Genomic DNA, 55,941 nt, shown 5'->3' on the forward strand with positions numbered 1-55,941 from the left:
CCGGACCTGGTCCATGCCGACCGCCTGGATCCCCCGCTCGTAGAAGAGGCGCTCCGCCGTGTCGAGGAGTTCCTCACGTGCCAGGCGGTTCTGCTCCTCGGTGACCGGGGCGGGCATCGGGACTCCTTGCGTTGAGAACGGGCGTTCTCTACCTTAGTCCCCGTGCGTGATGGAGAACGACCGTTCTCTACTCGAGGAGGCCGCTGTGCCGAACGTCCCGAACAGTCCCGACGGCCCGAACAGCCCGAACGGCCCGAACACTTCTGACGTTCCCGCGACGCCGGACGCGCCGGAGGAGCGCCCGCCCCGCCCCCCGTTCACCCGCGAGACCGCGCTGAGGAAGGTCCAGGCCGCGGAGGACGCGTGGAACACCCGTGACCCCCGGCGGGTGGCCCAGGCATACACGCACGACTCGACGTGGCGGAACCGCGACGTCTTCGTCAGGGGCCGCGAGGAGATCGTCGCCTTCCTGACGAAGAAGTGGGAGCGCGAGCGGGACTACGCGCTGCGCAAGAGTCTCTGGTCGTTCGACGGCAACCGGATCGCCGTGCGCTTCCAGTACGAGTGGCACGACGCGCAGGGCCGGTGGTGGCGCAGCCACGGCAACGAGATGTGGGAGTTCGACGAGCGCGGTCTCATGCGGCGGCGCGAGGCGAGCATCAACGACGTCGCCATCCGGGAGGCCGACCGGCGCATCCACGGGCCGCGGCCGGCCTCCGAACGGGGGGTCGACATCCCGCTCGAGTAGCGCCGCCGACGCGGTCACCCCCGCCGGGCACAGGTCCTGCACCGGATCCTTCCCGGACCTGAACCGGGTCTCGGCGGGAACGCCTTGCTTCTGCTGAACGATGCGGAGCCGGGAGAACCGTCCGATGCCACCGCAGACGAAGGCGCCGTGACCGCGCCGGATTGTGACCGCCATGAGTGACTACAGGGCCTTGCCGCCGGAGCAGCACGGATACGGCCACGACGCGCGCCGCACTGTCCAGGCCTACCCGCCTCCCTCCTCCCGCCCGGCGGCCGCTCCCGACCCGGCTCCCGGGGGCAGGGCGTACGGCGGCGGCACCGGGAAGCACCGGGCCGCCCTGGTGGTCCACACCGTCGCCGACGTCGCGGCGGCCTTCCTGGGGTTGTGGATCGTGCTGTACCTCGCCGATGCCAACCAGGGCAACGTCTTCGTCGACTTCGTCAAGGGCGTCGCCGGCGGGCTGGCCTGGTGGTCGCAGGACATCTTCACCATGGACGCCGAGCCCTTCCGCGTCTTCCTCAACCACGTCCTGCCCGCCGGTGTGTACCTCGTCCTCGGCCACGGCGTCGCAGCCTGGCTCCGGCGGTTCTGAACGGGCGGCCGTCCGGCCGCCACCCCGCGGGCCTCGCCGTAGGACCCGTGGAGCGGCGCGTAGGCCCCGCTCCGGGAGGGGATGCTTCCGGCGGGGGAGGTGCGCGCCATGGGGAGGCCGTCGGCGGACCGGGCCGCGGGGCGAGGCCGCGAGTGGGCCCTGGGCGTGGTGGTGGCCGTCGTCATGCCCTTGTCCGTGGTGGCGGTGGAGGCGGGGTTCCTGCTGCTCAGGGCGCACGTGCCGGGCGGCCTCCTGTGGGCGGTGCTGGGTTTCGCGGCCGCGTTCGGCCTCCTCGGCTTCTTCTTCCTCAACGGCCACATGCCGTTCGTGTCGTCCGCGCTCGTCCTGTGGTCCCTGGGCCTGGTCGCCGCGGGCTTCGGCGACCTCCTGCTGGAGAACCGGGGGCGTGAGGTCACCTGCACCGTGCTGGCGAAGGACACCCGGGTCGAGACCACCACCAGCACCGACGCCAACGGCTTCACCAGCACCACGACCACCACGTACTACGACCTCGCCCTCGGCTGCCCCGGGGACGGTCCCCGGAAGATGTCCACGACCGAGGACACCGGGCGGGAAGGCCGGACCCTGCGGGTCAGTTACGACCCCGACGGCCGGCTCCCACCGCAGCCCGCGAGCAGCACGGACCACCGGGAACTGTGGACCGCCGGGTGGCTGATCGCCGCGGCGGTGGTCGTCGGTGTCGGCCTGCGTCTGCTGCCCGGGGCGCGGCGGCCGGGCCGACCGCCCCGGCTGCGCAGGCTGTGACGGGCGTCGGGGCGTCGGGGCGTCGGCTTCGGGACATCTGGGTGGCGGGACTTCGGGTGCCGGGGCGCCAGGTCAGCCGCTGAGCTCCCACAGCACCCGGTAGTACCGGATCCGCTCCCTGTCCGACTCGATCCCGTACGCGTCGAGCAGCGGCTCCTCCCACCCGGGGCCGTAGTTCCACACCGTGCTCCACGTCGCCACGGCGAGGTCGGCCCAGCGGTCCGCGACGCCGAGTGAGCCGAGGTCGACGTGGCCGGTGGGACTCCCGTCGTCGCCCACCAGGGTGTTGGGCGCGCAGGCGTCGCCGTGGCAGACGACGGTACGGTCGGCCGGGGGCGGGTCCTCCAGAACCCGCAGCGCGCGCTCGACCGTGCCGAGGGGGCGCAGTTCCTCCGGCCAGGCGGCGGGGTCGACCTCGCCGGCCGCCACCCGTGCGCGGGTCCGGGCCAGCCGCCGTTCCAGCGACCAGTCGAACGGGCAGTCCGCCACCGGCAGCGCCTCGTGCAGGGCCCGCAGCCCGGTCCCGAGCGCCCGCACGGCGGCGCGGGGATCCGCCTTCCACCGCTCGTCCACGGCGGACGTCCCGGCCAGTCCCCGGGTGAGCAGCCAGGTGCCGCTCCCGTCCTCGCCCTCCGCCAGAACGGGCGGTACGACGGTGTACCGGGCGGCCCAGCGCAGCCGGACCGCCTCCGCCGCCAGGTCGAGCCCGCTGCCGGCGGGGGCCCACTTGACGAAGCTCACCGCCTCGTCCCCGTCCTCCGGGGCGTCAGGGCCGATCCGGAAGGTCAGCCCGCCCAGCAGGTTGCGCCACACGGCCCGTACCGGCCGACCCGCGGCCAACTCCGTGACGACGGGCGGCGGTTCGACGGGGCCCTCGGGCGGCGCTGCGACCATGCCCCTCATGATGACGCATCGGCGTCCGGGTGGTCAGGGCGCGGTCGCGCCACGGTGCGGCGTGGGGCGACGCACCAGGAACTCGACCCGGGGGCCGAGTTCCACGGTGTCGCCGTTGTGGATCTCGTGACGGTGACCGGGGGTCAGCGCCAGGCCCCCGTTCACCCGGGTCCCGTTGGAGGAACCCCGCGGCACCTCGGTGAGCCAGACCCGCCCGTCCTCCGCGAACTCGACCTCGGCGTGACGGCCGGAGACCGTGCGCTCGTCCGCGAGGAGGTCGGCCGCATCGGGGGTGGCCCACCGTGTGCTCCGCCCGAGACGGACCGTGCCGCCGCGCGCGACCCGGAGGTGTCGCCCCAGTCCGGTGAAGTCCAGCAACAGCTCGGCGGTCTCCGCGCGCGCCGGTGAGGCCGCCACGCGGTCGTCGGCCCCGCCGCGCGACGGCGCTTCGCGGGGTTCGTCGAGGTCGATCCACGTGCTGTCGCCCGTGGCGGAGCCGGGCCGGCCGGGTTCGGGCAGCGCTTCCGCCTGTTCCGTGAGTTCGGGGGGCTGGTCGAGGTCGATGAATGTGCTGTCGCCCGTGGCGGGGCGAGGGTGGCCGGGTTCGGGCGGGGCCTCTGCCTGTTGCGCGGGTTCGCGGGGCTGGTCGAGGTCGATCCACGTGCCGTCGCCTGCGGCGGGGCCGGGCGGGGTGACCGCCTGTTCCGTGCGGGCGCCGGCCTCGTCGGGGGCGCCGGGCTCGTCGCGGGTGTGCCCTCCCCCCGGCGCGCCGTGACCGGCCTCGTCGTCCCGGTTCGCCGGGGGCTGAGGCCGGGCCGGCGCCTCGGACCGGGACTGGGGCTGAGGCTGGTCCAGGTCGATCCAGAAGTCCTCGCCGGCCGTCCCGTCGCTCACCGCCCCTCCGCCGCTCCGACGAAGTCGGCGACGAGTTCCGCCCGGCCGTCCTCGGTCCGCATCACCTCGGACACCACGACCTTGGTGCCCGGCTCCAGGGCGGGCCGGGCGAAGAGGGCGCGGGCCAGCGGATTGATCAGGTGGGTCTCCAGACCCATGCCGATACCGCGGCCGCCCGACCACTGGTCGGCGGTACAGGCCTCCCGCAGCGCCTCACGCGCCTGTGGAGCGAGTTCGAGCGTGATGCGGTGCCCGGCGGCGAGCTGCCGCTGGATGTTGCCCACCTGGAGGTCGAAGATCTGGCGCGCCACCTCCTCCGAGATGAAGTCGAAGACCACGACGTTGCCGCCGATCCGGTTCATCAGCTCCGGGCGCCCGATGACCTTCTCGAAATGCGCTTTGACGTTCTTCTTGATCTCCACCTCGAGAAGCGGGTAGGGGGTGCCGGGCGCGACGATCCACTCCCGGTTCTGCGTCTCGGGGTCGATGCGCTGCACCCCGAGGTTGGAGGTGAAGATCAGGACGCACTCGCTGAAGTAGGTGGTGACGCCCTGGCCGTCCGTGAGCCGGCCGTCCTCCAGGACCTGGAGGAACTTGTCCAGGACACCCTTGTCGGCCTTCTCGATCTCGTCGAAGAGGATCACCCGGAACGGGTCCTGCCGCACCGCGGCGGTCAGCTCGCCTCCCGCCTCGAAGCCGACGTAACCCGGCGGCGCCCCGACCAGCCGGTCGGCCGCGTGCGAGGAGGAGAACTCGCTCATGTCGAAGCGCAGATACGCCTGTTCGTTGTCGAAGAGGACCGACGCGACCGCCTTGGCCAGTTCCGTCTTGCCGGTGCCGGTGGGGCCGGCGAAGAAGAGGACACCCCGCGGCCGGTGGCCGGGACTGGTCGCCTGCGCGCCCGACAGACCCAGCGCGGCACGCTTGAGGATGTCGAGCGTCTTGGAGACCGCCGCCTCCTGGCCCAGGACCCGCCGGGGCACCGAGTGCTCGTTCTCCGGGTCCTCGCCCCGCAGGATGCGCCGGCGGATCTCCTCCCGGCTCCACGGGTTCTTCTCGACCCCCAGCCGGTAGACGCGGACCGCGTCCGGCATGGCCCGGAAGGGGATGCCGCGGTCCAGGGCCAGTTCGACGCTCTCCCGCATCCCCACCAGGCGCATCCCGGAGGCGGCGCGGACGAAGGACTCGACGGCCTCCTCGCTCTCCTTCGTCGTGGCGGACGGGGCGAGGGAGGTGGTGCGCCGCTTCTGCTCGTACTCCCGGCGCAGCAGGTGGGCCATGCGCATCCGCTCGTCCGCGTCGGGTTCCGGCACCGCCACCGCGCGGATCCGTTCGCTCCCGCTCACGAACCAGTTGGGAAGGTCGCGTTCGCCCTCCGCGAGCCAGATCACCGGGTTGTACAGTTCACGGCCGGCCGAGCCCGGGGCTCCCCGTACCGGTTTCACCGAGTCGGCGAGCTGAAGGCAGGCGAGGAAGAAGTCCCGCTCGTCGGGGCTGAGCCGGGTCACGTCCTGCACCAGGCGTGAGGCGTGCTGCACCACCAGGGCCACCCGCAGCGGCGGGAGTTCGACGCCGTCGGGCCGTGCCCTGCGGCGTTCCTCGGCCCAGCCGCCGACGATCTTCCTCAGCTCGGCGCAGGTCTTCTCCTGCTGGGCCGCGGTGGAGCCGGGGAAGGTCAGGTGCTGCGGAGCCAGCGTCTTGGCGGCCTCGGTCACGTCGGGCAGCGCGTGGCGCAGCGAGATGCCGTTGATCTGGTCGCACACCAGCAGCACCTGGTAGCCCATGCGGAACAGATGGTTCCCCAGCGCCGTCAGCAGGGAGAAGCAGCGCTCCTGGCCGCCGGAGTCGCGGACCAGGTGCAGATCGTGGATGTTGCCGTGCAGCACGTACTGGGCATGGACGCTCAGGGTGCCGGAGATCTCCTGGACGAACAGCGGCACCTGGTACAGGTCTTCCTTCTGCAGTTCCACAACGCTTCCTCAGCTCGTCGTACACGTGAACAGGTCCCGCCCGGCCCGCCCGGCCCACCCGGTCAGGTCGGCCCGCCCGGCCGGGTCGACCCGGCCGGTCCGCTCAGCCCGCCCGGTCCGCGGCGGGCGCGGTCCGCGCCTTCCGCGCCTCCGGCTGCCGTTCGGCGCGCACGGGCGGCGCCACCGGTTCCCCGGCGAGCACCCCGCCGGCCCGCATGTCGAACTTCAGCGGCAGGCCCGAGGCGCGGGCCAGCTCCGAGAACTCCTCCATCCGCTCCGACGCCTCCGCGCAGCGCCGGGCGTCCAGGTCCAGCGCGGCGGCGCCGCGCTCGCCACGGCTCGCCGTCCGCATGGTGGTGACCTGGACGGAGTCGCCGCGCACCTCCATCCGCAGCCAGTGGCCGGGACCCCAGCCGCCGGGCGTCCAGTCGAGGACCAGCGCCTCCTGCTCCACGGCCCCGACCCGGACCTCGCCGTGCGTGTCGACGGCGAGGCGGGCCAGGACGTCCGTGCACCGGCGTTTCAGCGCGAACGCCTCCAGGGCGGCCCCGTGCTCCCGCACGACACGGTCCACGAGCGTCTGCTCCTGGCGGCTGAGCGGCGTGCCGTCCGCCACGCACCGGTGCAGCGCGGCGACAGCCGCCGGATCCGGCTCCGGGAGGTCGTCGTCCGGCGGCAGCTCCGTGGTCAGGAAGTCGAGCCGCACGGCAGCCCGTTCGACGGCCGCGCGCGCTTCGGTGGCCGTGCGGTTGGCCCGCTCCACGAACAGGCGCGCCTCCCGCAGGTGGGTGCGGGCGCGGCGGGGATTGCCGGCCGCCTGCCGGACGGCGTGCCGGACCGCGTCCGTGGCCAGTTCCACGTCGCCCGCGTCGGCCTGCGGGTCGAGGGCGGCGAGGATGTCGGCCCCGCGCTCCCGGACGAGCGGCACGGACGTCGGGTCGGAAGGCTGCGGGGCGTCGGGAACCGTCCGCGCGGCCTCGGGCGCGGTCGCGGCCCCGGTGATCGCCTCCCGCCTGGCCCGTACGGCGTCCTGCCAGTCCGGGGAGGGATCCGCCGCGGCGAGGAAGTCGGCGAAGGACCGGGACTCCCAGACCGCCTGTGCGTCCTCGCACGCCTTCAACCGGGCCTCGAACGCCGCGAGTTCCCGCCGGAAGTCGCACAGCCGGGTGGCGGCCGGCGCCAGCGGTCCGGGCAGGTCCGGGCCGGGCGGCGGATCGCCGGGGGAGCGCCGCGCGGCCCGGGCGACGCGGGCCCGCAGGGCGGTGCGGCGGGCATTGGCCCGCGCCGCGGCGAACGCGGCGTCGCGCCACTGCTCGGCGGCCTGGGCGGACAGCTTCTGCTGTCGCTCCAGGCAGCGCTGGTGCTCGGCCGCGCGGACCGCGGCCGTGGCCAGGACCTGGGTGGTGGCCATCGCCGCCCGGGCGGCCAGCAGCGCGCCACTGAGGGAGCCGAGCATCTGGAGCGCCGCGTCGGCGGCCTGGCCGGCCAGCTCACCGAGCTGCGCGGCGGCCTCCTCCGCCATGCCCTCCACGTGCACCCCTCCGGCGTGCGCCAGCTCGTCGAGCTCGGGCGGGGGCGGCGGCGGGACGAACTCCAGTCCCGGTGCCACGAGTTCCGGGGCGAACAGGGCGAGGCCCTCACTCATATGTCCCCTCCTGTTCCTCGGCCGGCCGGCGTGCGCCCGGTGATCCCGGACGGTCCGCGGCGGGGCGGCGGCACCCGGGGGATCCGTGACGCGGGGGCGGTCCGGCGGCTCACGCGCCCGCGCAGGCTCCAGCGGACACAGCGGACCGCGCTCCACACCACCACCGCGACCGTCGAGGCCAGCGGCCAGAGCCAGGGGAGGCGCGCCAGCGTCGTCCAGACGAGGAAGGCCAGTGCGACCACCACCAGCGTGCTCAGGACCAGGGCCATGCGGCCGGACAGCGCGATCCTGGCCGGCCGCTCCGCGTTGCGGATCAGGGGGCCGGCGAGCGAATGGTCCGGATGGTAGGCGGGCGGCCGGATCCAGACGGCGGTGAACATCTCGGCGGCGAAGACCGGCGGTGTCAGCGCGAGACTCCATATCCAGGCCACCACCACCTCCTCCTGGGACGCCCGGCCGAGGACGTCCGCCAGACCGATCAGGAAGCTGTAGGGGAACGTGACCAGCAGGGCCCCCAGCAGCGCCCAGCCCAGGGTGGGCAGCAGGTCCAGGCGCTGCAGCACGGCGATGGCCCCGTCCTGGTCCTCCCGGAACCGCCGTTCCGCCTCGTCCAGTTCCGTCCGCCGGTGCCGCTCGGCCGCGTCCTGTGCGGCGAGCGGGGTGAGCAGCCTGGCGGCGATCAGCCGCAGACGGCGGTTGGTGTCGTCGTCGGTCGGACGCAGCACCCCGCTGAACCACGGGACCTCCCCGCCGCGGGGCAGATCGCTCTCGAACCGCGCGGCCTCCTGCGCGAGTCGGGCCTCCATCCGCTCGGGCTCACGGGCGAGCTGGAGCAGCAGCATGTCGACCGCGGCGGTCCGCCGCAGGGTCTGCCGCACTCCGCGCAGCCTCCGCACGTCCGGCAGGGCGAGCAGTTCGCGCACCAGGTGCTGCCACTCGGCGCCCAGGGCCTGCCAGTGGGCGGCGACCTCCGCCAGGCCCTCGCCGGCCGGGCGGTGCGCCAGCTGCGTGAGGACGCCGGGGAACCGTCTCAGGTGCTCGACGAGCTGGAGGGCACCGCCGTCTCCCCCCGCGACCCGTGCGCCCAGGTCGCGGATGCCGCGGACGGTGAGGGGCCAGCCCCAGCAGGACGCCTCCAGCTCCGGACCCAGCCAGTTGACGAGCCGCGTGAAGACCTCCGGGGTGGGTTCCTCACGCAGTTCCTCGCACAGCCGGGCCGGCTCGCCGCCCGCACCCCCGGCAGCGTTTCCCTCCGGGACGAACTGCCGTAGCCAGTCGCACAGTTCGGCCCGCCGCTGCGGATCGGCCAGCATCTGCCGGGCGTTCGTGTGGTAGAGGTCCAGCGCCATGGCCAGCGGTTCCCGCACGGTGAACTGCTTGTTGACGAAGTCGAACGGGCGGACCTCCGGTTCCGGGGCGGCCCTTCGCGCCGCACCGGTGTCACGTGGCGCGGTGGGCGGGGAGCCGCCGTCCAGCCACTCCTCCACCTCGTCGGCCCCCCAGCGGTGCTCAGGGTTGCGCGTCAGCAGCCCCGCGCACAGCAGACGGATCCGGCGGTCCTCGATCCGGTCCACCTCGGGGTCCCGGGTGGCGATCGCCTGGAGGACCGCCTCGTCCTCGCGTTCGTCCAGGATCGGGCGCCCCAGGTGCAGTTCCGCGACCACCATGCCGACCGACCACCAGTCCCCGGCCTCCGAGACCGTCTGGCGCCGGGCCCCCGCCTCCGGCGCCAGGTAGAGCGGCTTGCCCCGCCAGTCGACGTGCCGCCGGAGGCCGGGGCGGTACACCGCGGCGCCGAGGTCGACCAGCACGACCTCGGTGGTGTCCCCGTGCGACTGGACCACGATGTTGTCCGGGGTGATGTCCCGGTGCACGATCTCGTGTTCGTGCAGGTGGGCCACGGCCGCGTGCAACTGCCGCACCAGTCCCGTGAGCCGGTCGGCCGGCATGCCGTCGGGATGGGCCCGCCGGTGGTCGCCCAGGTGGGTCTCGCCGTGCGACCGGCACAGGTGGTAGGGATTGCCGTCCGTCACCCCCTGCTCCAGCAGGCGCTCCAGATGAGGCCCCTCCTCCCGCATCACCCGGGCCACCTCGGGCTGCGGCGCGTGCCGGTGGTGGTACCACTTGAGGACGAGCGGCAGGTCGGGCGTGGGACCGGTGAGGTCGCGCACGCGCAGCACCATGGCCTGCGACACCCGCGTGGCCGGCTGGATGACCCGCAGCAGGGCGAACCGGTCGGCGAGTTCCGGGGGTACCATCGCGGCGACACCCCGGGATTCGAACTCGTGTGCCCGGGAAAAGCCGTTCTCGTCCGACGGGACGAAATCGGTGGGATCAGTGTGGGACATGGTCCGGCCTTCCGACGGGTGCGACCGTGCCGCGGTCCGGAATGGGCGTGGAGATCAGGAGACTAGCCGAAATGGCCCGGCCGTCAGGCGTGATTGAAAGGATCACCGGGATCGCCCCGGAGGCCGGGTCGCGCGCGGTATTCCGGCGAGATCAGGCCACGACTCGAAGGTGATCATCCGGAAAGGCCTCACTCGGTCGAGAGGCGCCGATGCGGGTTTACCATGCATCCCATGAGCATGCTGCCCTCGCGTGAGGAGTTGACGGGCGAGTTGCGGGAACTGAGGCAGCGTGGGTTTCCCCGGCTGAGACTCTGTCCCCGTGACGCGCTGCGCGCCGCCGGGACCGCGGCCGGCTTCTGCACCGGCCCGGACGACGAACTCGACGGCATAGAGGACCTGCTGCGCGCGGCGGTGCGGCGGCTCGGCGGGGGAGGCGAACCCCGCGACGCCCACGACTACGACCCACTGGCCCGCGCCGCCGCCCACGCCTTCGGCCTGTTCGCCTTCCACCGGGGCGCCGCGGCCGCCGACCGGCGCAAGGCCGCCGCGGCGGTCTACGGGGTGACGACGGAACGGTTCCGCAAGAGCCAGGAGCGGGAGGTGATCGAAGGGGTGGCGGCGGCCGTGCTCGCCCTCGCCCGCTCCGGCGCCCCGGCGGGACCGGAGGCCGGGCCCGCGACCCCGGCGCCCACGATCCCCTCGCCCCGCGCACCCGTCTCCTTCCCCGTCCCGCTCCAGGGCGCGGCCCCCGCCCCACGCCCGCCCGTGGGCCGGGTGACGGTCCGGCTCGGGGCGATCGAGAAGGTCGGTGACGTCGACATCCTCGTCTCGTCGGAGAACGTGTACCTGGAGATGTCCAAGACCTTCCGGCCGACGGTCTCCGGAGCGCTGCGCCGGGCCGCCACCCAGCGCGACGGCGCCGGCGAGGCCGTCGACGACGTCCTCACCCGTGAACTCACCGTCTGGCTCCGCACGCACCACCGGACCGGCAGGGCCGTGCCGCCGGGAACGGTGGTGCCCACCTCGCCCGGAGCGCTGGTCCGCCAGGGCGTCCGCCGCGTCTACCACGCCGCGGTGGCCACCCCGGTGAACGACGGCGAGGGCTACCACGTCTCCCCCTCCGACATCGCCGCGGCCGTCCGGGCGTGCTTCCAGCTGGCGCGCGAGGAGCGGACCACCCTGGCGCTCCCGCTCACGGGCATCTGCTTCCCCCTGCTCGGCGCCGGGCACGGCGGGCTTCCCGCGGGCGACGCCGCGCGGCACCTGGTGCGGGCCGTACGGGCCGAACTGCGGCAGGACCCCAGCTGGTCGGTGCTGCTGGTGAACAACAGCGAGGTCCGCGCCGACCTGCTCAGGCGCGCCAACTCGGAGCCTTGATCGTCACGCCGGCCTCCGCCAGCCCCTTCTCGAACGCGCGCAGCTCGCCCCGCAGCGGCACTCCGTGGACGCGCACGCGCACCGGCGACCCGGCCTCCACCGCCACCTCCAGCCGGGAGCCCGTGCTCTCCCGCGACAGGTGCGGGGCGTAGCGGGTACCGCCGCGCGGGGTCAGCGGGGTCAGCCGCTGATTGGCCGACCCGCGCCAGACCAGCCGGGTGGGCCGCTCGACGCGGAACCTGCCGGTGATCACGGCGTCGGCGTGGCGGAGTGCCCGGTGGTGCGACTCCGTCAGCTCGTCCGGTTCGTAGCCCGTGTACACCAGGAGGTCCGCGCCCTCCCCGCCCGCCGCGAACCGGTCCCGGAGCCGGGCCGCGTCCGTCAGCAGGGCGTCCAGCGCGTCGGCCTGGTCCAAGGGCTCACCGCCACTGACGGTGAGCCCTTCGGCCCCCTTCTCCAGTGCCTCCCCCCACTGCCGCGCCAGGTCGGAGACGTCCGTGGCACGCCCCCCTCCGGGCTCCCAGGTGTGCCGTGACATGCACCCCGGGCAGGCCAGCCCGCATCCCTGGAACCAGATACCCAGGCGTTTCCCCGGACCGAGGGTCCGCAAAGGGAAATGGGTTCCGGAGATCCGGGCTTTCATGACGTCTCCTTCCGGGCGACGCCAAGAAGTATCGACGGCCCAGCCTGCCGCCCGCAATCGCCGACGGGCGCCTTGCCGGCCGCCTGCGGGGCGAACTCCGGGCGTTTCCCGGAGCATTTCTCTGGAACGATCAATTCCGGCCCATTTCCCGCCTGTTCCGTCGTCGTGCTCCGCTACTCTCTCCTTCTGCGCGGAGCTCAGGGGGAGTTCCGGGAGTTCCGTGCGGACGGGAATGGGAGGTCTTTCCATGGCGAACTTCTCCGGCCGTACCGGAGGCCGTCCTCGACGGGTGAGACCGGGGTTCGTCTCCCGGGCCGCCGCCCGTTTCCACGGAAGGCGGGACGCGGCGGACCTGGTGTCGTTGCTGCGCGAGGCCCGCGGGGGAAGGGTCCCCTCGGACGTCGCCCTGCCGCCCCATGCCCTGGGCATCAGGTCCGAGGTGGAGCGGGGCAACGCCCGGCTCAGGCGGCGGATGCTGGTCGACGGGCACGTGCTGGTCACCGCCATCCAGTCCGAGTCGGTCCGCATCGTCACCCAGTACACGGTGCGCGGCAGGCCGGCGCCGGCCGCCCTGGCCCGCTACGGGCAGATGGTGGCGGACTGGCGCAACCGGGCCGCCGTCCAGCGGGCCAAGGCCCAGGAACTCGCCGACCAGGCCAACCAGTTGCTCGCCTGCTACTGGGACGCCGCCTGGCAGCGGGCCCGCCGTGACATGGATCCGGACGACAGCCCCCTGGACGAGCACCGGCCCGCCGGCTGGCTGCCCGGTGCGGTGACGCTCGACGCCAGCTGGCACCGGTGCGACGACTGGCTCGACACCGACAGCTGGTACGGGACGCGGTCCGCCGCGGACCGGCCCGCCGTGCAGCAGGCCCTGGCCCTGCTCGACAGCCAGAGCACCACCGGTCCCACCACCTCGCGGACGTAGCCCCCACAGCCCGGCCCGGCCCGGCGCGGCTCGGCCGAGCCCGGCGCGGCTCGGTCAAGCCCGGCGCGGCCCGGCCAGATTCGGCCCCGCACCGCCCGGCGCCGCCCGTGCACGCCGTGCGACGCCCCCGAAGACACCTCTGCCCGAAGGTCCCACATCCCCATGGTTCGGAACCCGGCCCTCCGGCCGACCGGTTCCCGGAAGGAAGGTCACCGTGCATCGCACAGCCCATGACGGAAGACGCGAGTTTTGTCTCCGTCGCGCGGCAGCCCTGATACCCGTGGCGGGGATGCTGGCCGCTCTGGCCTCCTGCACCGAGCCGCCCGACCCGCTGACCGCGCCGTGCGGTGTCGTGATCGACGGGTCCGGCTCCGGCGACGCCGGGAAGGGCGGCTTCGACGCGGAGGCCAAGCTGAAGGACACGCTGGTGCCGTTCCTCACCGAGCAGAAGTGCGGTTCGGTGGAGTTCGCGCCCATCACACGCTCCTCGGAGGCCTCCTCCTGCCGGGTCGACGAGGTCGACCTCGACCCCGGGGGTGACGAGACCACCGACCACGACAGCGCCCGGAGGAAGGCGCTCGGCGAGGCCAAGCAGGCGGCCATCGAGGAGCTGGAGTGCGCGCGCACCCAGGGCGGCTCCGACGTGTGGGGAGCGCTGGACCGGATCGGTGAGGTCCTGAGCGGACCGGACGTCAAGATCCTCGTGGTCAGCGACTTCGAGCAGGCGGACAAGGACTTCACCATCGAGCCGTCGGAGCTCTCGACCGAGGCGGCCCGCGGGGAGGTCATCGACGACATGGTCGAGGCGCGCGGCATGCCCGGGATAAAGGGCATGGAGGTGTACCCGGTCGGCCTCGGCATGATCAAGGACATCAGGCCCGAGGAGAACGACGACTTCCAGGCCTTCTGGACGGAAGCCATCGAGGGGAGGGCGGAGGCCCGTGTCCAGTACGACTACAAGTGAGCCGCCCCGGCCGAGGCGGCTGCGGCTGCCGACCCTGCTGACGCCCGGACGCCGCACGCAGGCGCCCCGTCCGGGACGGGAGGCACGGCGGCCCGAGCGGCGCGACCGCCCCGTGGTGCTGGCGGCCCGGGCCGAACAGGAATTCCTCCGGGACGCCCGCCGCCGCGGCGCCGAGGCCGCCCGTTCCGGCGCGCTCGACCCGCTGACCCTGCACAGCGAGGACCGGATGCCGTACTTCGCGCACCTGGCCTCGGTCCGCGACCGGGTGGTGCGGGGCATCGGCGAGGAGGCCCACCGCGCCGAGGAGCGGGCCAAGTTCGACGACGCCCACGCGGTCGCCGAGGTGGCCCGTCTCCAGGCCGAGACACAGCAGATCGACCGGCAGATCGCCGAGAACGAGCAGCAGATCGCCACGACGCTGCGCCAGCTCGACCTGCTCGCGCTGCGCTCGACGCGCTGGAACCGCTTCCGCGACGCGCTCCGCGAACGGGTCGAGAAGCGCGCCCTGGAGGCCGGGGACCCGGCGCGGAGCCGGACCCGGTCCCGCGGCGCCTCCCCTGACGGCGGCCCCGACGGCGGCCGGGCCGCAGGACGCTCCGGCACCGGTCCGGACGCCGGCCCCGACGGCGGGCCGGACGACGGCGGTTCCGGCTTCGTCGACCTCGACCGGCCCTCCGTGACCCCCGCGGCCCCCGAGGCCGACTCGCCGCCCGGACCCGAGGGCGGCGGCGATGGCCTCGCCAGGGCCTGGGAGGGCCTGGGCGCGCGTCCCGCCATGCCCAGGGGATACATGGCCTTCGCCCTCGCGCTGCTGGTGGCCGTCGAGGTGCCCATCTACTGGATGGCCTACCAGCCGTTCCACGGCGTCGGCCAGGTCAGCGACTCCCTCACGGGTCTGCTGGCCGTCTCCACGGCCGTCCTGATGGTCGGCGTGCCCCACCTGGCGGCCCGTTACCTGCGGCGCCGGGCGGACACCGGATCGTTCCGCGCGGGCTGGATCCCCTCGCTGGGCCTGGTCGGGCTGTGGATCTTCCTGAGCGGTGTGCTCGGTACCGTCCGCGCGAAGTTCGTGATGCCGGAGAACGAACCCGAGCCGGCCGCCGCGGGCGCCGGCGACGGGTGGAACGACACCGGCACCACGGAGGCGGCCGGCAGCCTGATCGACCGGCTCGGCCTCGAACCGTGGACCGTGCACTGGCTCTTCATCGGCCTGCTCCTGGTCTCCGGGGGGATCGGCCTCCTGCTCGGCCTGAGCAGGGAGCACCCCTTCCTCGACGCCTACCGCAGCGGTCTGGAGAAGCGCGACAGGCTGCTGGCCAAGCGGCAGGAGAGCGTGATCGAGTCCGAGCGCTGCCGGGCGACGGCGGACACCGCCGAGGCGCGCAAGGAGGACCGCGGGGCCGCCACCGAGGACCTGGTGCGCGCGGCCCGTGAACTCCACGAGGCGGCCGCGCACGCCTACCTCGACGGCGTCCTCCTGGAGTCGAAGGAGCCCGCCGTCACCGAGGCGGCCATGCGGCTGTCCGCCCAGTGGCCCCTGCTGCCGATGACCAGGAGCTGACCGGCCGGCCCGTGGAACGCCCATGGCCCGGTCCCCCGCGCAGGCGGGGGACCGGGCCATCGGCCTTCACTCCCCGTCGGAACCGTCGGAACCGTCGGAACCGTCGGAACCGTCGGAACCGTCGGAACCCGAGATGACCGCGCGCAGCGGCGACAGCATCCGGTTGACCTCCCGGACGTCGGCCGTGCGGCCCAAGTGGTAGCGGGCCTCGGCGCCCTGGGCCCCCGCGAACGGCTCGCCCCGGTCGCCGAAGAACTGCACGGCCTCCCGGGGACGGCAGCGCTTGGAGACCCAGCGCAGCCCCTGCGCCGAGGAGCAGTGCTCCCGGATCACCTGGACCCAGTAGCGGGTCTTGTCGTACTCCCGGTGCTCGCAGTCGACCAGCCACTCGTCCTGCCACACCGTGGCCAGCCCCTCCGCCGTGGTGAGGTCCACCAGCCGCACGTCCGCGGTGGTGCGCACCGCGGTGAGCAGGTACCGGGACGCCTGCGCCCACGGGATCCGCCGGACGGCCCCGGGTCCGTCGAACTCCACGGACCGCAGGAAGACCTCGGCCAGCGCGGTCAGCGGCTCCAGCGCCGCGTACAGGTAGGGGTACGGGTCCCGCTCCGTCGCGTCGAAGCGGTTGCCCTTGAAGTAGAGATGGGCGGGGTTGGGGTTGAACTCGACCGGGCCGTACTCCTCGGAGTGGCATCGCCAGACGAGGGTTCCGGCCGGGAGCACGGTGAGCACCGGCTCCATCTTCACGCCCTCGGGCGGGACCTGGAGGGCCATCAGCCGGCCTCCACCAGCTCGAGCGCCGCCACTTCGATCTCCTCGTCGGGCAGGACGCCCAGCAGGTCCGCCGGCACGCCCTGCAGCCAGGTGTTCCTGCCCAGCCACCAGTCGGCGGCGCCCCAGGGGTCCAGGTCCGCGCGGAGCAGCCGGTTGACGCGCAGGACGACGGGGACGGGCTCCAGCGTGCCCGGCCGGAACTGGAACCGCGGACAGCGTGGCGGGGAGTCCGGTCGTGACCGTGGAGACCGGAGCCGGATCAGCGCGGGGTCCGGGCCGTGTCCGGCGAGGAACTCGGCGTGTTCCCGCTCGGTCAGCGCGGGGGCCGCCAGCAGCTGGTCCCGGGACCGCGCCAGCAGCTCCTCCGGGCCCGGGTCCGCCGGCCCCTCCGCCGCTCCCGCCGCCGGTCCGCCGCGCGGCCCGGCCGACAGCCCGGCCGACAGTCCCGCCGACAGGCCCGTCAGGAGCGACGTCAGGGCCTCGGCGGACGGCACGGAGGGGGCGCCGGTTCCGGTCACCGCGTACCGGTGACCGGTCAGGGCGTCGGACAACGGGCTGTCCTCGGGCAGGACGGCCAGCGCCCGGCGCAGCCGCCGGACGGCCGAGCCGGCCGGCCGTCCCTCCGCCACCGCGTCCCTCACCTCGCGCAGGGCGGCGACCACCTCCTCCCGCTCGTCCGCCGAGACGCCGTCGTCCGCGAGACAGCTCACCAGCGCCTCCTGATGGGCCGCCAGGAAGCCGATCAGTTCCTCCGAGTTCACTTCCGCACACCTCCCGAGGGGTTGCCGTGGTGGACGAACGCCGCCCAGACGTCGCTCTCGTCGAAGCTCCGGTCCCAGAAGCGCCGGGGGAACCCCTCCAGCGCCGGCACCGGGGGCCGGTCGCCCGGCGCGGCGACCATCCAGCGCTGGGCGGCGCGCAGGGCGTCGGGCGGTGCGACGCCCGCCGCGATCCGGTCGTGCAGGACCAGCGTCAGGACCACCGAGTCGATGTCGTCCACGCCCCACCGGGTGCCGACGGCATCGGCGGCCAGCCGGTGCACCAGCACGGAGGTGACGGTCAGGGCCTCGTCGTGGTCGCGGGTGGTCAGGTCGGTCTCGCAGGCCGAGCACACCACCACCGGGCCGCGCGAGCGGTACGCCTCGCCGTCGTGCGGGGTCTCCAGCAGGGCGGTGAGCGTGAGGTGTTCCTCACCCGGCTCCCCGTCCCGCCCCGGACCGGCCAGCACCAGGGCGGACGTCGTCGGGTCGGGGCCGGCGACACCGTGGCAGGAGAGCTGGACCAGCGAGGCGGGGGCCGCGGCGCGCCCTCCGAGCAGCGAGAGGACGACCTCCGGCGTGGCGGGCGAGCCCTCGTTCTCGTACGTCTCGGCCTGCGGGTAGCAGTGCTCGTGCAGGAGCTGGCTCTCCTTCTCCGCCCAGGCCAGCTGGCCGTACTCGTCCCCGTGGAAGACCAGCGCCGGGCGCTGCCCCGGCTCGAGGCGGCTGCGGGCGGAGGCCCGGAGGAACTCCTGACCGGACGCCGCGTGCGAGACGACCGCGACGTCGAAGACCCGGACCTCCGGCGGCGCGCCAGGCAGGGCCGGCGGACGCAGCACCGCGGCGGGCCAGGGCACCACGCCCAGATCGCCGCAGGGCACCAGCACCAGCCGCACCGGATCGAGCCCGCCGCCCTCCCAGGCGGCGCTCAGCTCCGGCTCGGACAACGCGCGCTCCCACAGGCCGAGTTCGTCGAAGACCGGGCCCAGGACGGTTCCGGCCCAGACACAGACCTGGTCGAGGGCGTCCAGCCACTGGGCGTGCACCCGCTTCCTCTCCTGCGGCGAGACGGTGCGGCCGCCACGGGTCACCTCCTTCCACCGCGCACCGGCCTCCGTCAGCCCGGCCACCGAGGCGCGGCCCTCGGCCGACAGGGCGCGCAGTCCGACGGCCCGGGTGGGACCGCCGGGCGTGGTGAGCAGCACGGCGCCGTCGTTCGTCCCGGTGCCGGGCAGCAGGTGGACCATGACGTCCACGCCCGCGGGGGCCAGGCCGGCCCGCAGCGCGGCCACGCGTTCGGCCGGGGAGGCGGGCTCGGCCCCGACCTGCCGCGCCCGCAGCAGGTCGAGGGCCTCCCGCCGCACGTCACCGGGGAGTTCGGCGAGCGGGCCGTCGCCCGGGAACAGGGCCCCGAGGTCCGGGAGCGGAAATCCCCCGCCGGCCGGCGGGGTGACCGCCTCCCGCCAGCGCGTCGCCAGTTCCGTGGCCCCCAGGGCCTCGAGCCGGTCGGCGACGCCCCGTGACTCGGCCGCGGCGGCGAGCACCAGCGAGCGGCCCGCCTCCAGGCAGTCGACCGCCTCGTCGACGCGGCCGGCGCCCAGGGCCCACGCGGCGGCCACCCGACCGTGGTCCGCGCCGCCCCGAGCGACCTGAAGACCGTGCCGCACCCCCTGCTGGAGCAGCACCTCGTCGGCCGTGGCGCGGAGCGAGTCGCGGGCGGCGGTGACGGCCGCCGACAGGTCGTCCGCGGCCTCGGGGGTGCCGGGGCGGGCGGCCGCACGGTCGGCGAGCAGCGACGCGTACAGCCAGTGCGCACTCGACCCGTCGGGCGCCCCGCCGCCCGGCGGAAGCGCGGCGCACGCCGCCCGGGCCTCGGTCACGGCCTCGTCCAGGGCCGCCGGGTCGCCGGTGCGCAGGTACAGGCTGTCCAGGCCGATCGCCAGCGCGGTGCGGGTCTTCACCTGGAAGTCGACCGTGGCGTCGGGACGTTCGAGCGCGGCCCTGGTCTGCCGGATGCCCGCCCGCAGTTCCTCGGGGTCCGAGCCGAGCATCGTGGACAGGGCCCGCAGCGGGGCCGAGGAGACGTCCCGCATGCTCTCCAGCGTGCCGCCCGCCATGCCCAGGCTCGCCCACGCGGTCTCCATGTGGGAGACGGCCTTCTGCATGTCCTCGCGGTCACGGGTGATCCCGGCCCGCACCAGATGGGCGTAGCCCAGGTGGTAGGTGAGGATCGCGGGAGCCTCCCAGGCGGTCGCCGGTTCGAGGCCGTTCCGCAGCCCCTCCATCTGGGCGATGAGGTCGTCCACCAGGGCCAGGTCGCGGCTCTCGTTCGCGGCGACGACGCGCATCTGGAGGCGCATCGCGTCGGCGAGGGTGCGCATCGGGTCGGGGGCCGAGCCCTCCGGAAGCGGGGGGAGGGCGTTCAGCACCTGGCTCGCGGCCTCCATGTCCTGCAGGGAGCCGCCGGTCATGCCCGCGACCGTCAGGAGGACCGAGGTGGCGATGGGGAGCCAGTCGGCGCGGCCCGCCTCCTCCAGCTCCCCGGCCGACTCCTTGAGCTGGGCCATCGCGGTCCGCAACTGCCGCCGGTCCCCGGTGCGCAGGGCCTGCGCGGCGTGCAGCATGACGGCGTTCATCCGGGACGACAAGGGGGCGTCGTCCTGGGACAGCCGGTGCAGGAGGTCGCCGACCTCGTCGCTGTCCACCACACCGGGGGAGGTCGCCTCGAGGAGGGCCAGCATCTCCCGCAGGTACTCCGGGTCGTCGACCGGGCCGGGCCCGTCCGACGGCGGGGAGGCGGACGACGGCGGGGAGGCGGACGACGGCGGGGAGGCGGACGACGGCGGCACGAGGGCGGGGTTCCGCAGGAACGGCAGCGTCGCGGAGATCATGCGGCGCAGCGGTGCGGGGTAGGCGTCCACCTGGCCGAGCATCAGCTCGGCGGCCTCCGTCATCGCCGCCGGGTCGGCTGCGGGGCCCGCCGCGAGGACCGGGAGGATCCGGGCCAGGTCCCGCAGGTGCGGGGGCAGCTGCCGGTCCGCGCCGGTCTCGGCGGCCAGCTGGAGGAGCAGTTGCATGTCCTCGACGAAGCCGGCCCCGCCGTACCTGGCCGGTGTGCCCACCCGGAGGTACTCGCCGAAGGTGGCGACGTCGAACCGTGTCTGCGACGCCTGAGGCAGGGACTTGACCCGGTGGACCAGGACGAGGATCAGGTTCTTGCGCGCCGTGTCGCGCTCCTCGGGCGACAGCGCGTCGCACTGCCGCGCCGAGTCCAGCAGGTCCAGCGCCCGCAGCCGGTCCTCGTCGGCGCGGTCGAGCACCCACCGGATCCCGGCCAGCAGCCCCAGACGGGCCCGCAGCCGGCCGGCCAGCTCCACGGCCGGGGCGCCGGCGGCCGACGCCTCGGCGAGCAGCGCCTCGCACCGCGTGACCCATGTGTCCAGTTCGGGCCCGCGCAGGCCTTCGTAGGCCTCCAAATCGTCCGGCACCCGGCAGGAATCCGTCGCCGTCAGGGCCGCCCCGGCCCGCTCCGGCAGTGCCGTCGCCTCGCTGTCGCTCATCCTCGGCTCCTCCCCAGGGCATCATGCCCATTCGACCGTCCCGGAGGGACGCATTGCGCCGAAGTCGTCCAACCGCCCGGAATCCGCCCGGAGTTCACCCTGCGCGGAGTCCGTCACCGGCCGGCGGGGGGCCGTCCGGTCGTCCTCGGGGCGTCGCGCGTGCGGTTGTGGGGAGGGTGTGGCACGACGGCCTCCCCTCCGGCCATGCTGGGGGCGCCCGAGGCAGACAGCACAGGGGGAGGCCCGATGCCGGGAGAGACGACCGTGACGAGCTCAGGACAACCGCCGGCCGGCCCGTCCGTCCCCTACCAGGAGGTCACCGACGACGCCTACGCGCCCGCGTACGTGCGGGGCGCCCGGATCCTCTCGTCCGACCCCGAGGCGACCGTCCTCGGCGGGACCTGCCCCCGGTGCGGCTGCCCCTGTGTCTTCGAGCACGTGCCCCGCACCTTCCGCAGTCCCCGCCGCGGGCCGAGAGTGCGCGAGATCCCGATGATGTGCACCTGCACCACCGGACACGAGGACCGGCCGGCCGGTGAGGAAGGCTGCGGCGCCTACTGGAACGTCCGCCTGGAGGACCTGTGACCCCGGCCCCGCCGCGCCTCGCCCCGGGGCGCCCGGCCACCGCGGCCGACCGGGAGGCGGCGCGCAGGATGCGCCAGGCGCTGTCGGAGGAGCTGCCACGGGTCCGGGAGGCCGCCACGGCCTGGCGCAACGGCCTCGCCGGTCTCTTCGTCGGGCTGCTCAGCTTCGGTCTGATCAAGGGGCGCGCCGACGTCGGCACCCTGGCCCCGCCGTACGGCGCCGTCGTGGGCTCCATGCTGCTGGTCTCCCTGGTCTGCGGGGCGGTGGGCGCCCTGTTCCTGCTGCGCGCCGCGCACGGCGCCCCGTCGGCGACACCGACCGCCGGAGCGGGCCGCCCCGCGACGGCGCAGGCCGCCGACCACCTGGAGACCATGCGGGCCGTGGACGCCATGCGCCGCGGCGTGGCCCTCACCATGGCGTGCGGCGCGCTGCTCGTGGCCGGTGTGGCGGTCACCTGGTACGGGCCGGGGAAGGACAAGCCCCGCATCCTGGTGAGGACCCCGGCCGGCACCGAGTGCGGCACCCCCCGACGCGCGGAACGCGGCACGCTGGTCCTGAGGACGGAACTGGGCGAGGTGCGCGTGTCGCTGGCGGAGGCCACGGCGGTCATCGCGGTGGAGACCTGCCCAGGAGCCCCCGCCGCCAAGTGAGGCGGCCCCGGGCCCCGCCCCCCGGTCCCCGCCCCCGGGCTCCGGACCCCGGACCCGGACCCGGACCCGGCCCCCGCGCCCCGCCCTCGCCCCAGGGACCGGGACCGGGGCGCGCCCACCATGAGGGCATTGCATAAAAATGCGGGCCACCGTATAGTCGTGCCATCGATAGGGAGGACCCATGACGGTACGAGTGGCGGTTGCCGGAGCGAGTGGATACGCGGGCGGGGAACTGCTGCGCCTGCTGCTCGCGCACCCCGAGGTGGAGATCGGCGCGCTGACCGGGAACTCCAACGCCGGACAGCGGCTCGGCGCGCTGCAGCCGCACCTGCTGCCGCTGGCCGACCGGGTGCTGGAGGAGACCACGCCCGAGGTGCTCGCCGGCCGGGACCGACGGCACGACGTGGTGTTCCTCGCGCTGCCGCACGGGCAGTCCGCGGCCGTGGCCGACCAGCTCGGCCCGGACGTGCTGGTGGTCGACATGGGCGCGGACTTCCGCCTCGCCGACGCCGCCGACTGGGAGGCGTTCTACGGCTCCCCGCACGCCGGCACCTGGCCGTACGGCCTTCCCGAACTGCCGGGCGCCCGTGCCGCGCTGGAGGGGTCCAAGCGCGTCGCGGTGCCCGGCTGCTACCCGACCGCCGTGTCGCTCGCGCTGTTCCCGGCCTACGCCGCCGGCCTGGCCGAGCCGGAGGCGGTGGTCGTCGCCGCGTCCGGCACCTCCGGCGCCGGCAAGGCCGCCAAGCCGCACCTGCTGGGCAGCGAGGTCATGGGGTCCATGTCGCCCTACGGCGTCGGCGGCGGCCACCGGCACACCCCCGAGATGATCCAGAACCTCAGCGCCGTCGCGGGGCAGCGGGTGGGCGTGTCGTTCACGCCGGTCCTCGCGCCCATGCCGCGGGGCATCCTCGCCACCTGCAGCGCCAAGGTGAAGCCGGGCGTCACCGCCGAGGACGTGCGGGACGCGTACGCCAAGGCGTACGCCGACGAGCCGTACGTCCACCTGCTGCCCGAGGGGCAGTGGCCGGCCACCGGCTCCGTCGTCGGCTCCAACGCCGTCCAGGTGCAGGTGGCCCACGACGCGGCCGCCGGCCGGGTCGTCGCCGTCGCCGCCATCGACAACCTCACCAAGGGCACCGCGGGCGGCGCGGTGCAGAGCATGAACATCGCACTGGGTCTGGACGAGACCACCGGACTTTCCACGATCGGAGTCGCACCGTGAGTGTCACGGCAGCCAAGGGGTTCACGGCCGCGGGCATCGCCGCCGGGATCAAGGAGAACGGCAACCCCGACCTCGCGCTGGTCGTCAACAACGGCCCCCGCCTGTCCGCCGCCGGCGTCTTCACCTCCAACCGCGTCAAGGCCGCGCCGGTCCTGTGGTCCGAGCAGGTCCTCAAGGGCGGCGAGGTGTCCGCCGTGGTCCTCAACTCCGGCGGGGCCAACGCCTGCACCGGCCCCAAGGGCTTCCAGGACACCCACGCCACCGCCGAGAAGGCCGCCGAGGTCCTCGGCCTGAACGCCGCCCAGGTCGCGGTCTGCTCGACCGGGCTGATCGGCGTCCTGCTGCCGATGGACAAGCTGCTGCCGGGCGTCGGCACGGCCGCCGCCCAGCTCTCCGAGCACGGCGGGGAGAAGGCGGCCATCGCCATCAAGACCACCGACAGCGTGCACAAGACCTCGGTCGTCACCAAGGACGGCTGGACCGTCGGCGGCATGGCCAAGGGCGCGGGCATGCTCGCCCCCGGCCTGGCCACCATGCTCGTCGTGATCACCACCGACGCCGACCTGGACCCCGCCGTCCTCGACACGGCGCTGCGCGACGCCACCCGCGTCACCTTCGACCGGGTCGACTCCGACGGCTGCATGTCGACCAACGACACCGTGCTGCTCCTCGCCTCCGGCGCGTCCGGTGTCACCCCGGACCGGCAGGAGTTCGCCGAGGCCGTCCGCGCGGTCTGCGACGACCTCGGCCAGCAGCTGATCCGCGACGCCGAGGGCGCCAGCAAGGACATCAAGGTGGAGGTCGTCAACGCCGCCTCCGAGGCCGACGCCGTCGAGGTGGGGCGCTCGATCGCCCGCAACAACCTCCTGAAGTGCGCCATCCACGGCGAGGACCCCAACTGGGGCCGAGTGCTCTCCGCCATCGGCACCACGGGCGCCGCGTTCGAGCCCGACCGGCTCAACGTCGCCATCAACGGCGTGTGGGTCTGCAAGGGCGGCGGCGTCGGCGAGGACCGGGAGCTGGTCGACATGCGCTACCGCGAGGTGCACATCGTCGCCGACCTCGCGGCCGGCGACGAGACGGCCACCATCTGGACCAACGACCTCACCGCGGACTACGTCCACGAGAACAGCGCGTACTCCTCATGACGACGACCGGGAAGAACGGCAGCGGCCCCACGCGCCGGCACACCGCCCTGCCCAAGGCGCAGATCCTCATCGAGGCGCTGCCCTGGCTGACCCGCCACCGCGGGAAGACCGTCGTCATCAAGTTCGGCGGCAACGCCATGGTCGACGAGCAGCTCAAGGCCGCCTTCGCGCAGGACGTCGTCTTCCTGCACCACGCCGGGCTGAAGCCGGTCGTGGTGCACGGCGGCGGCCCGCAGATCAGCGCGGCGCTCGACCGGCACGGCATCGTCAGCGAGTTCAAGGCCGGCCTGCGGGTCACCACCGAGGAGGCCATGGACGTGGTCCGGATGGTGCTCGCCGGGCAGGTCCAGCGCGAGCTGGTCGGCCTGCTGAACGAGCACGGCCCGCTCGCCGTCGGCCTGACCGGCGAGGACGCCCACACCCTGACCGCCACCAAGCACCTCGCCGAGATCGACGGCGAGTTCGTCGACATCGGCCGGGTCGGCGAGATCACCGCGATCGACACCGGCGCCATCGAGGCGCTGCTGGCCGACGGCCGGATCCCGGTCGTGTCGTCGATCGCCCGCTCCCAGGACGACGGACATGTCTACAACGTCAATGCTGATACGGCGGCTGCGGCACTCGCTGCGGCGCTCGACGCCGAGACGCTCATGGTCCTCACGGACGTCGAAGGGCTCTACGAGGACTGGCCCCACAGCGACGAGGTGATCAGCCGCCTCACCGCGAGCGAGCTCGAGAAACTCCTGCCGGAGCTGTCCTCCGGCATGGTGCCGAAGATGGAGGGCTGCCTGCACGCCGTGCGCAACGGCGTCGGCAACGCCCGCGTCATCGACGGCCGGGTCCAGCACTCGATCCTGCTGGAGATCTTCACCGACGAGGGGATCGGCACGATGGTCGTGCCCGACGATCCCGCCGTCGCCGACGAGAAGGGGCAGTCGTGAGCAACGCCGGACTGACGGAGCGCTGGAACGGCGCCCTGATGGACAACTACGGCACCCCCCGGCTGCCGCTGGTCCGCGGCGAGGGCGCCAAGGTCTGGGACGCCGAGGGCAAGGAGTACCTCGACTTCGTCGGCGGCATCGCCGTCAACGCCCTGGGCCACGCCCACCCGGCGGTCGTGGAGGCGGTGTCCCGGCAGATCGCCTCGCTGGGCCACGTCTCCAACCTGTTCGTCGCCGAGCCGCCCGTGGCGCTCGCCGAGCGGCTGCTGGAACTGTTCGGGCGGGACGGCCGGGTCTTCTTCTGCAACTCCGGCGCCGAGGCCAACGAGGCCGCCTTCAAGCTCGGCCGGCTCACCGGCCGCCGCCACGTCGTGGCCACCCAGGGCGGTTTCCACGGCCGCACCATGGGCGCGCTGGCCCTCACCGGCCAGCCCGGCAAGCAGGAACCGTTCCTCCCGCTCCCCGGCGACGTCACCCACGTCCCCTACGGCGACGCGCAGGCCCTGGCGGCCGCCGTCACCGACGAGACCGCCATGGTGATCATCGAGCCGGTGCAGGGCGAGAACGGCGTGGTCGTGCCCCCGGCCGGCTACCTCAAGGCGGCCCGCGCCATCACTGCGGCGAGCGGCGCGCTGCTCGTCCTGGACGAGGTGCAGACCGGCATCGGACGCACCGGCAACTGGTTCGCCTACCAGGCCCACGAGGGCGTGCTGCCCGACGTGGTCACCCTCGCCAAGGGCATCGGAGGAGGCCTGCCGCTGGGCGTCACCGTCGCCTTCGGCCGCGCCGCCGAGCTGTTCCGGCCGGGCCACCACGGCACCACCTTCGGCGGCAACCCGGTCGCCTGCGCGGCCGGCCTCGCCGTCCTGGACACCATCGCGGACGACGGGCTGCTCGACAACGTCAAGCGGCAGAGCGAGCGGCTGGTCACCGGGATCGAGGCGCTGGACAGCGCGCTGGTCTCCCACGTCCGGGGCGAGGGCCTGCTGCTGGGTATCGTGCTCACCGGGCCGCTCGCACCGCAGGTGCAGCAGGCGGCCCAGGAGGCCGGGTTCCTGGTGAACGCGCCCGCCCCCGACGTCGTGCGGCTGATGCCCCCGCTGACCCTCGCCGACGCGGAGACGGACGCCTTCCTCCAGGCGCTCCCCGGCATCCTCGCCACGGCCGATGCCACAGCCCGCTGAGGGCGGACGACCGGATCCGGAGACGTAGAACACGATGAGTCAGGCGCAGGACCACGAGCAGCAGGGCGGGCCCGCCGTGCCGCAGACCCGCACCGCACGGCACCGCCGGATCGTCGACATCCTCAACCGGCAGCCGGTGCGGTCGCAGAGCCAGCTGGCCAAGCTGCTCGCCGACGACGGACTGAGCGTCACCCAGGCGACGCTCTCCCGGGACCTCGACGAGCTGAACGCGGTGAAGATCCGCAACACCGACGGCGAGCTGATCTACGCGGTGCCCAGCGAGGGCGGCTTCCGCACGCCCCGGGCGCCGCTGGGGGAGTCCGCCAAGGAGGAGCGGATGCGGCGGCTCTCCGGCGAGCTGCTGATCTCGGCGGAGGCGTCCGCCAACCTCGTGGTCCTGCGCACCCCGCCCGGGGCCGCGCAGTTCCTCGCCTCGGCCATCGACCAGGCGGAGCTGCACGACATCCTGGGCACCATCGCCGGCGACGACACCCTGCTGCTGATCAGCCGCGAGGCGACCGGCGGCCAGGCGCTCGCCGACCACCTGCTGTCGCTGGCCCAGAACAGCCGCCGCACGTCCCCGTGACGGCCGCCGGCCGGCGGCTCAGTACCGGGTGATCGCCGTCGGCCCGCCCGCGGTGCCGATGGCGATGTGCGGGGCCCGGGCGGGGTCGGCCCAGCGCAGGACGCGGCGCATGGCGTCGGCCGGCACCGAGACGCAGCCGGCCGTCGCGCCGCTGCCGTCGACGTGCAGGAAGACGCCCGCGCCGCGCTCCCGCACCGGCTCGCGGTAGTTGAAGCCGACGACGAGCGCGTGCGCGTACTGCCGCGGGTAGCCGATCAGGTGCTCGGCCTCGCCGGGCCGGCAGTCGGCGGCCAGCGGCTCGCTCCAGCGGTTGTACGCGCGGGAGCCGTTGTCCTGGCACCACCACGCGTCGGGCCCCACCCGGCGGTACGGGTACCGGGCGCCCGCGGGCGCGGGCTCGACGCCGAAGGCGAACGGCAGACCGAAAAGCCCCGTGGGCGTGGTGGCGGTGCCCTGACGGCGGGTCGCGCCGTCGGTGAGCCCGTTCGCCCCGAACCGCGCGGGCGCCGAGCCGGCCCGCTCCCAGCGGCCGCCGCCCGTCCGCTCCCACCAGGTGACCGTGCCGGTGGTGCTCGCCGTGGACGCCGCCTCGGCGGTGATCAGCTGGGAGCCGCCCCCGGTGTCCGCCATCCGCCCGGGCAGGGTCTCGTCCGGCGGCGGGGCGCCCGGCGCGGTCCAGGCGCAGAGCAGGGGCAGGCAGCAGGCGAGCGCGAAGGCACGTAGGCGCATGCGCCCATCGTCAGCGCGCCACCGGGGGCAGCGGCAGCGGCACGCCGGGCAGGCCGTCGATGCTGGTCGCGATGTGGTCCTTCTTGGCGAAGTAGGCGCTCAGCGACTCGTCGTCCTCCCTGGCGAACCGCTGGGCGTGCAGCTCCCGGTCGCTCTCGTAGGCCATGTACGGCACGGCGAACCCGCAGGCGTCCCGGATCAGCCGCGCGGTCACCACGACGATCGCCCGCAGGCCGTGGTTCCCGGACTCGATGTCCGGGAAGTGCGCCAGCAGATCCGGGAAGCGGGCGTCGTCGCGCAGGACGGCCTCCCCCGTGCCGTGCACCCGCAGCACGGTCGGCGGGCCCTGGAAGGCGCACCACATCAGGGTGATCCGGCCGTTCTCCCGCAGATGCGCCACCGTCTCGGCGTTGGAGCCGGCGAAGTCCAGATAGGCGACGGTCCGCTCGTCCAGCACGGCCAGCGAGCCCTTGAGGCCCTTGGGGGAGAGGTTGACCGTGCCGTCGGCGGTGAGCGGCGCCGTGGCGGTGAAGAAGACGGGCTGTGCCTCGATGAACGCGCGGAGCCGGTCGTCGATCCGGTCGTATGACTTACCCATGTGCCCTATCCTCCAGCGGAGTTGCGCGGCGTGTACATCGATATCCGATGGGTGGACGCCGCATCCTGGTGGCCCGCGGCACGGGGCCGATTGACTACCCATGCGGAGAGCTGCATAATCATGCATAGCGACGACGTGTGACGTGCCAGGGTGATCGACGTACCACGGTGATCGCATCCCATCGGCCTTCCGGCAACGAGGAGCACAGCAAGTGAGCAGCAACAGCGGTGACGTCCGCCTCTGGGGCGGCCGGTTCGCCGACGGGCCCGCCGAGGCGCTGGCGAAGCTGTCCGCGTCGGTCCACTTCGACTGGCGGCTGGCGCCCTACGACATCGCGGGCTCCCGCGCGCACGCGCGTGTGCTGCACCAGGCCGGTCTGCTCACCGCCGACGAACTCGAGCGCATGATCGCCGGCCTCGACCAGCTCGAGCAGGACGTCACCTCCGGCGCCTTCACCGGGACCATCGCCGACGAGGACGTGCACACCGCCCTCGAACGCGGCCTGCTGGAACGGCTCGGCCCGGACCTCGGCGGCAAGCTCCGCGCCGGCCGGTCGCGCAACGACCAGGTCGCCACGCTCTTCCGCATGTACCTGCGCGACCACGCCCGGATCGTCGGCGGTCTGATCGCCGACCTCCAGGACGCCCTGGTCGGCCTCGCCGAGGCCCACCCGGACGTGGCCATGCCGGGCCGCACCCACCTCCAGCACGCCCAGCCGGTGCTCTTCGCCCACCACGTGCTGGCCCACGTCCAGGCGCTGTCCCGGGACGCCGAGCGGCTGCGCCAGTGGGACGAGCGCACCGCGGTCTCCCCCTACGGCTCCGGCGCGCTGGCCGGTTCCTCGCTCGGCCTCGACCCGGAGGCCGTCGCCAAGGACCTCGGCTTCGAGCACGGCTCCGCCGCCAACTCCATCGACGGCACGGCCTCCCGCGACTTCGTCGCCGAGTTCGCGTTCATCACCGCGATGATCGGCGTCAACATCTCCCGCATCGCCGAGGAGATCATCATCTGGAACACGAAGGAGTTCTCCTTCGTCACCCTCCACGACGCCTTCTCCACCGGCTCGTCGATCATGCCGCAGAAGAAGAACCCGGACATCGCCGAACTGGCGCGCGGCAAGTCGGGCCGCCTGATCGGCAACCTCACCGGCCTGATGGCCACGCTGAAGGCCCTCCCCCTCGCGTACAACCGCGACCTCCAGGAGGACAAGGAGCCGGTCTTCGACTCCATCGACCAGCTCGAGGTCCTGCTCCCCGCCTTCACGGGCATGATGGCCACCCTCACCGTGCACCGCGAGCGCATGGAGGAGCTGGCCCCGGCCGGGTTCTCGCTCGCCACCGACATCGCCGAGTGGCTGGTCAAGCAGGGCGTGCCGTTCCGGGTGGCGCACGAGGTGGCCGGCGAGTGCGTCAAGGCCGCGGAGGCGGAGGGCAAGGAGCTCGACGAACTGACCGACGAGCAGTTCGCCAAGATCAGCGAGCACCTCACGCCTCAGGTGCGGACGGTCCTCAACGTCCCCGGGGCGCTGGCCTCCCGCGACGGCCGGGGTGGCACCGCCCCCAGCGCGGTCGCCGTCCAGCTCGCCGAGGTCAAGCAGAACCTCGCCGCCCAGCACGCCTGGTCCGGCGCGCGCCGCGGCTGACCGTCGCCGCGCCTCGGGTCCCGGCCCCTGTTCCGCCCGCGCGGGACGGGGGCCGGAGCCGTCCGGGGGAGGAGCAGTCAGCCACGCCTGACGGGGACGTGAGGCGCGTGGTGGGCGAGCGCCGCGTCGAGACGCCCGCGGTCCAGCCGCCAGCCGTACACCGGGACGCCCGTCCGGGCGGCCTCGGCCGGCACCCAGGCGGGGACCGTCCGGTCCCTCTTCCCCGCGGCCTTCGCGTCCCTTCCGGGGAACGCGGGAGCATCGGGCCGTCCGGTCACCCCGACCCACCGTGTGGTGCTGTCGAGCGCCCACTGCCGCCAGAGGCAGATCTCCTGGACGTCCTCCCAGGGCACCAGCACCGCCGACCCCCGGCGCCGCAGGACGGGCCTGCCCAGCAGGATGCCCGACGCGTCCACCCGCAGGGCCACCTCGCGCGAGCAGGCGATCACCAGCGCCATGGCCACGCCGGCTCCGCACAGCGGCAGACCCAGGAGGAGCTGTGCGAGCGGCAGGTTCTCCCGCGACTGGACGAAGAAGACCGCGGAGGGCACGCAGACCGTCAGGAGCAGGGTGGTGTGCAGGCCGAAGCCGTACCGCACCTGGACGCCCCCCACGCCTCCCCGGTTGCCCCCACCCCGACGCCCCGCGGTACGACCGCCCCGCCGTTCTGCGGGTGCCTGCCTCGCCGTTCTGCGGGCGGCTGGGCCGCCCAGGGGGCGGCACGGGCGGGCGCAGGGCGGCGCCGTACGCGGCGAGCGGTCCGCTCCACCATGCGCAAGCCTCGCGGTGCCGTACGCACGGGTGCTCACTGCGGCGGGTCCAAGCCGGGCCTGGGCGGACAGGACTGTTCATCCCCCGACCCGCCCCCTTCCCGGAGGGGCTTACGTTCTGCGGAGCGAGCCGTCACGTGCGTACGTGAGGCCTGCGCCCACCCTCCCCCAAGCTCTCGGCTTCGCTCGAGCAGGTGGGGGTGCCCCCGGACGGAGTCTGGGGGAGGACCCCCATCGCCCCAGCGGCACGACTGCCCGCAGACGGGAGGGAGGGCGGGAGTTGCCCACCGCACGGTGGTACGGCCGCGCGCCGGCGGAACGGGGACGGGGCGTGGCGGTGGTGGGGGTGTTCGCGGGCACCGGGTGAAGTCCGGGTCACGCGTACCGGGGGCGGGGGAGGCCCCCCGTCACGCCGCCTTCGCCTTGGTGGCGTACATGTCGACGTACTCCTGCCCCGACAGCCGCATGACCTCCGTCATGACCGAGTCCGTCACCGCCCGCAGCACGTACCGGTCCCGGTCCATGCCCTCGTAGCGGGAGAACTCCATCGGCTCGCCGAACCGCACCGTGACCCGCCCCGGCCGGGGCATGCCCTTGCCGCCCGGCTGCAGCTTGTCCGTGCCGATCATGGCGAACGGCACCACCGGCGCGCCCGTCATCAGGGTCAGCCGCGCGATGCCCGTGCGGCCCCGGTAGAGGCGGCCGTCGGGGGAGCGGGTGCCCTCCGGGTAGATGCCGAAGACCTTGCCCTCCTCCAGCACCCGCCGCCCCGTCATCAGCGCCGCCACGCCGCCGTTGGCCCCGTCCCGGTCGACCGGGATCATGCCGACGCCGGTGAAGAACCACGCCATCAGGCGGCCCTTGAACCCCTTGCCGGTGACGTACTCGTCCTTGCCGATGAACAGGACCTGCCGGTCGGTGACCAGCGGGAGGACGATGGAGTCGATGAAGGTGAGGTGGTTTCCGGCCAGGATCACCGCCCCCGTCCCGGGAATGTTCTCCGCGCCTTCTACGCGTGGGCGGAACATCAGGCGCATGATCGGTCCGAGCACTGCCTTGATGAGCGCGAAGCGGGACAACGAGCCCTCCCATGTCAAGGGGTCCGACGGAAACGGACGAGTCCGTGCAGGTGAGGACGATACTCGCGCGGGCGGCCAGGTTGCACATCCGGTTGACGGACTCGTTGCACAGTGTTGACACGGAGTCACTCCCGCCGCACACGGCGAAACCGGACCGTCACACGCGCGCGGTGGCGGGCGGGGCGGAGAGACGACACCCGCTGTTTTCCGCCCCGTCCTCCCGGAGACCTTCAGTCGTCATGTACACGCACCTACGATCCGGCCGACCCGAAGTCGTGACCTCACGAGGGAGCACCGATGGCGAGAACCACAGGTCCCGCAGCGTCCGAAGGACCGGCAGAGACCGCCCCCGCCCCCGGCGCCGGGCGGCGGGCCGTCCTGGGCGCCGCCCTGCTGGGCGCCTCCGCGGCCGCACTGGGCACCGGCGGCACCGCCGCGGCGGCCGACGGCGGGAAGGGCCGCGGACGCGGCGCCGCCGGGCTGCCGAAGCCCGCCGTGATCGCCCACCGCGGCGCCAGCGGCCACCGCCCGGAGCACACCTTCGGCGCGTACGACCTGGCCCTGGACCTCGGCGCCGACATCGTCGAGGCCGGCGACCTGGTGATCACCAGGGACGGCCACCTGGTCTGCCGCCACGAGCCCGAGATCGGCGGCACGACCGACGTCGCCGACCACCCCGAGTTCGCCTCCCGCCGCACCACCAAGCAACTCGACGGCGTCGCCACGACCGGCTGGTTCACCGAGGACTTCACGCTGGCCGAGCTGAAGACCCTGCGCGCCAAGGAGCGGATCCCGGCCAACCGCCCGCACAACACGCTCTACGACGGCGTGTGGGGGATCCCCACCTTCGAGGAGGTGCTTCGCTGGCAGGACGAGCAGACCCGCAGGCGCGGCAAGCAGGTCTTCGTCTACCCGGAGCTCAAGCACCCCACCTACTTCCGCGAGCGGGGCCTGCCCCTGGAGGAGCGCCTCGCCAAGCTGCTCCGGCGGCACGGCAAGGACCGCCGCACCTCGCCGGTGCTCCTCCAGTCCTTCGAGCCGACCAGCGTGCAGCGGATGCGGAAGCTGGTCGACAACCCGCTCGCCGTCCTGCTCTCCTCGGCCGGCAGCCGCCCCTGGGACTTCCAGCGGCAGGGCGACCCCCGCAAGGTCTCCGACCTGATCACCCCGCAGGGCCTCGCCTGGATCGCCTCCTTCGCCGACGGCATCGGCCCCACCCTCGACCTGATCGTCCCGCGCGACGCCGCGGGCAACCTGACCTCGCCGACCACCCTGGTCGCCGACGCGCACGCGGCGGGCCTGGTCCTCCACCCGTACACGATGCGCAACGAGAACCCGTTCCTGCCCGCGGAATTCCGCCGCGGCACCGGGCCGGACGCCTACGGCGACGCGTTCGGCGCCTTCGCCGCCTACTTCGACACCGGCATCGACGGCGTCTTCACCGACCAGCCGGACACCGGCCTGCTGGCCCGCGAACTCTGGCGCGCCGCCCGCTGACCCGGCCCGCGCCAGGACGCAGGGCGTCAACCCGACGCCTTGGAAGCCCTCCCGCAGGGTGAATCGGGCCGGTGGCGGCAACCGCCGCCGCCGGCCCGCCGTCCTGTGCCCATGTGAAGCCGGACGACATGGTGGCCGAGCTGCGCCCCCTGCTGGCCGCCGAGGCGGCGGCCGAGGCCGCGGCGGCCGGAGGCGAGGCCCGCGACCTGGAACAGGGCGTCTGGCTCCGCCTGCTGGAACGACTGGAGCGGTCGGACCCGCCGCGCGACCCCGCCCGCTGGCTGCGCGCGGCGGTGCGCGCCGAGGTCCGGGCGCTGCGCCGCGCCGCCCGCCGGGAGGGCGCCCTGCACCGCGACCCGGCCGACGAGACGCGCCCCGGCCCCGAGCAGCTCGCCCTGGCCTCCGCCCGCCGCCGGACCCTTCAGGACGCCGTCCGGCGCCTGCCCGGCCGCTGCCCCCGGCTGCTCGGCGCGCTGTTCTCCCCACGAGACCTCACCTACCGCGAGATCGCCCGGGAGTTGGGTATCTCACAGGGCAGTCTCGGCCCGGAACGCTCCCGATGTCTGGGATGTCTGCGTCGGCTCCTCGGTCCGGAGGTTGCGCCCCGTCCGAGGCGGGGATAGGTGTGAAGGACCACTGGTGAGCAAGTGAGCGGGAGGCATGCACACATGGGCATGAGCGTGACCATCTCCAGGGCGGCCGAGCAGGACGCCGAGCAGATCTTCCGGCTCAGGTATCTGTGCTTCCAGAGCGAGGCGGCGCTCTACGGCGACCACCGCATCGGCCCGCTGACCGAGTCCCTCGCCGACGTCCGGGACCGGATCACCGCCGGGATCGTCTGCGTGGCCCGGCTGGGCGAGGAGGTGATCGGCGCCGTCTACGGACGTGCCACGGCCGACGGCTCGGGTGAGATCGACGGGCTGTGCGTCCACCCCCGCCTCCAGGGTCACGGCATCGGCGCCCGGCTGCTGCGCGCCGCCGAGGCCGCGCTGACCGAGGCCGTCCCCGTCGCCGCCTTCCGGCTCAGCGCCGGCGTCCGCAGCGAGCCCGGCCTGCGGCTCTACCGCAGCCTGGGTTACGAGGCCACCGGCCGCGCCGACGGGCCCGACGGCATCCCGCGGATCGTGCTGGAGCGCACCACGGCCGTCGCCGCCCAGGGTCCCGCCGCGCAGGACCCCGACGCCGGGACGGCGGTCTACGCGGCGACCGCCTGACGGTCCGCGGCCCGGGCCCGGACCAGCCAGTACAGCGCGGTCACCGGCAGCAGCACCGGGATGAAGAGGTAGCCCATCCCGAAGTCGGACCAGACCGTCGCGTCGGGGAAGGCCCCGGGGTCGGCCAGCGTCCAGGCGCCGACCACCAGGACGCCGAGCAGCTCGGCGGCGCAGCACACCACCGCCGCCCGCCGGGCCCGCTCGCCGCCGCGCACCAGCGTGTACGTGATGAAGCCGTAGACCACACCGGCCAGCGCGGACAACGAGTAGGCCAGCGGGGCCCGGTCGAACTCGGTGGAGATCTGGTACGCCGAGCGGGACACCGCGCCGACCACCATCACGCCGTACAGCCAGACCAGGAGGATGCCCGGCCCGGAGATCAGCCTCTGCCCGGAGCTCGCCCTCCGCCCGGAGCTCGGCTTCTGCCGCGACGTCATCTCAGGCTCCCCAGATGTCGTAGAGCCGCACCTGCAGCACGGCCAGGACGAAACCGCCCGCGGCCACCGTGAGCGAACCCCAGCGGGTGCGCTCGGTCAGCGACATGAACCCGGCGACCGGCACACAGGCGAACGCGCCGAGCAGGTAGGCCACGAAGATCACGGTGCCCTGCTCGGGCTGCTCGCCGCGGGCCAGCTGCACGATGCCGACCACCAGCTGCGCGGTGGCCAGCAGCGCGACCACACCCATGCCGATGAAGTGCCAGTCCTTGGTCGGCTGGTCCCGCCAGGCGGCCCAGCCGCACCAGGCGGCGAGGAGGAGTGCGGCCACGGCGGTCGCCACGGTCAGGGCTACGAGCATGCGCAGACCTTATTACGGCGGGTATGTCCCCCCGCCGCCCGCCCCCGGGGTTCCGCGGCCCGGCCCGGCTCCCGCTGGTGGGAGGGGGTGCCGAGGACGCCGGAGCGCCGCCGCGCCGCTTGGTTAAGGTCGGTCCCATGACGACCCTCCGTGCGGACGCGCTCCTCTTCGACAACGACGGAACCCTCCTCTCCTCCCTGGACTCCGTGACCCGGTCCTGGACCGCGTGGGCCCACGAGCACGGGGTGACCCACGAACGGTTCACGAGCATCGAACTCCACGGCCGCCCCGCCGTGGAGATCATCAGGGACCTGCTCCCCGCGCCGCGGGTGCCCGCCGCCCTCGCCCGCATCGAGGAGATAGAGCTCGAGGACGTCCCCCACGGCGGGGTCGTCCCGCTCCCCGGCACCCGGGAGTTCCTGCACGGCCTGCCCGCCGACCGGTGGGCCGTGGTCACCTCCGCCTCCCGCCGCCTCGCCGAGGCCCGGCTCGCCCTGGTGGGCCTCACGGCCACCACCCTGATCGCCGCCGACGACATCACCCGCGGCAAGCCCGACCCGGAGCCCTACCTGCTCGCCGCCAAGGCGCTCGGCGTCGACCCCGCCCGCTGCGTCGTCTTCGAGGACGCCCCGGCAGGCCTGCGCTCCGGCCGCGCCGCCGGGATGCGCACGGTGGCCTTGGCCACAACCCTCCCGGCACACGAACTGGACGCCGACCTGGTGGTGCCGGACCTCTCCGCACTGTCCGCGCAGGTCACGCCGGACGGGATCGTCGTCTCCCCGCGCATCTGAGCCGGACCGAACCGGACCGGGGACCGGCCCGGAACGCACCACCGGCGGGACAGGGTGTCCGCATGCCGGACACCCTGTCCCGCTTGCCAGTGATCGTCTGATTTACTTACCCGCATGACCACGACGAGCGGCACCACTCCTGCGACCGAGGCGACCCCGACGCCCGGTGCTCGTCGCATGTGTCGAATGTGCGCCTGTTAGAGGGCCCCCGCAAGACGTTCCGGCCTCGCGCCCCGAAGCGAGCCCCGCGGCCTCACCGTGCCGCCCGCGCACCACGGAATCCCCGCGCACTCCCTCCGTCACACCGCCGTGACCGGAGCCGGAGGGCCACGCCGTGCCGCGGTCCGACCGAATGCACCCGTGTCCGGGCGCCACCGAGCCCCGGCACTCGACAGTGACGGAAACCCCTGTGATCACCACCTCGGGTCTGACCAAGATCTACCGCTCCGGCGGCCGGGAGGTCACCGCCATCGACGGCGTCGATCTGCACGTCCGCGAGGGCGAGGTCTACGGCGTCATCGGCCAGTCCGGCGCCGGCAAGTCCTCGCTCATCCGCTGCGTCAACCTCCTCGAGCGCCCCACCTCCGGCACGGTCACCGTCGACGGCCAGGACCTCACCGCCCTCGCCGGACGGGGCCAGCGCGCCTCCAGGGAACTGCGGCAGGCCCGCAGCCGGATCGGCATGGTCTTCCAGCACTTCAACCTGCTCTCCTCGCGCACCGTGCAGGACAACGTCGAGCTTCCGCTCGAGATCCTCGGCCGCTCGGGCCGCGAGCGCTCCGCCAAGGCGCTGGAACTCCTGGACCTGGTCGGCCTCGCCGACAAGGCCAAGGCCTACCCGGCCCAGCTCTCCGGCGGCCAGAAGCAGCGCGTCGGCATCGCCCGCGCCCTGGCCGGCGACCCCAAGGTGCTCCTGTCCGACGAGGCCACCAGCGCCCTCGACCCGGAGACCACCCGCTCGATCCTCCAGCTGCTGCGCGACCTCAACCGGCAGCTCGGCCTGACCGTGCTGCTGATCACCCACGAGATGGACGTCGTCAAGACGGTCTGCGACTCCGCCGCGCTGATGGAGCGGGGCCGCGTCGTGGAGTCCGGCACCGTCGACGAACTGCTCGCCACGCCCGGCTCCCAGCTCGCCGCCGCGCTCTTCCCGGTCGGCGGCGGCGCCTCCGGCCCGGACAGCACGGTCCTGGACATCACCTTCCACGGCGAGTCCACCGGCCGCCCGGTGATCTCCCAGCTCGCCCGCACCTACAACGTGGACGTCTCCATCCTCGGCGCCGCGGTCGACACCGTCGGCGGTGCCCAGATCGGCCGGATGCGCATCGAGCTGCCCGGCCGCTACGACGACAACGTCGTCCCCGTCGGCTTCCTGCGCGAGCAGGGGCTCCAGGTGGAGCTCGTCGGCCAGGACGCCCCGGCCCGCCCGGCCGGCAGCGAAGTGAAGGAAGTGGCCAAGTGACCTGGTCCGAGATGCAGCCGCTGCTCACCCAGGCCAGCTGGGACACCCTCTACATGGTCGGCTGGTCCACGCTGGTGACCGTCGTCCTCGGTCTGCCGCTGGGCGTCCTGCTGGTCCTCACCGACCGTGGCGGGCTGCTGCAGAACGTGGTCGTCAACAAGGTCGTCGGCCAGGTGGTCAACTTCGGCCGCTCGCTGCCGTTCATCATCCTGCTGATCGCCCTGATCCCCTTCACCAAGATGATCATGGGGACCTACATCGGCCGCGACGCCTCCATCGTGCCGCTGGCCATCGGCGCCATCCCGTTCTTCGCGCGCCTCGTCGAGACCGCGGTCCGCGAGGTGGACCACGGGCTGGTCGAAGCCGTGCAGGCGATGGGCGGCAGCACCTGGACCGTCGTGCGCAGGGTTCTCGTCCCCGAGGCGCTGCCCTCCCTCGTGTCCTCGGTCACCACGACCGTGGTCGCGCTGATCGGCTACTCCGCCATGGCCGGTGCGGTCGCCGCGGGCGGACTCGGCGACCTCGCCATCAAGCAGGGCTACCTGCGGTTCGAGACCGGACTGATGTGGGTCACCGTGGCGGTCCTCGCCGTGGTCATCGCCCTCATCCAGTACGCGGGCGACGCCGTGGCCCGCGCCCTGCACCGCCGCGGCGGACGGGGCGGCCCCGCGCCCCGGCTGCGCCTGCTGAAGGCCAAGGAGCCCGACGCCCCGGCCGGCGCCACCGACGAGGCCCGCCAGGCCGCCTAGGCCCGCCGCCCCACCCCCCCCCACAGACCTCCCCGCACCACCCCTTGCGGGGGAGCACCACCAGGCACGCCCCGCGTGCCGCAACGGAAAGGCACTTTTCGTGCGTAACACCGCCAAGATCACCACCGCCGTCCTGACCGCCGGAGCCCTCTCCCTGGGCCTGACCGCCTGCGGCGGCTCCGACGACGAGGCCGCCTCCACCGACGGCCCGCTCGTCGTCGCCGCCACCCCTGTCCCGCACGCGGAGGTCCTCACCTTCGTCAAGGACAACCTGGCGAAGGACGCCGGCCTCGACCTCGAGGTCAAGGAGTTCACCGACTACGTGACTCCCAACACCGCCACCGAGGACGGCTCGGTCACCGCGAACTACTTCCAGACCACGCCGTACCTCGACGACTTCAACAAGAAGAACGGCACCCACCTCGTGCCGGTCGTCTCGGTCCACGTGGAGCCCCTCGGCCTCTACTCCGACAAGTTCGAGAAGGTCGACGAGCTGAAGAACGGCTCCACGATCGCCGTACCGAACGACACCGCCAACGAGGCGCGCGCCCTCAAGCTCCTCGCCGACAACGGCCTGATCGAGCTGAAGAAGGGCTCCGAGGCCGACGCCACCCCGGCCGACATCACCAAGAACCCCAAGAAGCTGGAGTTCAAGGAGATCGAGGCCGCCCAGACCCCGCGCGCCCTCGGCGACGTCGACGCCGCCGTGGTCAACGGCAACTACGCCATCGAGGCCGACCTGAAGCCCGCCGAGGACGCCCTCGTCCTCGAGGCCGCCGAGAACAGCCCCTTCGGCAACTACCTCGTCGTCAAGGAGGGCTCGCAGGACGACCCGCGCGTCAAGAAGCTCGAGAAGCTGCTCACCTCCCCCGAGGTGAAGAAGTTCATCGAGGACAAGTACGCCGGCTCCGTCCTCGCCACCTTCTAGGACACGTCGCGGCATCGGCCGACGCACCGTCAGGACCCCGCGGGGTCCACTCCGGTCACGGAGTGGACCCCGCCGTCCTGATCGGTGCTTTCATGCTGCATGCTGAAGAGTTCAGCAGGTCCGAACGGTTTCCCGACGCTACGGAGCGGCGCATGAACGGCACCTTCCCCGACATCTCCATCAGCACGGAGCGGTTGGTCCTGCGCCCGCTCGAGGAGGCGGACGTCCCCGCCTTCACCGAGATGATGAACGACGAGCAGGTCGTCGCCTGGACCTCCGTCCCGCACCCCTACACCGAGGACCACGCCCGGCAGTGGATCGGCGAACTCGCCCCGGCCGAGCGCACCGGGGGCCGCGGCATCGTCCTGGCCGTCACCGAGTTCCTCACCCAGCGGCTCGTCGGCACCCTCCACCTCCACCACACCGACTGGCGGATCCGCTCCGCCGAGGCCGCCTACGTCATCGCCCCCTGGGCCCGCGGCGAGGGCTACGCCACCGAGGCCACCCTGGCCGCCGCCCAGTGGCTCTTCCGCGACCAGAAGTTCGAGCGCCTGGAACTGCGCACCGCGGCCGACAACGCCGCCTCCCAGCAGGTCGCGCAGAAGATCGGCTGCGTCAGCGAGGGCGTCCTGCGCGGCGCCTGGATAGCCCGGGCCAAGGACGACACCGGCGCCTGGGGCGACGTGCGGACCGACCTCATCGTCTGGAGCCTGCTGCCCGAGGACCTCGAGGGCGTCGGCGAGTACGCGGACTGGGACTGACCACCGGCCTCCCGTCCGCGGGGTAACCTCACTGCGCGCCCGCGTTCCGGGCCTCCCCGACCACCGGCGACACCTCCCCCCGCTCACCCCTGCCCACCTCTGGAGACTGACGACGATGGCCGACCGGGTCACGGTGATCGGCTGGGACGGCTCGCCGCTGACCGCCGCGGGACGCTCCGCGCTCGGCGCCGCCACCCTGGTGGCGGGAGCCCCCCACCACCTGGCACTCCCCGAGGTGCCCCCCGAGGCCGAACGGATCCGCCTCGGCAGTCTCCCCCTCGCCGCCCGCCGGATCGCCGCCCACCGCGGCACCGCGGTCGTCCTCGCGGACGGCGACCCCGGCTTCTTCGGTGTCGTCCGCACCCTGCGCGACCCCGAGTTCGGCCTCGAGCTCGAGGTGGTCCCGGCCGTCTCCGCGGTCGCCGCCGCCTTCGCCCGCGCCGGGATGCCCTGGGACGACGCCCAGGTGGTCGTCGCGCATCCGCGCACTTTGCGCCGGGCCGTCAACGTCTGCCGCGCCCACACCAAGGTCGCCGTCCTCACCGCCCCCGGCGCCGGGCCCGCCGAACTGGGCCTGCTGCTCGAGGGCGCGCCGAGGACCTTCGTCGTGTGCGAGGAACTCGGCACCGACCGCGAGCAGGTCAGCGTGGTCACCTCCGACCGCGCCGCCGACCACGTCTGGCGCGACCCCAACGTGGTGATCGCCATCGGCGCCCCCACCACCGCGGAATCGGCTCCCTGGATCGCCGGCCGCGCTCCCGCCGGGCCCCGCGGCTGGGTCCTGCCCGCCGACTCCTACGAGGGCCCGTTCGGCGAGGCCGAGGCGGAGCCGCTGCGCGCCGCCCAGCTGTCCCGGCTGGGGCCGCACGTCGGCGACCTGGTCTGGGACATCGGCTGCGGCAGCGGCGCGTTCGCCGTCGAGGCCGCCCGCGCCGGAGCGGCCGTGATCGCCGTCGACCGGGACCCGGAGTCCTGCGCCCGCACCGAGCGCGCAGCGCGGCGGTCCGGGGTCCAGCTCCAGATCGTCCGGGGCGACGCCCCGCACGTCCTGGAGAACCTGCCGGAGCCCGATGTGGTGAGGATCACCGGCGGGGGAGCGGACGTGATCGCCGCCGCCGCCGACCGGCGCCCCGAGCGGATCGCCGCCCACGTCCCCACCCGGGACGCGGCCGAACTCGCGGGCCGACGCCTGGCCGAGCGCGGTTACCGGGTCGACTGCTCGCTCCTGCAGTCCGTCGCGCTGGACGCCGAGCAGTGGACCGAGAAGGGCAGGAGCGTCGGCTTCCTGCTCTGCGGTGAGCTGCTGCGCAACCGCCCGTAGGCGGCCCCGCGTCGACCCGCCTCCAGTAGCGCCCCGTGATCGAACGGTGTCGGGGCGCGGGGTAGGCTGGCCGATCGTTGTACCGCGCCTGGATTTCGGTTCTCGTCGGACCATGTCCGGACAAGACCACCGGGTGGACCGACGGGTGGGGTACGACGGCGCCGGAGGCGCACGAGAGGGTGAGTTCCAGGACGGACCTTGCCGAATCGGCCTGCGTCGGAAGGCGGGGGACGGCGACAATGCGAGTCGACGCCTCCTCGTCCGAGTGGGCGGGTCTCTCGTGCCGCTCGGCGGGCCCGCTCGTTCAACAGGACGGGCGGACCGCGCGCCGCTCCGGACGAGCGAGTCGTAAGAGGCATCAACCGATGGGCGAGGGGTACGCATGACCGACACCGGCCAGGTCCCGGGCGAGGGGCTGCCGGAGAGCGCAGGCACGGTGGAGCAGCCGGGCGTCGCCACGCCGGGTTCCTACACCTACCTCTCCGAGCCGACCGCCGAGGAAGACGATCTCCTGCTGCTGCCGGGCGCCCAGGGCGCCTGGGGCAACGAAGTGCCGTCCGGGCAGGAGGGCGCGTACCCGGAGGGGGCCTACCCGGACGGCGGTCACCCGGAAGGGGTCTACCCGGAGCAGCACGCCCACGCCGGGCAGCAGGGGACCCCCGCCGAGCATCAGGCCGCCTACGCCGGACAGGTCTACGCCGAACAAACCTACGCCGAACAGCGGACGGTCCAGCAGGAGGCCGCCGGGCAGGCGCCGCTGGGCACCCAGGAGCCGGGCATGGCCGCGCACGGCGTGCAGGAGCAGGGCATGAACGAGCAAGGTCCGCACGGGCAGGGCCCGCACGAGCAGGGCACGCGCGGGCAGGGCCCGCACGAGCAGGGGTTCCACGGCCAGGCGCAGGACGCCCGGGCGGAGACCTCGCACGTCACCGGTGTCCACGACAGCGGGAGCTACGACCTCGGCGCCGCCGTCCAGGCGTCCGCGCAGGCCGCGGCCCCCCGCCGCCCGCTGCACCTCGGTCCGCCGACCCCCGACGCCTCGATGAGCCCGGTCCGCTCCCTCGCCGACCGCGGCCCCGCCACCGTCGTGCGGCAGTTGGGCCAGCAGGCCCCGGCCGCGGAGTACCCGGAGGCCCAGGGCGCCGGCGCGACCACCCAGCACCCCACCCCGTGGGGCGGCGTGCCCACCGGTCAGGCCGCGGCCCAGGGTTACCCCGAGCAGGCCGCGCAGCAGCACTCCGGTGACGCCTACGCGACGGCCCAGGACGCCTACGGGGCCGACGCCTCGCTCGGCGCGGGCACCGCCTACGCGGCCCAGGCCGAGGGCACCGGCCAGTACCCGGCCGCCGCCCACCAGCAGGCGTACCCCGGGCAGGAGGCCGTCGGGCACGACACCTACGGCGGGCAGCAGGCGTTCGCCGTTCAGCAGGACGCCCACATCGGCCGGCAGGACACGTACGCGGGCCAGGAGGCGGCCCAGCCGCAGACGTTCCCCAACGACACCCTCTCCGGCCAGGGCACCCTCGGCGGCCGGCACGGGATCGCCGTCCACGACCCGGCCGTGGTCCAGCAGGCCGCGGCCCAGCAGGCCGCCCTCCAGCAGACCACCGCTCACGGAGCCGACGCCACCGGCCAGTTCGCCCTCGCCGAGCAGCCGCTGGGCGAGTTCGTCCCCGTCGCCGGCACCGTCCCCGCCCCGCCGCACCTGGCCCCGGCCCCCGGGTACCCCGCGGCCGACGGCGGCGAGGCCTGGCCCGCGCAGACCCCTGCCCCCCAGACGGCCGAGCACGTCGGCCACGACGCCCGGGTGGCGACGGGGGAGCAGTCCGCGGAGCACGTCGCCGAGCGCGCGGCCGTCGAGCAGGCCGCCGCGGAGCAGGCCGCCGCCGAGCAGGCAGCCGCGGAGCAGGCCGTCGCCGAGCAGGGCGTCGCCGAACAGGCATTGACGGAGCAGGCACCGGCGGGTCGGCCCGGGACCGAGCAGGCCGTCGCCGGGCAGGCCGTCGGGGAGATCCCCACGGAGCCGGCCGAGCAGCCCGTGCCCGCCCCCGGGGCGGCCGCCGCGTCCGCGCCGGCGGAGCGGCCGGAGCAGCCGCACGCCCCCGAGGGCCCCGTCGCCGTCGTGCCCGCCCCCCGCGAGGGCGAGAGCCTTCCCGCGGAGCCGGCCGTGGCCCGGCCCGAGGCCGCCGAGGCCGCCGACGTCGAGGAGCCGCAGCCGCAGGCGTCGCTGCCGGAGGCCCCGCAGGACGAGGCCGCGCAGGACGAGGCGCGGGCCGCCGACACGGTCCCCGCCCAGGCCGCGCCCGTCGACGAGCCCGTCCCCGCGGAGACGGAGACGGAGGCGGCGGCCGAGGCCCAGGCCCAGGCCGAGGTGGTGGCGGAGACGGCGGGCGAGGGCGAGGAGCGCCCCGAGGTCGTCGCCGGGACGGAACAGGAGCCGGCGGCCGAGGACGCGTTCCAGCCCGCCGCCCCCGGTTACGCCGAGGCCGAACGTGAGGCCGTGCTGCGGGTGATGCGCGAGCGGCGCGACGTCCGCCAGGGCTTCCGCACCGACCCGATCCCGCACGAGGTGCTGCGACGCGTCCTGGAGGCCGCGCACCACGCGCCGTCCGTGGGCCACTCCCAGCCCTGGGACTTCGTCGTCATCCGCTCCGAGGAGACCCGGCAGCAGATGCACGAACTGGCCGTGCGCCAGCGCGAGGCGTACGCCAAGTCGCTGCCCAAGGGCCGGGCGAAGCAGTTCAAGCAGATGAAGATCGAGGCCATCCTCGACACCCCGGTGAACATCGTCGTCACCGCCGACCCGACCCGCGGCGGCCGCCACACCCTCGGCCGTCACACCCAGCCGCAGATGGCCCCCTACTCGGCCGCGCTCGCCGTGGAGAACCTGTGGCTCGCCGCCCGCGCCGAGGGCCTCGGCGTCGGCTGGGTCAGCTTCTTCGACGAGCGCGAGATGGTCCGCGCCCTCGGCCTCCCCGAGTACCTCGAGGTCGTCGCCTACCTGTGCGTGGGCTACGTCGACGAGTTCCCGGACGAGCCCGAACTGGTGCAGGCCGGCTGGTCCAAGCGCCGCCCGCTGTCCTGGGCGGTCCACGAGGAGACCTACGGCCGCCGTGCCCTGCCCGGCGAGCAGCCGCACGACCTGCTCGCCGAGACCATCGCCGGCATCCGCCCGCTGGACGCCAAGGCGCTCGGCGAGGCGTGGGAGCGGCAGAAGCGGATGACCAAGCCGGCCGGCGCGCTCGGCATGCTGGAGATCATCTCCGCCCAGCTGTGCGGCCTGTCCCGGCAGTGCCCGCCGCCGATCCCGGAGCCCGCCGCCGTCGCGGTGTTCGCCGGCGACCACGGCGTCCACGCCCAGGGCGTCACGCCGTGGCCGCAGGAGGTCACCGGGCAGATGGTGGCCAACATGCTCGGCGGTGGCGCGGTCAGCAACGCGTTCGCCACCCAGGTGGGCGCGGAACTCTGCGTGGTCGACGTCGGGGTGGCCGCCGACCTGCCCACCCAGCAGGGGTTCCTGCCCCGCAAGGTGCGGCCCGGCACCGCCGACATGACGCAGGGCCCGGCGATGACCCGCGAGGAGGCCAAGGCCGCCATCGAGGTGGGCATCGAGACCGCCCGCGACCTGGTCGCGGCGGGCAACAAGGCGCTGCTGACCGGTGAGATGGGCATCGCCAACACCACCGCCTCCGCCGCGCTGATCTCCGTCTACACCGGGACCGACCCGGCCGAGGTCACCGGCCGCGGCACCGGCATCGACGACGAGACGCTGTCCCGCAAGACCGAGGTCGTCCGCCGCGCCCTCGAACTGCACCAGCCGGACCCGGCCGACCCGATCGGCGTCCTCGCCGCGATCGGCGGTCTGGAGCACGCCGCCATGGTGGGCCTGCTGCTCGGCGGCGCCTGCCTGCGCACGCCGGTCATCCTGGACGGTGTGAGCGCCGGGGCCGCCGCCCTGGTCGCCCGCGCCATCGCCCCCGAGGTGCTGGCCGCCTGCATCGCCGGCCACCGCAGCGCCGAGCCCGGCCACATCGCCGCGCTCAACAAGCTGGGCCTGCGCCCGCTGGTCGACCTGGACCTGCGGCTCGGCGAGGGCACCGGCGCGCTGCTGGCGCTCCCGCTGGTCCAGTCGACGGCCCGCGCCATGCACGAGGTGGCCACCTTCGACTCCGCCGGAGTCACCGAGAAGTAGCGGTACCGGGCAGCGACGCCGCCGTGACCGGGGGCGGGCAGGAGATCGTGCGAAGATCACACCGCCCGGCCCCGGTACGGGTCCGCCGCACGCCATAAACTCCCCTCTGTCAGGGCAGCTCCGACGGCGCAGCTCCCATCCCTGCCGGGCATGCCCCGAAGCGGCCCGGCAGCGTCCCATGCAGCCCGCCCCCGCTCTCGACCCCGCTCGAGCAGGGGGTACCCCAACGAGGGAGCCGCCCCCATGGCCGAACACCCCGCCTACCCCGTGGGCCTGCGCCTGACCGGCCGCCGAGTGGTCGTGCTCGGCGGCGGGCAGGTCGCCCAGCGACGCCTCCCCGCCCTGGTCGCGGCCGGCGCCGACGTCACCCTGGTCTCCCCCTCCGCCACTCCGTCCGTCGAGGCGATGGCCGACACGGGCGAGATCGCCTGGGAACGCCGCCGCTACGCCGACGGCGACCTCGACGGCGCCTGGTACGCCGTCGTCGCCACCAGCGACCCCGAGGCCAACGCCGCCGCCTCCGCCGAGGCCGAGCGCCGCCGCGTCTGGTGCGTCCGCTCCGACGACGCCGACGCCGCCACCGCCTGGACCCCCGCCACCGGCCGCGCCGGAGGCGTCACCGTCGCCGTCCTCACCACCCAGGCCAAGGACCGCGACCCGCGGCACACCGCCGCCATCCGCGACGCCGTCGTCGAAGGGCTGCGCGACAACACCCTCGTCGCCCCGCAGCACCGCACCAAGTCCCCCGGCGTCGCCCTGGTCGGCGGCGGCCCCGGCGACCCCGACCTGATCACCGTGCGCGGCCGCCGCCTGCTCGCCGAGGCCGACGTGGTCATCGCCGACCGCCTCGGCCCCCGCGACCTGCTCGACGAACTCCCCTCCCACGTAGAGGTCATCGACGCCGCGAAGATCCCCTACGGGCGCTTCATGCCCCAGGAGGCCATCAACAACGCCCTGATCGAGCACGCCAAGCAGGGCAAGGCCGTGGTCCGCCTCAAGGGCGGCGACCCGTACGTCTTCGGCCGCGGCATGGAGGAGGCCCAGGCGCTCGCCGAGGCCGGCATCGCCTGCACCGTCGTCCCGGGCATCTCCTCCTCCATCTCCGTCCCGGCCGCCGCCGGCATCCCGGTCACCCACCGCGGCGTCGCCCACGAGTTCACCGTCCTCAGCGGCCACGTCGCCCCCGACGACGAGCGCTCGCTGGTCGACTGGGCGGCCATGGCGCGGCTCACCGGCACCCTCGTCATCCTGATGGGCGTCGACAAGATAGGCCGCATCGCCGAGACGCTGATCGCCCACGGCAAGGCCCCCGACACCCCCGTCGCCCTGGTCCAGGAAGGCACCACCAGCGCCCAGCGGCGCGTGGACGCCACCCTGGCCACCGTCGGCGAGGTGGTCCGCGCCGAGGACGTCCGGCCGCCCGCCGTCATCGTCATCGGCCCGGTGGTCGCCGTCGGCCCCACCACACTCCCGTAAGGCACCCTCCTCCCATGGCCGAACTCATCCCCGTCGACGACCCCGCCGACCCCCGCCTCGCCGACTACACGAACCTGACCGACGTCGAGCTGCGCCGCCGCCGCGAGCCCGCCGAGGGCCTGTTCATCGCCGAGGGCGAGAAGGTGATCCGGCGGGCCGTCGCCGGCGGTCACGGGATGCGGTCCATGATGCTCACCCCCAAGTGGGCGGGCGTGATGGCCGACCTCGTCGAGGAGACCGACGCCCCGGTCCACGTGGTGACCCCCGAGATCGCCGAACAGGTCACCGGCTACCACGTCCACCGCGGCGCGCTCGCCTCCATGCGGCGCGAGCCGCTGCGGGACGTCGGTGAACTCCTCCCCGGGGCGCGGCGGCTGGCCGTCTTCGAGGACATCGTCGACCACGCCAACATCGGCGCCGCGTTCAGGAACGCGGCAGCCCTCGGCGTCGACGCCGTGCTGCTCACCCCGCGGTGCGCCGACCCGCTGTACCGGCGGGCCGTGAAGGTGTCCATGGGCACCGTCTTCCAGGTGCCGTGGACCAGGCTGGAGTCCTGGCCCGCGGACGTCGAGCGGCTGCGCGAGGGGGGCTTCACGGTCGCCGCGCTCTGCCTCGGCGAGCGGGCCGTCACCCTGGACGAGCTGGCCGCGCGCCGGGACGAGCGGCTCGCCCTAGTCTTCGGCACCGAGGGCGACGGGCTCAGTCCCCGCGTGCTCGCCGCGGCGGACCTCCACGTCACCATCCCGATGGCCGAGGGGGTCGACTCCCTGAACGTCGCCGCCGCGTCGGCCGTCGCCTTCTACGCCACCCGCCCCACCCTGACCTGAGCCCCCTGCGGGCCCCCTCACGTCCCCACGCCCCAAGCCCCCTCCGGACTCCCCCACGGCGGCGCCCTGCCCTCGGCCGGTCCGGTCGGTGGGTGGTTGGGCCGCTGCGCGGCGGCGCCCTGCCCTCGGCCGGCCCGGTCCGCGGGCGGTTGGGTTGCCGCGCGGCGGCGCCCTGCCCCTGAGTGGTCCTGTCCGCGGGCGGCTGGGCCGCCCAGGGGGCGGCACGGGCGGGCGCGGCCCGCGCGTTCGCACGCGGCGGTCGGGCAGCTGGGGATGGGCCGGCCCCGGGCGGTGCCACGCACGGTGAACTAGCCCGGCCCGTCCGCGGCCGGCGAGCTTGCACGCGGCGGCCGGCGTGGCCGGGGGTGGGCCGTGTACGGGCGTTGGTGCGTACGGGAACGAGCCGGCCCCCTCTGCTGCCGGCGGGTTCGTGCGGCGGTTCGCGCAGCCGGGGTGGGCCGTGCCTGGGCGGCCCCGGGCGGTGTCGCGCACGCTGAACGCGCCCGCCCCCTCCGCGGTCGGCGGGTTCGGGCGCGACGGCGCGGGCGGCCCGGGGCGGGCCGTGGATCCGGGCGGCGCCGAAGACGCCACGCGGCACCCGCGCGCTCCGCGGTCAGCGCCCCGGCGGCGCCTCGGCCGAGGAACCCCCACCGACATCGGACGAGACAACCGCCGGCGCGACACCGGCAGCGTCGGCAGGCCCCTGGCACCCCTGCACCGTGGCGATCCCCAGCGCCGCCAGCAACGTCACCACCACGAACACGATCAACCGCTGCCGCAGCAACCGGGGATTGGCCGGCCGCAGCTTGGCCCCGCCCCGGCTCCCCGGGCCGCCCCCCGGCCCCGCGCCCGTCCCCGGAGCCGGACGCCCGCCCCGTGACGGGGCCGCACCGCGGGCCCCGCCCGCGGACGACGGCCGCCGCCTCGCCGGCGTGGGCGCGGAACGACGGCCCGCCGCCGAGGAAGGCGCCACCCCGCCGGACCGCACCGGGGTCCGCCCGGCCGAGGCGGAGGCGGAAGGCCCGGACCCCCGAGGCACCGGCGTCCGTACCGTCGCCGCGCCCGCCGCCCCGTCCTCCCGGCCCGCGGGCCGCACCTCGCCCAGCCCCTGAGCCTCCCGCGCCGCGATCTCCTTGAGCCGCAGCGACAGCTGCAACGTCGTCGGCCGCTGCTCCGGATCCTTCGCCAGACAGGCCCGCACCAGCGGCGCCAACGCCCCCGGCACGCCCCGCAGCTGCGGCTCCTCGTGCACCACCCGGTACAGCATCACCTCGGAACTCCCGTGCCCGAAGGGCGAGTCCCCGGTCGACGCGTACGCCAGCGTCGCGCCCAGCGCGAACACGTCGGTGGCCGGCGTGACCGCCGCCCCCCGCACCTGCTCGGGGGCGAGGAACCCCGGCGAGCCGACCGCCGTGCCGACATGGGTGAGCGTGGACGCCCCGGTCGCCCAGGCGATGCCGAAGTCGATGATCCGGGGGCCCTTGGGGGAGAGCAGGATGTTGGACGGCTTGAGGTCCCGGTGGACCACCCCGGCCTCGTGGACCGCGACCAGCCCCTCGGAGAGCGCCGCACCGATCGCCGCGACCTCCGCCGCCGGCAGCGGACCCTCCTCGGCGACCTTGTCGTGCAGCGAGGGCCCGGGCACGTACTGCGTGGCGAACCAGGGCCGCTCGGCCTCCAGGTCCGCCGCCACCAGCCGCGCCGTGCAGCCGCCCCTGATCCGCCGCGCCGCCGACACCTCACGGGCGAACCGCGAACGGAACTCCTGGTCCTCGGCCAGGTCCGGCCGGATCACCTTGAGGGCGACCCGCTGGCCCCGCCGGTCGGAACCCAGGTAGACCACGCCCATCCCGCCCGCGCCGAGCCGCCGGTGCAGCCTGAACGAGCCGACGACGCGCGGGTCCTCGCGCCTGAGGCGCATCATCGCCATGTTCATCCCCGCTGCCCGGTCCGTCTGACGAGCCAACAGCTTACGTTTCCCGGCCGCGCCGCGCGTTCAGGCCGCGCCCGCTCACCCCTCCGGGAACGCGTTCGTGGGCTCGAGGCTGCCAAGATGCCGCCCCCGTAAGGGGTTTGGCGACCGTGCCGGGACGTGAACCACGTCACTCGCCGTCCCTCCGAAGCAGAAGCCGCGGCCTGCGCCTCTCCACCCTGGGAAGTAGCCGGGACGGCCGGATTCATCCGGGGGCATGACGACCGGAACGCCGTTCCACGACAGGATGCGGAGTGTGGCCACGCAGACGTCGTCCGAGGGTGTGGTGCCGGGTCGCCGAGCGCGTCCCGGGCCCGGAAGAGCGGTCCGGGTGGGGACATCAGCCCTGACGAACCCCGTGGGGACGGGGGTACGACGGACGGCACCACGCCGGCGCGGCGCGATCGTCGCGCCGGCGTGGGGTTTTCGGGGGCCTCGCCCCGCCAGGTCGTCCTCGGCCGCACCGTGATCCACTGCCCGCGTACGCTCACCGCCATGCCGGCAGACCTCCACGCCCACGCCCGCGCCGCGGCCCACCCCGCCGCCGCGCCCTGCCCCGGCTGCGCGACCGGCACCCTGGCCGACCGCCCCGACGCGACCGTCGTCCGCCACCACCGCACCGTCGCCAAGGCACACGCCCCCGGCACCGACCCCGGCGCACTGCGCCGCCGCCTCGCCGTGGCCGCCGCCCTGCCGGAGATCCTGCTGCCGCCGCTGGACCCGGCCCCCGCCGTGCTGGACGGGCGCCAGGTGACCTGCTGGCCGCTCGGCCTCCCCGTCGACCCGCAGGACCCGGACGCCGCCCCCTGGGAGGACGCCGCCACCCTGACCGCCCGGCTGCACCGCACCCCGCCGCCGCCCGGGCTGCCCGCCATGCGCGGGCCCGAGAAGGCGGCCCTGGCGGTGGCACGGCTCACCACCGAGGCGCCGCACCACCGCGCCGTGCCCGTGCTGCTGCGCGCCTGGGCCTCCCTGCCGCCCTGGGCGCGCGCCGAGGAGCCCGCACCGCCGGAACTGGGCACCGCGCTCTGCCACGGCGACCTCCACCTCGGCCAGCTCGTCCGCCACCCCGCCCCGTACGGGCCGTGGCGGCTGATAGACGTCGACGACCTCGGCGTCGGCGTCCCCGCCTGGGACCTGGCCCGCCCCGCCTCCTGGTACGCCTGCGGGCTCCTCCCGGCCGGGGAATGGCGGCGCTTCCTGCGGGCCTACCGGACCGCCCGGGGCCCCGCCCTGCCGGCCGAGGGGGACCCCTGGCCCGTGCTGGACGTCCCGGCCCGCGCCCTCACCGTCCAGACGGCCTCCCGGTTCGTCACCAAGGCCGCCCTCGCCGGACGGCCGCTGGACGAGGGGGAGGAGGCGCTGGTCGACGCCTGTGACCGAATGACGGCCCCACGGACCGGAGTTCTGTGACGGATCCGGCCGCCGGGGGTGCAACCGGCCGCGCCCCGGGGAGAGTCTGTGAGGGCGGGGGCCACAGCGGCACGGAACCCGTGCCGAAGAACGAACACGCACCGCGAAACAAGGAGTTGATCCGTCGATGCACTGTCCGAAGTGTCACGCGCCGATGCACACGTACAACCGCAACGGGGTCCAGATCGAGCAGTGCTCGGGCTGCCGGGGCATCTTCCTGGACTACGGGGAGCTGGAGACGCTGACCCGGCTGGAGGCCCAGTGGGCCCAGCCCGCCCCGCCCGCGGCCCCCGGCGCTCCGGCCTGGGGCGCGCCGCACGGCGGCCACCACGGCGGCCACCACGGCGGCCACCACGGCGGGCACCACCGCCCGCACAGCTTCGGCCGGATGCTCTTCTCCTCCTGACCGCGGGAGTCGCCGGAACGCGGAAGCCCCCGTCCACCGAAGTGGACGGGGGCTTCGCGCCGGTGTGGACGATACTGGGATTGAACCAGTGACCTCTTCCGTGTCAGGGAAGCGCTCTCCCGCTGAGCTAATCGTCCTCGGGACAGATGCGCGGCCCAGGGGCCGTGCTACCGCGTGCGCGATACTGGGATTGAACCAGTGACCTCTTCCGTGTCAGGGAAGCGCTCTCCCGCTGAGCTAATCGCGCGGGGATCCTTGCGGATCAGGTCCTCGCGGACCAGTGGACGATACTGGGATTGAACCAGTGACCTCTTCCGTGTCAGGGAAGCGCTCTCCCGCTGAGCTAATCGTCCTTGGAGGTGGAGACGGGATTTGAACCCGTGTAGACGGCTTTGCAGGCCGTTGCCTCGCCTCTCGGCCACTCCACCAGGAGCACAGGGTCTCGGGAAGATCCCCTGCTCTTGCGAGCGGACGACGAGGCTCGAACTCGCGACCTCAACCTTGGCAAGGTTGCGCTCTACCAACTGAGCTACGTCCGCCTGTCGGTTCGGTCCGCTTCCGCGTCCCGGCGACGTGTTGAACTTTAGCCCATTCCCGGGCCAGTACAAAAACGCGTTTGCGCAGCCTGCCGCGGCGGACCGTGCCGGACCCCGTTCCGGCAGGTCCCACGGCGCCCTGCCCCATGGGCCCCGAAGGGCCGCCCGGAGCCCGACCTACACTCGGCGGAGTGCAGCACCTCCCACCCCTCGCCCGGTTCGGCGGCATGGTCGCCACCGGCCTGCTCGACGTCACCGACGACCCCGCCGCGCTCGACTCCAGCGGCTTCTGGGCCGTCGCCGCGGACTACGAGGGCCGTCTGACCTGCGCCCGCTTCGCCGACGTCCGCCCCGAGCCGGTCCCCGCGCCCGTCCCCGGCCGGTGGCCGGCCCCCGCCCCCGGCGACTGGACGTCCTCGCTCGACCGCGCCGCGTACACGCGGGGCGTCCGGCGCATCCACCGGCACATCGCGGCCGGCGAGGTCTACCAGGCCAACCTCTGCCGCGTCCTGACGGCGCCCGTCGCCGCGCACGCCGACGTCGACGACCTCACCGCCCTCCTGGCGCGCGGCAACCCCGCCCCCTACGCAGGAACGATCCGGCTCCCGGAGCACGGCGTGGAGATCGCCACCGCCTCCCCGGAGCTCTTCCTCAGCCGTGACGGCCGCGTCGTGGAGTCCGGCCCGATCAAGGGCACCGGGCGGACCGAGGCGGACCTGCTGCCCAAGGACCACGCCGAGAACGTGATGATCGTCGACCTGGTCCGCAACGACCTGGGACGCGTCTGCCGTACCGGCAGCGTCACCGTGCCAGACCTGTGCGCGGTGGAGAAGCACCCCGGACTGGTCCACCTGGTCTCCTCGGTCCGCGGTGAGCTGCGGCCCGGGGCCGGCTGGCCGGAGCTGCTGGCCGCCGCCTTCCCGCCCGGCTCGGTCACCGGCGCCCCCAAGGAGAGGGCGCTGACCGTCCTCGCCGCCCTGGAGCGCTCCCCGCGAGGCCCCTACTGCGGCGGCGTCGGCTGGGTGGACGCCGACCGCGGCCGGGCCGAGCTGGCCGTCGGCATCCGCACGTTCTGGATCGAGCGGGACGGCGCCGGCGCCGCCGTGCTGCGGTTCGGCACCGGCGCGGGGATCACCTGGGACTCCGACCCGGAACGGGAGTGGGCGGAGACCGAGCTCAAGGCGTCCCGGCTGCTCGCGGTAGCGTCGGGGGAGTACGACACCAGTGGAGGGACCCTTTCGTGAAGATTTGGCTCGACGGCGGGCTCAAGGACATCGAGTCCGCCCGTGTCTCCGTCCTCGACCACGGCCTGACCGTGGGGGACGGGATCTTCGAGACGGTGAAGACGGTCGACGGGAAGCCCTTCGCGCTCACCCGCCACCTGGACCGCCTCACCCGCTCCGCCCGGGGCCTCGGCCTGCCCGACCCGGATGCCGACGAGGTCCGCCGCGCCTGCGCCGCGGTGATCGACGCCAATCCGGGGGTCGCCCTCGGCCGGCTGCGGATCACCTACACCGGCGGCCACGGCCCGCTCGGCTCCGACCGCGGCGACCAGGGCACCACGCTGGTGGTGGCGCTCGGCGAGGCCAAGCGCCGCCCCGACTCCACGGCCGTGATCACCGTGCCCTGGACCCGCAACGAGCGCGGCGCGCTCACCGGCCTGAAGACCACCTCCTACGCCGAGAACGTGGTCGCGCTGGCCCGCGCCCACGAACAGGGCGCCACCGAGGCCCTGTTCGGCAACACCGTCGGGCAGCTCTGCGAGGGCACCGGCTCCAACGTCTTCGTCGTCCTGGACGGCGAGATTCTCACCCCGCCGCTCGCCTCCGGCTGCCTGGCCGGCATCACCCGCGAGCTGGTGGCCGAGTGGACCGGGGCGCGCGAGACGGACCTCCCGCTCGACGTCCTGGAGCGCGCCGACGAGGTGTTCCTGACCTCCTCGCTCCGCGACGTCCAGGCGGTGCACCGGGTGGACGCCCGTGAACTTCCCGGCGTGGAGGGTCCGTTGACCGCCAAGGCCATGAGGATCTTCGCCGAGCGGTCCGGCGACGACCTCGACCCCTGATCGTGGTGGCCGAGGGCGGCCGGGTGGGGTAGAACCACCGACATGACGACCACCCTGCGGCCCATCGAGCCGTTGCAGCAGGAGGCCGACGGGACCCGGTCACGCCGCTACCAGGTGTGTGTGAACAGCCGGCCCGTCGGCGCCGTGCGTCTGGGCACCTCGGCGGTGTTCGGTGACGCGGTGGCACAGGTGCGGGACCTCTGGATCGACGAGGCGGACCGACGGCGCGGCCGGGCCACGGTGGCGGCGCTCGCCGCCGAGGAGGTCGCCCGGGTCTGGGGCTGCCGGCGGATCGAGGCCACGGTGCCGGCGGACGCCGAGGCGGCCCTGCGGCTGGCGCAGGGGCTCGGCTACACCTTGCGGAACCGGAACATGGAGAAGCGGCTCGACGGGGGCGCGCCCGGACTGCCCGCGGGAAGCCGTGCGCGGCCCATGACGCCCGAGGAGTTCGAGGCGTGGCGCGAGGTCGACGCGGCGGAGTACGCGCGTGAGTGGATCGCGCGCGGGGTGAGCGAGGCCGAGGCGCTGGCCAAGTCCCGCCGCGAGCAGCGGCAGGTCCTGCCGGACGGGATCGCCACCGCGGGGATGGAGTTCCACGTGCTGGAGCACGAGGGGGAGCGGGCCGGGGTGCTGTGGCTGTCCCTCGGCGCGGGGGAGGGCGAGGGCGGGGCGGCGTACGTCTACCAGGTGCGGACCGAGCCGGCCGTGCGTGGCCGGGGGCACGGGCGGGCGCTGATGCGGCTCGCGGAGGGGCGGGCCGTGGGCGCGGGGCGGTGCGTGCTGGGGCTCAACGTGTTCGCCGGCAACGACCCGGCGGAGCGGCTCTACGCGTCCCTCGGCTACCGCACCACCCTCCACCACCTCTACAAACCCTTGCCCTGACCCCACGCCACCTCTCGCCGCCCCGCGGACGCCTGCCCGCCCCCCTGCGGGCGCGCATGCCCGACCGTTCTGCGGGCGGCTGGGCCGCCCAGAGGGCGATGGGGGTCCTCCCCCAGACTCCGTCCGGGGGCACCCCCACCTGCTCGAGCGAAGCCGAGAGCTTCGGGGAGGGCGGGCGCAGGGCGGCACCCTCCGCGGCGAGCGGTCCGCTCCACCAGGCCCAAGCGGGCGGCACCTTACGCACGTGACCTCACTGCGGCGCGCCCAAGCCCGGCCCCAGGCGGACAGCACTGTTCATCCCCCGACCCGCCCCCTTCCCAGGGGCTTACGTTCCGCGGAGCGAGCCGCCACGTGCGCACGTGAGGCCTGCGCCCACCCGTGCCGCCCTTAGCGGCACGACTGCCCGCAGCATGGAGGGCGGGAGCTGCGTGCCGGGCGGCGGCACGGGTGCCGCGGGTGGAGCGGCGCCCACGCGCCGCCCGGTGGCAGGCGGGGGCCAGGCCGTGGTCGTCAGGTGGTGTCGCCGAGGAGGCGGTCGGCGGTGGCCTCGATGCGGGCGCGGAGGCCGTCCTGCGACGTGCCGCCGTCCAGCCGCTCACCGTCGATCACATACGTGGGCGTGCCCGTGACCCCGATCGCCTTGCCCTCCGCCTGATCCGCGTCGACGATCAGGATGTGCCGGCCGTCCACCAGCGCCGTGTCGAACTCCTCGGCGTCCAGCCCGAGTTCACGGGCGACGTCGACCAGCAGCGCCTCGCCCCGGCGGTCCAGTTCCGCCACCCGGCCGAGCACGGCCTCGACGTACTCCCAGCCCTTGCCCTGCTCCAGCGCCTCCTCCGCGGCCTGCGCGGCGGCGAACGCGTGCTTGTGCTTCTCCAGCGGGAAGTGCCGCAGCCGCACCTCCAGCCGGTCGCCGTAGCGGGCGCGCAGCGCGCGGACGTCGTCCAGGGCGGTGCGGCAGTCGGGGCACTGCAGCTCGCACCAGACGTCGAGCACGACAGGAACGGGGGTACTGGAGGAGGCGTCGCTCATGGGACCAGTCTCCCAGCCGCCGCACGGCCCCCGCTCCTCAGGGGCGGATCAGGGGCGGATCAGG

Annotated in this window: 50 protein-coding genes and 5 tRNA genes (1 of these 55 cut by a window edge); 32 read left to right on the plus strand and 23 right to left on the minus strand. The window is 74.4% G+C overall.

Going from position 1 to position 55,941, the window contains the following annotated elements; all coding sequences use genetic code 11:
* Positions 1 to 117, minus strand: partial view of a TetR/AcrR family transcriptional regulator gene (locus tag GBN72_RS28345; RefSeq protein WP_151774794.1) — the start only. It extends 453 nt beyond the left edge of the window; the window shows 117 of its 570 coding nt (coding positions 1–117); the start codon lies at positions 115 to 117; its stop codon lies off the left edge, out of view.
* 88 nt (positions 118 to 205) lie between these two features.
* On the opposite strand from GBN72_RS28345, the gene GBN72_RS28350 reads away from it, so the two are divergent.
* From GBN72_RS28350 to GBN72_RS28360, 3 genes are all read left to right on the plus strand, one after another.
* On the plus strand, positions 206 to 748 hold the full coding sequence (locus GBN72_RS28350; RefSeq protein WP_281371969.1) for a nuclear transport factor 2 family protein: 543 nt from the start codon (positions 206 to 208) through the stop codon (positions 746 to 748).
* Positions 749 to 920: 172 nt separating this feature from the next.
* The gene (locus GBN72_RS35615; protein ID WP_246212971.1) at positions 921 to 1,340 is read left to right on the plus strand and encodes a hypothetical protein; all 420 of its coding nucleotides are present in this window, start codon (positions 921 to 923) and stop codon (positions 1,338 to 1,340) included.
* A 108-nt stretch (positions 1,341 to 1,448) separates the two neighbouring features.
* Positions 1,449 to 2,105 (plus strand): hypothetical protein, encoded by a 657-nt coding sequence (locus tag GBN72_RS28360; protein WP_151774795.1) that lies wholly within the window; start codon positions 1,449 to 1,451, stop codon positions 2,103 to 2,105.
* A gap of 72 nt (positions 2,106 to 2,177) precedes the next feature.
* Here the strand turns inward: GBN72_RS28360 and GBN72_RS28365 are convergent, their stop codons facing one another.
* The 5 genes from GBN72_RS28365 to GBN72_RS28385 form a co-directional block, all read right to left on the minus strand.
* On the minus strand, positions 2,178 to 2,999 hold the full coding sequence (locus GBN72_RS28365) for an aminoglycoside 3'-phosphotransferase (RefSeq protein ID WP_218042096.1): 822 nt from the start codon (positions 2,997 to 2,999) through the stop codon (positions 2,178 to 2,180).
* 33 nt (positions 3,000 to 3,032) lie between these two features.
* A complete protein-coding gene (locus GBN72_RS35620; RefSeq protein ID WP_246212972.1) occupies positions 3,033 to 3,893 on the minus strand; it encodes an FHA domain-containing protein in 861 nt (286 codons plus the stop codon).
* Positions 3,890 to 5,863 carry an AAA family ATPase gene (locus GBN72_RS35940; RefSeq protein ID WP_151774797.1) on the minus strand — a complete coding sequence of 658 codons (1,974 nt, stop codon included), beginning with the start codon at positions 5,861 to 5,863 and terminating at the stop codon, positions 3,890 to 3,892. Before GBN72_RS35940 ends, GBN72_RS35620 begins: the two co-directional genes overlap by 4 nt.
* 103 nt (positions 5,864 to 5,966) lie before the next feature.
* Positions 5,967 to 7,508: a hypothetical protein gene (locus tag GBN72_RS28380; protein WP_151774798.1), complete on the minus strand. Its 1,542-nt coding sequence runs from the start codon at positions 7,506 to 7,508 to the stop codon at positions 5,967 to 5,969.
* The gene (locus tag GBN72_RS28385) at positions 7,505 to 9,856 is read right to left on the minus strand and encodes a protein kinase domain-containing protein (protein WP_151774799.1); all 2,352 of its coding nucleotides are present in this window, start codon (positions 9,854 to 9,856) and stop codon (positions 7,505 to 7,507) included. Before GBN72_RS28385 ends, GBN72_RS28380 begins: the two co-directional genes overlap by 4 nt.
* A gap of 231 nt (positions 9,857 to 10,087) precedes the next feature.
* On the opposite strand from GBN72_RS28385, the gene GBN72_RS28390 reads away from it, so the two are divergent.
* Positions 10,088 to 11,233: a macro domain-containing protein gene (locus GBN72_RS28390; RefSeq protein ID WP_246212973.1), complete on the plus strand. Its 1,146-nt coding sequence runs from the start codon at positions 10,088 to 10,090 to the stop codon at positions 11,231 to 11,233.
* On the opposite strand, the gene GBN72_RS28395 is transcribed toward GBN72_RS28390, so the two are convergent.
* On the minus strand, positions 11,208 to 11,876 hold the full coding sequence (locus tag GBN72_RS28395; RefSeq protein ID WP_151774801.1) for a 4Fe-4S single cluster domain-containing protein: 669 nt from the start codon (positions 11,874 to 11,876) through the stop codon (positions 11,208 to 11,210). The genes GBN72_RS28390 and GBN72_RS28395 overlap by 26 nt on opposite strands.
* 247 nt (positions 11,877 to 12,123) lie before the next feature.
* Between GBN72_RS28395 and GBN72_RS28400 the strand changes: the two genes are divergently transcribed.
* From GBN72_RS28400 to GBN72_RS28410, 3 genes are all read left to right on the plus strand, one after another.
* Positions 12,124 to 12,804 (plus strand): hypothetical protein, encoded by a 681-nt coding sequence (locus GBN72_RS28400; RefSeq protein ID WP_151774802.1) that lies wholly within the window; start codon positions 12,124 to 12,126, stop codon positions 12,802 to 12,804.
* Positions 12,805 to 13,093: 289 nt separating this feature from the next.
* Complete coding sequence (locus tag GBN72_RS28405; RefSeq protein WP_151774803.1) at positions 13,094 to 13,768, plus strand: hypothetical protein; 675 nt, start codon at positions 13,094 to 13,096, stop codon at positions 13,766 to 13,768.
* Positions 13,746 to 15,329 carry a hypothetical protein gene (locus tag GBN72_RS28410; RefSeq protein ID WP_151774804.1) on the plus strand — a complete coding sequence of 528 codons (1,584 nt, stop codon included), beginning with the start codon at positions 13,746 to 13,748 and terminating at the stop codon, positions 15,327 to 15,329. Before GBN72_RS28405 ends, GBN72_RS28410 begins: the two co-directional genes overlap by 23 nt.
* A gap of 66 nt (positions 15,330 to 15,395) precedes the next feature.
* On the opposite strand, the gene GBN72_RS28415 is transcribed toward GBN72_RS28410, so the two are convergent.
* From GBN72_RS28415 to GBN72_RS28425, 3 genes are read right to left on the minus strand one after another with little or no spacing between them, the layout of a single operon-like run.
* On the minus strand, positions 15,396 to 16,103 hold the full coding sequence (locus tag GBN72_RS28415) for an RES family NAD+ phosphorylase (RefSeq protein WP_151774969.1): 708 nt from the start codon (positions 16,101 to 16,103) through the stop codon (positions 15,396 to 15,398).
* Positions 16,103 to 16,864, minus strand: a complete 762-nt coding sequence (locus GBN72_RS28420; RefSeq protein ID WP_151774805.1) for a serine/threonine-protein kinase — start codon at positions 16,862 to 16,864, stop codon at positions 16,103 to 16,105. Before GBN72_RS28420 ends, GBN72_RS28415 begins: the two co-directional genes overlap by 1 nt.
* Entirely contained in the window at positions 16,861 to 20,421 is a 3,561-nt protein-coding gene (locus tag GBN72_RS28425) for a CHAT domain-containing protein (protein ID WP_151774806.1), read from the minus strand. The genes GBN72_RS28420 and GBN72_RS28425 overlap by 4 nt, the downstream gene beginning before the upstream one ends.
* Before the next feature lie 264 nt (positions 20,422 to 20,685).
* Between GBN72_RS28425 and GBN72_RS28430 the strand changes: the two genes are divergently transcribed.
* From GBN72_RS28430 to GBN72_RS28460, 7 genes are all read left to right on the plus strand, one after another.
* A complete protein-coding gene (locus tag GBN72_RS28430) occupies positions 20,686 to 21,006 on the plus strand; it encodes a hypothetical protein (RefSeq protein WP_246212975.1) in 321 nt (106 codons plus the stop codon).
* Positions 21,003 to 21,656 (plus strand): hypothetical protein, encoded by a 654-nt coding sequence (locus GBN72_RS28435; RefSeq protein ID WP_151774808.1) that lies wholly within the window; start codon positions 21,003 to 21,005, stop codon positions 21,654 to 21,656. The genes GBN72_RS28430 and GBN72_RS28435 overlap by 4 nt, the downstream gene beginning before the upstream one ends.
* Positions 21,657 to 21,837: 181 nt before the next feature.
* Entirely contained in the window at positions 21,838 to 22,878 is a 1,041-nt protein-coding gene (gene argC, locus GBN72_RS28440) for an N-acetyl-gamma-glutamyl-phosphate reductase (protein WP_151774809.1), read from the plus strand.
* Complete coding sequence (argJ, locus tag GBN72_RS28445; protein ID WP_151774810.1) at positions 22,875 to 24,026, plus strand: bifunctional glutamate N-acetyltransferase/amino-acid acetyltransferase ArgJ; 1,152 nt, start codon at positions 22,875 to 22,877, stop codon at positions 24,024 to 24,026. Before argC ends, argJ begins: the two co-directional genes overlap by 4 nt.
* On the plus strand, positions 24,023 to 24,967 hold the full coding sequence (argB, locus tag GBN72_RS28450; protein ID WP_151774811.1) for an acetylglutamate kinase: 945 nt from the start codon (positions 24,023 to 24,025) through the stop codon (positions 24,965 to 24,967). Before argJ ends, argB begins: the two co-directional genes overlap by 4 nt.
* Positions 24,964 to 26,151: an acetylornithine transaminase gene (locus GBN72_RS28455; protein WP_151774812.1), complete on the plus strand. Its 1,188-nt coding sequence runs from the start codon at positions 24,964 to 24,966 to the stop codon at positions 26,149 to 26,151. The genes argB and GBN72_RS28455 overlap by 4 nt, the downstream gene beginning before the upstream one ends.
* 34 nt (positions 26,152 to 26,185) lie before the next feature.
* On the plus strand, positions 26,186 to 26,737 hold the full coding sequence (locus tag GBN72_RS28460; RefSeq protein ID WP_151774813.1) for an arginine repressor: 552 nt from the start codon (positions 26,186 to 26,188) through the stop codon (positions 26,735 to 26,737).
* Between the two features lie 18 nt (positions 26,738 to 26,755).
* Here the strand turns inward: GBN72_RS28460 and GBN72_RS28465 are convergent, their stop codons facing one another.
* Both GBN72_RS28465 and GBN72_RS28470 read right to left on the minus strand, forming a co-directional pair.
* Positions 26,756 to 27,466: a L,D-transpeptidase family protein gene (locus tag GBN72_RS28465; protein WP_151774814.1), complete on the minus strand. Its 711-nt coding sequence runs from the start codon at positions 27,464 to 27,466 to the stop codon at positions 26,756 to 26,758.
* A gap of 10 nt (positions 27,467 to 27,476) precedes the next feature.
* The gene (locus tag GBN72_RS28470) at positions 27,477 to 28,064 is read right to left on the minus strand and encodes a pyridoxamine 5'-phosphate oxidase family protein (RefSeq protein ID WP_151774815.1); all 588 of its coding nucleotides are present in this window, start codon (positions 28,062 to 28,064) and stop codon (positions 27,477 to 27,479) included.
* 211 nt (positions 28,065 to 28,275) lie between these two features.
* Between GBN72_RS28470 and argH the strand changes: the two genes are divergently transcribed.
* On the plus strand, positions 28,276 to 29,706 hold the full coding sequence (argH, locus tag GBN72_RS28475) for an argininosuccinate lyase (RefSeq protein ID WP_151774816.1): 1,431 nt from the start codon (positions 28,276 to 28,278) through the stop codon (positions 29,704 to 29,706).
* Between the two features lie 77 nt (positions 29,707 to 29,783).
* On the opposite strand, the gene GBN72_RS28480 is transcribed toward argH, so the two are convergent.
* Positions 29,784 to 30,320, minus strand: coding sequence for a hypothetical protein (locus GBN72_RS28480; RefSeq protein ID WP_151774817.1), 537 nt, complete (start codon positions 30,318 to 30,320; stop codon positions 29,784 to 29,786).
* Between the two features lie 563 nt (positions 30,321 to 30,883).
* Complete coding sequence (locus GBN72_RS28485) at positions 30,884 to 31,513, minus strand: lysophospholipid acyltransferase family protein (RefSeq protein WP_246212985.1); 630 nt, start codon at positions 31,511 to 31,513, stop codon at positions 30,884 to 30,886.
* A 339-nt stretch (positions 31,514 to 31,852) separates the two neighbouring features.
* On the opposite strand from GBN72_RS28485, the gene GBN72_RS28490 reads away from it, so the two are divergent.
* The 3 genes from GBN72_RS28490 to GBN72_RS28500 all read left to right on the plus strand — a co-directional run bounded on the left by GBN72_RS28490 (position 31,853) and on the right by GBN72_RS28500 (position 34,266).
* Positions 31,853 to 33,052, plus strand: coding sequence for a glycerophosphodiester phosphodiesterase (locus GBN72_RS28490; protein ID WP_151774819.1), 1,200 nt, complete (start codon positions 31,853 to 31,855; stop codon positions 33,050 to 33,052).
* Positions 33,053 to 33,180: 128 nt separating this feature from the next.
* On the plus strand, positions 33,181 to 33,675 hold the full coding sequence (locus tag GBN72_RS28495) for a sigma-70 family RNA polymerase sigma factor (RefSeq protein ID WP_151774970.1): 495 nt from the start codon (positions 33,181 to 33,183) through the stop codon (positions 33,673 to 33,675).
* Between the two features lie 45 nt (positions 33,676 to 33,720).
* Complete coding sequence (locus tag GBN72_RS28500; RefSeq protein ID WP_151774820.1) at positions 33,721 to 34,266, plus strand: GNAT family N-acetyltransferase; 546 nt, start codon at positions 33,721 to 33,723, stop codon at positions 34,264 to 34,266.
* Here GBN72_RS28500 and GBN72_RS28505 read toward each other — a convergent pair.
* Together GBN72_RS28505 and GBN72_RS28510 are read right to left on the minus strand one after the other, a co-directional pair.
* Positions 34,248 to 34,703: a hypothetical protein gene (locus GBN72_RS28505; protein ID WP_151774821.1), complete on the minus strand. Its 456-nt coding sequence runs from the start codon at positions 34,701 to 34,703 to the stop codon at positions 34,248 to 34,250. The genes GBN72_RS28500 and GBN72_RS28505 overlap by 19 nt on opposite strands.
* Position 34,704: 1 nt before the next feature.
* On the minus strand, positions 34,705 to 35,064 hold the full coding sequence (locus GBN72_RS28510) for a hypothetical protein (RefSeq protein ID WP_151774822.1): 360 nt from the start codon (positions 35,062 to 35,064) through the stop codon (positions 34,705 to 34,707).
* A gap of 137 nt (positions 35,065 to 35,201) precedes the next feature.
* On the opposite strand from GBN72_RS28510, the gene GBN72_RS28515 reads away from it, so the two are divergent.
* The 9 genes from GBN72_RS28515 to GBN72_RS28555 all read left to right on the plus strand — a co-directional run bounded on the left by GBN72_RS28515 (position 35,202) and on the right by GBN72_RS28555 (position 47,571).
* The gene (locus GBN72_RS28515) at positions 35,202 to 35,855 is read left to right on the plus strand and encodes an HAD-IA family hydrolase (protein WP_151774823.1); all 654 of its coding nucleotides are present in this window, start codon (positions 35,202 to 35,204) and stop codon (positions 35,853 to 35,855) included.
* A gap of 409 nt (positions 35,856 to 36,264) precedes the next feature.
* Complete coding sequence (locus GBN72_RS28520; protein ID WP_164540925.1) at positions 36,265 to 37,317, plus strand: methionine ABC transporter ATP-binding protein; 1,053 nt, start codon at positions 36,265 to 36,267, stop codon at positions 37,315 to 37,317.
* Positions 37,314 to 38,066, plus strand: coding sequence for a methionine ABC transporter permease (locus GBN72_RS28525; RefSeq protein WP_151774825.1), 753 nt, complete (start codon positions 37,314 to 37,316; stop codon positions 38,064 to 38,066). The genes GBN72_RS28520 and GBN72_RS28525 overlap by 4 nt, the downstream gene beginning before the upstream one ends.
* Before the next feature lie 100 nt (positions 38,067 to 38,166).
* A complete protein-coding gene (locus tag GBN72_RS28530) occupies positions 38,167 to 38,994 on the plus strand; it encodes a MetQ/NlpA family ABC transporter substrate-binding protein (RefSeq protein WP_151774826.1) in 828 nt (275 codons plus the stop codon).
* 152 nt (positions 38,995 to 39,146) lie between these two features.
* The gene (locus GBN72_RS28535) at positions 39,147 to 39,755 is read left to right on the plus strand and encodes a GNAT family N-acetyltransferase (RefSeq protein WP_151774827.1); all 609 of its coding nucleotides are present in this window, start codon (positions 39,147 to 39,149) and stop codon (positions 39,753 to 39,755) included.
* 115 nt (positions 39,756 to 39,870) lie between these two features.
* Positions 39,871 to 41,076, plus strand: a complete 1,206-nt coding sequence (cbiE, locus tag GBN72_RS28540; protein ID WP_151774828.1) for a precorrin-6y C5,15-methyltransferase (decarboxylating) subunit CbiE — start codon at positions 39,871 to 39,873, stop codon at positions 41,074 to 41,076.
* 382 nt (positions 41,077 to 41,458) lie between these two features.
* Positions 41,459 to 45,268: a nicotinate-nucleotide--dimethylbenzimidazole phosphoribosyltransferase gene (gene cobT / locus GBN72_RS28545; protein WP_151774829.1), complete on the plus strand. Its 3,810-nt coding sequence runs from the start codon at positions 41,459 to 41,461 to the stop codon at positions 45,266 to 45,268.
* A gap of 243 nt (positions 45,269 to 45,511) precedes the next feature.
* Positions 45,512 to 46,744: a uroporphyrinogen-III C-methyltransferase gene (gene cobA, locus GBN72_RS28550; RefSeq protein WP_151774830.1), complete on the plus strand. Its 1,233-nt coding sequence runs from the start codon at positions 45,512 to 45,514 to the stop codon at positions 46,742 to 46,744.
* Between the two features lie 14 nt (positions 46,745 to 46,758).
* Complete coding sequence (locus tag GBN72_RS28555; RefSeq protein WP_151774831.1) at positions 46,759 to 47,571, plus strand: TrmH family RNA methyltransferase; 813 nt, start codon at positions 46,759 to 46,761, stop codon at positions 47,569 to 47,571.
* 613 nt (positions 47,572 to 48,184) lie between these two features.
* On the opposite strand, the gene GBN72_RS28560 is transcribed toward GBN72_RS28555, so the two are convergent.
* On the minus strand, positions 48,185 to 49,507 hold the full coding sequence (locus GBN72_RS28560; RefSeq protein ID WP_164540944.1) for a serine/threonine-protein kinase: 1,323 nt from the start codon (positions 49,505 to 49,507) through the stop codon (positions 48,185 to 48,187).
* A 531-nt stretch (positions 49,508 to 50,038) separates the two neighbouring features.
* Between GBN72_RS28560 and GBN72_RS28565 the strand changes: the two genes are divergently transcribed.
* Both GBN72_RS28565 and GBN72_RS28570 read left to right on the plus strand, forming a co-directional pair.
* Positions 50,039 to 50,956, plus strand: a complete 918-nt coding sequence (locus tag GBN72_RS28565) for a phosphotransferase family protein (protein ID WP_151774833.1) — start codon at positions 50,039 to 50,041, stop codon at positions 50,954 to 50,956.
* A gap of 127 nt (positions 50,957 to 51,083) precedes the next feature.
* Positions 51,084 to 51,362, plus strand: a complete 279-nt coding sequence (locus tag GBN72_RS28570) for a TFIIB-type zinc ribbon-containing protein (RefSeq protein WP_151774834.1) — start codon at positions 51,084 to 51,086, stop codon at positions 51,360 to 51,362.
* A 65-nt stretch (positions 51,363 to 51,427) separates the two neighbouring features.
* Here the strand turns inward: GBN72_RS28570 and GBN72_RS28575 are convergent.
* From GBN72_RS28575 to GBN72_RS28595, 5 genes are all read right to left on the minus strand, one after another.
* Positions 51,428 to 51,499 (minus strand) — tRNA-Val (locus tag GBN72_RS28575).
* 38 nt (positions 51,500 to 51,537) lie between these two features.
* A tRNA-Val gene (locus GBN72_RS28580) sits at positions 51,538 to 51,609 on the minus strand.
* Positions 51,610 to 51,643: 34 nt separating this feature from the next.
* Positions 51,644 to 51,715, minus strand: a tRNA-Val gene (locus GBN72_RS28585).
* A 1-nt stretch (position 51,716) separates the two neighbouring features.
* Positions 51,717 to 51,790 (minus strand) — tRNA-Cys (locus tag GBN72_RS28590).
* Positions 51,791 to 51,828: 38 nt separating this feature from the next.
* Positions 51,829 to 51,901: transfer RNA gene (locus tag GBN72_RS28595), tRNA-Gly, on the minus strand.
* A 188-nt stretch (positions 51,902 to 52,089) separates the two neighbouring features.
* Here GBN72_RS28595 and GBN72_RS28600 point away from each other — a divergent pair.
* Genes GBN72_RS28600 through GBN72_RS28610 form a run of 3 tightly spaced genes read left to right on the plus strand, consistent with a single transcriptional unit; the run spans position 52,090 to position 54,845 of the window.
* Complete coding sequence (locus GBN72_RS28600; protein ID WP_151774835.1) at positions 52,090 to 53,142, plus strand: chorismate-binding protein; 1,053 nt, start codon at positions 52,090 to 52,092, stop codon at positions 53,140 to 53,142.
* Positions 53,139 to 53,963, plus strand: coding sequence for an aminotransferase class IV (locus GBN72_RS28605; RefSeq protein WP_151774836.1), 825 nt, complete (start codon positions 53,139 to 53,141; stop codon positions 53,961 to 53,963). The genes GBN72_RS28600 and GBN72_RS28605 overlap by 4 nt, the downstream gene beginning before the upstream one ends.
* Positions 53,964 to 54,005: 42 nt before the next feature.
* A complete protein-coding gene (locus GBN72_RS28610; protein WP_151774837.1) occupies positions 54,006 to 54,845 on the plus strand; it encodes a GNAT family N-acetyltransferase in 840 nt (279 codons plus the stop codon).
* Between the two features lie 510 nt (positions 54,846 to 55,355).
* Here the strand turns inward: GBN72_RS28610 and GBN72_RS28615 are convergent.
* The gene (locus tag GBN72_RS28615; protein WP_151774838.1) at positions 55,356 to 55,877 is read right to left on the minus strand and encodes a DsbA family protein; all 522 of its coding nucleotides are present in this window, start codon (positions 55,875 to 55,877) and stop codon (positions 55,356 to 55,358) included.
* Between the last annotated feature and the right edge of the window lie 64 nt (positions 55,878 to 55,941).

This window comes from Streptomyces abyssomicinicus, from assembly GCF_008974245.1.
In the GTDB taxonomy this organism is placed as follows: Bacteria; Actinomycetota; Actinomycetes; order Streptomycetales; family Streptomycetaceae; genus Streptomyces; species Streptomyces abyssomicinicus.

What these genes read in the sequence shown, in the direction of transcription:
- cobA (WP_151774830.1), top strand. Translation starts at nt 45,512, where the DNA reads ATGGCCGAACACCCCGCCTACCCCGTGGGCCTGCGCCTGACCGGCCGC.
- GBN72_RS28570 (WP_151774834.1), top strand. Translation starts at nt 51,084, where the DNA reads ATGCACTGTCCGAAGTGTCACGCGCCGATGCACACGTACAACCGCAAC.
- GBN72_RS28380 (WP_151774798.1), bottom strand. Translation starts at nt 7,508, where the DNA reads ATGAGTGAGGGCCTCGCCCTGTTCGCCCCGGAACTCGTGGCACCGGGA.
- cbiE (WP_151774828.1), top strand. Translation starts at nt 39,871, where the DNA reads ATGGCCGACCGGGTCACGGTGATCGGCTGGGACGGCTCGCCGCTGACC.
- GBN72_RS28515 (WP_151774823.1), top strand. Translation starts at nt 35,202, where the DNA reads ATGACGACCCTCCGTGCGGACGCGCTCCTCTTCGACAACGACGGAACC.
- GBN72_RS28405 (WP_151774803.1), top strand. Translation starts at nt 13,094, where the DNA reads ATGCTGGCCGCTCTGGCCTCCTGCACCGAGCCGCCCGACCCGCTGACC.
- GBN72_RS28495 (WP_151774970.1), top strand. Translation starts at nt 33,181, where the DNA reads ATGGTGGCCGAGCTGCGCCCCCTGCTGGCCGCCGAGGCGGCGGCCGAG.
- GBN72_RS28490 (WP_151774819.1), top strand. Translation starts at nt 31,853, where the DNA reads ATGGCGAGAACCACAGGTCCCGCAGCGTCCGAAGGACCGGCAGAGACC.
- GBN72_RS28465 (WP_151774814.1), bottom strand. Translation starts at nt 27,466, where the DNA reads ATGCGCCTACGTGCCTTCGCGCTCGCCTGCTGCCTGCCCCTGCTCTGC.
- GBN72_RS28565 (WP_151774833.1), top strand. Translation starts at nt 50,039, where the DNA reads ATGCCGGCAGACCTCCACGCCCACGCCCGCGCCGCGGCCCACCCCGCC.
- GBN72_RS28360 (WP_151774795.1), top strand. Translation starts at nt 1,449, where the DNA reads ATGGGGAGGCCGTCGGCGGACCGGGCCGCGGGGCGAGGCCGCGAGTGG.
- GBN72_RS28395 (WP_151774801.1), bottom strand. Translation starts at nt 11,876, where the DNA reads ATGAAAGCCCGGATCTCCGGAACCCATTTCCCTTTGCGGACCCTCGGT.
- GBN72_RS28555 (WP_151774831.1), top strand. Translation starts at nt 46,759, where the DNA reads ATGGCCGAACTCATCCCCGTCGACGACCCCGCCGACCCCCGCCTCGCC.
- GBN72_RS28460 (WP_151774813.1), top strand. Translation starts at nt 26,186, where the DNA reads ATGAGTCAGGCGCAGGACCACGAGCAGCAGGGCGGGCCCGCCGTGCCG.
- GBN72_RS28400 (WP_151774802.1), top strand. Translation starts at nt 12,124, where the DNA reads ATGGCGAACTTCTCCGGCCGTACCGGAGGCCGTCCTCGACGGGTGAGA.
- GBN72_RS28500 (WP_151774820.1), top strand. Translation starts at nt 33,721, where the DNA reads ATGGGCATGAGCGTGACCATCTCCAGGGCGGCCGAGCAGGACGCCGAG.
- GBN72_RS28470 (WP_151774815.1), bottom strand. Translation starts at nt 28,064, where the DNA reads ATGGGTAAGTCATACGACCGGATCGACGACCGGCTCCGCGCGTTCATC.
- GBN72_RS28510 (WP_151774822.1), bottom strand. Translation starts at nt 35,064, where the DNA reads ATGCTCGTAGCCCTGACCGTGGCGACCGCCGTGGCCGCACTCCTCCTC.
- argB (WP_151774811.1), top strand. Translation starts at nt 24,023, where the DNA reads ATGACGACGACCGGGAAGAACGGCAGCGGCCCCACGCGCCGGCACACC.
- GBN72_RS28610 (WP_151774837.1), top strand. Translation starts at nt 54,006, where the DNA reads ATGACGACCACCCTGCGGCCCATCGAGCCGTTGCAGCAGGAGGCCGAC.
- GBN72_RS28485 (WP_246212985.1), bottom strand. Translation starts at nt 31,513, where the DNA reads ATGCGCCTGATGTTCCGCCCACGCGTAGAAGGCGCGGAGAACATTCCC.
- GBN72_RS28425 (WP_151774806.1), bottom strand. Translation starts at nt 20,421, where the DNA reads ATGAGCGACAGCGAGGCGACGGCACTGCCGGAGCGGGCCGGGGCGGCC.
- GBN72_RS28560 (WP_164540944.1), bottom strand. Translation starts at nt 49,507, where the DNA reads ATGAACATGGCGATGATGCGCCTCAGGCGCGAGGACCCGCGCGTCGTC.
- GBN72_RS28535 (WP_151774827.1), top strand. Translation starts at nt 39,147, where the DNA reads ATGAACGGCACCTTCCCCGACATCTCCATCAGCACGGAGCGGTTGGTC.
- argC (WP_151774809.1), top strand. Translation starts at nt 21,838, where the DNA reads ATGACGGTACGAGTGGCGGTTGCCGGAGCGAGTGGATACGCGGGCGGG.
- GBN72_RS28385 (WP_151774799.1), bottom strand. Translation starts at nt 9,856, where the DNA reads ATGTCCCACACTGATCCCACCGATTTCGTCCCGTCGGACGAGAACGGC.
- GBN72_RS28615 (WP_151774838.1), bottom strand. Translation starts at nt 55,877, where the DNA reads ATGAGCGACGCCTCCTCCAGTACCCCCGTTCCTGTCGTGCTCGACGTC.
- GBN72_RS28390 (WP_246212973.1), top strand. Translation starts at nt 10,088, where the DNA reads ATGAGCATGCTGCCCTCGCGTGAGGAGTTGACGGGCGAGTTGCGGGAA.
- cobT (WP_151774829.1), top strand. Translation starts at nt 41,459, where the DNA reads ATGACCGACACCGGCCAGGTCCCGGGCGAGGGGCTGCCGGAGAGCGCA.
- GBN72_RS28505 (WP_151774821.1), bottom strand. Translation starts at nt 34,703, where the DNA reads ATGACGTCGCGGCAGAAGCCGAGCTCCGGGCGGAGGGCGAGCTCCGGG.
- GBN72_RS28415 (WP_151774969.1), bottom strand. Translation starts at nt 16,103, where the DNA reads ATGGCCCTCCAGGTCCCGCCCGAGGGCGTGAAGATGGAGCCGGTGCTC.
- GBN72_RS28365 (WP_218042096.1), bottom strand. Translation starts at nt 2,999, where the DNA reads ATGGTCGCAGCGCCGCCCGAGGGCCCCGTCGAACCGCCGCCCGTCGTC.
- GBN72_RS35615 (WP_246212971.1), top strand. Translation starts at nt 921, where the DNA reads ATGAGTGACTACAGGGCCTTGCCGCCGGAGCAGCACGGATACGGCCAC.